Consider the following 56,346-nt stretch of genomic DNA (forward strand, 5'->3'; position numbering starts at 1 on the left):
GCCGAGGGCCACTGCGTGTCCACCGTCGGCCTGAACGAGGCCGCGATCGCGAAGTACATCCGGGAGCAGGAGAAGGCTGACATCGCGCTCGACCGGCTGAGCGTCAAGGAGTACGAGGACCCCTTCGATAGGGGGCCGGGGCGCAAGTAGCGCCGGTTTGACCGGCCCGCCACGGGTCAACCTGCAGTGCGGCCCGAACCCCGTGAGGGCCGGCGCCTTTAGACGCGTGCCGGAAATATTAGGGTTATACCCTAAGAGCAAACCACCCCTTTTAGGGGTGGTTTTGATTTGGGGGTCTTACTACCTTCTTCAGCGGTGCAGATTTGCCAACAGGCCCATTGCCGGCGGCAAGGTTACTATTCGCAGTGCGCTTCAGCGGAGGAACTCGATGACTGCATATGAATGCTTATTCTAAATTGCTTTCGTCTGCACCCCGCAATCCCGCGCGCCGCGCTCAGCAACTCGTACTCCCCCTGGCTCCACTGGGGCAGCTTGGCCGCGCACACGGCGTCGCGGCACAGATCCAGAAACACTTCGGCTCCCTCGCAGAAGCACTCGCGGGCAAAGGTGCCCGAGCCGCTTGCGATGCACGCGCTGTCGGCGAAGAGCTATCGGCTAGACGATTCGCGCGGACAGCGGCTAAAGCGGGCGTGCGATATATCGATAATTGATGAGAACGAACACGTGTTCGTTTATATGGTAAGATATATGCCAGCGGGAGCGATTTCATTCGATATCGTTCTTGCCGGTACTTTTTACTTCCGCATGCTGTCGGCGCGGACTTCGAATTCAGAGAGGGTGATTGCAATGCTATACGATTTTAAATAGATCTCTAATGCTTGATTAAGACCATGTCTATGTCAAAAGACATACAAAAGTGTTAGTCTTTTGACATGAAACACTTTGATGAGATATTCGAACTGGCGGCAGATGGCTACGGCATCGTGACTGCTGCGCAGGCACGCGAGATTGGCGTAACCACTGGAGAACTGAGCCGATGGTGTGCCACTGGGAAATTGATGCGCCGAGGACATGGGGTGTACAAGCTCACCCAATGGGTTCCGACGCCCCGTGACGTCTTTGCGGAGGCAGTGGCTCTTGTTGGTGACGAGGGTTTCCTGTGGGGCGAATCAGTGCTGTCTATGCACGCACTTGCACTTGTTGATCCTCGTGCCGTGACCGTGGCAACACCAAAGCGTATTCGCCGCAAACTGCCAGCTTGGGTAAAAACAGTGCCCGCTCCAGAGAATGCGAAAACGACGTTCTATGAAGGAATCCCTTCTCAATGCGTTGCCGATGCGATTGAGGCTTGTAAGGGGTCCGTTATGACCGAACGCCTCATCGAGGCAACCAAGCACGCTCAAGCCGAGGGTCTTATTACCTCCAATGAGCATGAGAGACTGATGAAGGAGCTGTCGTGAAGGAAGTCAAGAAGCCAACAAGTAGACGTAACCTTGACATAGCGATAGACCGACTCTGCGCTGATTTGGACGAAGAACCGGGCCGCATTAAAAGGCTCATTGCGGCCGTTGTTGTTGGGCAGATGCTACCCGATGGAGCCGCAAAGGGTGGAAATGCCCTGAAGATTCGCTTTGGGAAGGATGTCACGCGGTTCTCGCGCGACCTCGATACCGCCAGGGCATCCTCACTGAACGATTACATGACGAAGCTTGAAGATTCGCTCACTATAGGCTGGAACGGATTCTCGGGTGCCATTGTTCCGAGGGAGCCCGCATCTCCGAAGGGAATTCCAACTGCTTACGTCATGCGTCCGTTCGAAATCAAGATTGCTTACAATGGTAAATCGTGGATGACGCTGCCGCTTGAGGTCGGTCATAACGAAATCGGCGACGCCGACGATCCCGATATGGTTTCCTCGCCTGAAGCTGCGGCAATATTGAAAGGTCTCGGGTTTCCCGAACCGGGGCCGGTTCCGTGCATGAGGCTCGAGCATCAGATTGCCCAAAAACTTCATGCTGCGAGCAGCCCCGGCAGCGAGCGCGCCCATGATCTGATAGATCTCCAGATTGCAATTTCCAACGGAGAAATTGATTACCTAAAAACTCGAGAGGTCTGTATCAGACTCTTTGCGTATCGTGCGGAGCAGGAGTGGCCTCCAATGATCTCGAGGGGAGTGGGCTGGGACTCACTGTATTTCTCCCAGGCGGAAGGACTTAACGTTTTGCCGACTGTCGATGATGCCGTGGCATGGGCGAACGACTTGATTGCAAAAATCGATTCTGCTCGTTAGTGACACTGCTGAGATCTCTCGCTTACGCCATAGCAACCCCACGCGCAGCACTCAGCAGCTCGTACTCCCTTTGACTCCAATGGCGCAGCTCGGCAGCCTCGACGGCATCTCGGCATAGGTCCAAAAACACCTCGGCCCCATCGTAGAAGCACTCGCGGGCAAAGTCACCCGAGCCGTTCGCGATGCACGTGCCGTCTGCAAACAGCTTCCAAGTCGACGGTTCGCGCAGGTTGTCCCCGGACAGCTTGATCTGCAGCACATGCGGATTGCCGGCAGCACAGAGCTCTTCCTCGAGCTTCTGTACCGTAAAGCGCATCTGGTGGGAGAGGCTGCTCTTGACCATGGCCGAGGCGTAGCCATTTGGCTTATCCAGAAGATGCATGTGATTCGGTTTGACGACCAGGTTGTGGAAATTGCGCTCGCTGCGCACGGAGAAATTGTCCATACGGACTCCTTTCATCGATGTTGGCAGGGCCACCGTACCTCTTGGCCGGTTGGCGTCGGGATCGTGGAGCCAACTCTCTACCCCGACTCTGGATAAAACGCGCCCGCTCCTTGCGGGCAAGAGGAAGTCTATCAACGTGTACGGACAGAAATCAAGCGCCATCCGCGAAATGACGAGCGGATGGCGTTGGTTTCCCAAGTGATTATTCGGCTTTCATCCGGAAAAGTGTCGAAATCAGCCGTTTAAAAGTACGGAAAAGTGTCGAAATAGGCACCTTAGAACTTCGGAAAAGTGTCAAATTCGATAGGCAAATTATCAGGAAAAGTGTAGCTGGATGACAAGACAGCACTTAGAAGCCGGTGCTGGATGCGAGATCCTGCGGCAGCCTTCAGCTCTCGCTACTCGTCGTCCCCGTCGTTGGGGTCGCCCTTGAGGGTGTTGATGTCTAGGTACTGGTTGTCGTCCTCTTTTTGCTGGGTCTCCGACTCCGCTTGGGTGGGGCCGCGGAACAGCTGGAATCCCTCAAACGCAATGACGCCGAGCAGGGCGATGATAATGGCGATAAAGGCAACCTTGACTGCCTGCGGAAATTCCGAGAAACGCAGCGCCTTTTCCTCGGCGTAATAATCGGCGAAGCGCTCTTCGCCCGTGCTTTTGGTATACGCCGGCGCGGACGCGGCCTCCGGGTCATATTCCGGTGCAGGCGCGGCAGCGTACGGATCGTTGAGATAATTGCTCGATGCGGTGCCATAATCCTCGGTCTCGATGCGACCGGTGCCAGTATAGCTATCGGAATAATCGGAATATGCCGCACCGCCCTCATAATCCGCGGCGCTCGTGTTGGCGGCAAAAAGCGGGTTAACTGGAACGTCGAGCACCGGCATGCCGGTTGAGGTCTCATCCAGATCGGCTGCAGCCCAGGAATCGTAGGCAACCTGATGGGCAACGGGCTCATCGAGCCTTGTGATCGGAGGCTTGCGTGCCGCAGGAACAGGCAACTGCTGGGCGCTGTACATAACGGTGCTGTCGGCCGATTTGCCCTGCGTCGCTGCAGCGAGAAATGCCGCCGTCTCGGACGGGTCGCTTGCGGGGCGGGGAGCGGGCGCGGGCGCCGAAATGGGTGCGGGCGTAGATGCGGGCGTCGAAACAGGCGGCTGCGCAGGAGTCGGCGCAGATGCGGGCTTAGGCGCAAGTGCGGGATTGGGGCTTGACGGGCGAGCCCCACCGCCCATGAGTTCGTCGGCGGTCCACGGGCGATCATCCATCACGTCGTCAAGGCTCAGCGAAAACAGGTCGTCTTCACCCTCATCGAACATGCGGTGCACATGTCCACCAATTGCCGGAATCAATCCGCGACCGGTGCATGATGCCTTGCTCAACGCCATTCTATTCCACCCTTTCGAAATACTAATGACATCGATTATATGGAACTTCCCAAGCGGCTCGGTCTTGGATTCGAGCTTTCCAGAACTCGCGCCCAAAAGGGGAGGGGCAATCTAGGCGAGTGCCTACTTGTCGTCGGCCGCCGCCTTGGCCTCATTGAGGTAGCTATAGAAGCTGTACTTGGAGATGCCAAAGAACTCGCAGGCGCGCTCGCTCGACTTGGAAATGAGGAAGGCGCCGCGACGGTCGAGGTAGCCAATGGCACGAATGCGCTCGTCTTTGGTCATGAGCGCCGCGGGCTTGCCCACAAACTGCTCGCACTCGTGCAGCAGGTCCTCGAGCAGGTCGCCGATGTTCTTGGTAATGGGCTCGGGCTCGGTGTAGCCCGTGCCGCCGGTGCCGGTAAAGGCGTCGAGCGAACGCTCAAAAGCCTTCATAAGCGTAATGTCAAAGTTGATGCCCAAAATGCCGACGGGCTTGCCCTCGTCGTTGCGGATAAAGATGGTCGAGGACTTGAGCAGCTTGCCATCGGTGGTTTTAGTGAGGTACGGCTCGCGGTCGTGTACGTCGGTGGTGCCCTCGTGCATGGACTCAAACACGATATGGCTGGGGCCGTCACCCAGTTTGCGCCCGCTGACGTGGCCATTTTCGATCACTACGATGGAGTGGTCCACGTCCTCGGTCTCCAGATCGTGGACGACGACTTCGCAGTTGGGGCCAAATTGGAGCGCCAGACCGTGTGCAAGGCGCTTGTAAAACTCAATCTGTGCGGGGGTCATGGGTGCCTTCCTAAAAATTAGTTTGGGCACACTTTGCCATAAACCACACTTGTTCGCAAATAACGAAAGCGTTGCTGCGTTATGTGACCGTTCGGCGGCGAAAAGGTACCGATTGCGGCAACTAACAATTTGTTAGGTTATCCAATCAAAAAGTGTGATAGAACATTGCTAACAAACTTTTTGTTTGGCATCCACATAAAAGTTCAGCCGTGTGAATGGGATCGGGCTGAAACGCGTATGCGGGGGCCGGCAAGAGAGGACTTAAGGAGTTCACCGTATGGCCGATAAGATCCAGTGGGCGAGCAACACGATGCCCAAGAGCGATGACAAGCACTTGGGAATCATGAGCCTCGACCACGTGAAGAAGGCCCGTGCCTTCCACCAGTCGTTCCCCCAGTACACCGTCACTCCGCTTGCCCGCCTGGACGGCCAGGCTGCGCGCCTGGGCCTGTCCAACCTGTGCGTTAAGGACGAGAGCTATCGCTTTGGCCTCAACGCCTTTAAGGTCCTGGGCGGTTCGTTTGCCATGGCCAACTACATTGCCGACGAGACCGGCAAGGACGTTGCCGACTGCACCTTCGATTACCTGACCTCCGATCAGCTTGCCAAGGACTTTGGCCAGGCCACCTTCTTTACCGCCACCGACGGCAACCATGGCCGCGGCGTGGCATGGGCTGCCAACAAGCTGGGCCAGAAGGCCGTCGTGCACATGCCTAAGGGTTCCACCAAGCCCCGCTTCGATAACATTGCCGCCGAGGGCGCCACGGTGACCATCGAAGAGGTCAACTACGACGAGTGCGTGCGCATGGCCGCCGCCGAGGCCGACGCCTGCGAGCGCGGCGTCATCGTTCAGGACACCGCCTGGGAGGGCTACGAGAAGATCCCGTCCTGGATCATGGAGGGCTACGGCACCATGGCTTCCGAGGCTGCCGAGCAGCTGCGCGAGATGGCCATCAACCGCCCGACGCACGTGTTTGTCCAGGCTGGCGTGGGTTCGCTCGCCGGCGCCGTGGTGGGCTACTTTACCAACCTGTATCCCGATAATCCGCCCATCTTCGTCGTGGTTGAGTGCGCACCTGCCGCCTGCCTGTACAAGGGCGCTGCCGCCGGCGACGGCGATCCGCGCATCGTGGACGGTGACATGCCCTCCATCATGGCCGGTCTGTGCTGCGGCGAGCCCAACATCCTGGGCTGGGATATCCTGCGCAACCACACCACCGCCTTCGTGTCCTGCCCCGACTGGGTCACCGCTCGCGGCATGCGCACCCTGGGCGCTCCCGAGAAGGGCGACCCGCGCGTCATCTCCGGCGAGTCCGGCGCGGTGACCACCGGCCTGGTCGAGACTCTCATGCTCGATCCCGAGTACGCCGAGCTCAAGGAGCTCATCGGCCTGGACAAGACGAGCTCCGTGCTCTGCTTCTCCACCGAGGGCGACACCGATCCTGATCAGTACCGTCGCATCGTCTGGGAGGGCGAGTACCCGACTTGCTAGCGGGTCTGACCTGTCCGGAGGCAGCCGGAGGACTTTACTCCCTGCTCGGACAGTCCTGCTCGCACGGAGAGCACATTAAGTGCTCTCCGGCTCGTGCGGAACTCGCGACGGAGCAAAGTCCTCCGTCCGCCTCCTATGGTTACTTGCTTGTGGGGTGCTCGACCTCACGCTGCTTGGCACAAGTGATCTATCTGAAATATCTACCTGTAGGTAAACCCTTGTAGAAAGGTTGACTGTTATGACTAAAGAACTCGATTTTGATGCCATTAAGGCTGCTGCGGAGTCTCATCGTGCTGATATGACTCGCTTCCTGCGCGCCATGATCTCTCACCCCTCTGAGTCCTGCGAGGAGGGTGAGGTTGTCGCCTGCATCAAGGCCGAGATGGAGAGCCTCGGCTATGACGAGGTCAAGGTCGACGGCCTGGGCAACGTTATGGGCTTTATGGGCGAGGGCGACAAGATCATTGCCATCGACTCCCACATCGACACCGTCGGCATCGGCAACATCGAGAACTGGGATGCCGATCCCTATGAGGGCTACGAGACCGACGAGATCATCTACGGCCGCGGCGGCTCCGACCAGGAGGGCGGCATGGCTTCTGCTACCTATGCTGCCAAGATGATGAAGGACATGGGCCTCATCCCCGAGGGCTACAAGATCATGGTCGTCGGCACCGTCCAGGAAGAGGACTGCGACGGCATGTGCTGGCAGTACATCTACAACAAGGACGGCATTAAGCCCGAGTTCGTTATTTCCACCGAGCCCACCGACGGCGGCATCTATCGCGGTCACCGCGGCCGCATGGAGATCCGCGTCGACGTTCACGGCACCTCCTGCCACGGTTCCGCTCCCGACCGCGGCGACAACGCCATCTACAAGATGGCCGACATCATCGCCGACGTCCGCGCCCTCAACAACAACGGCTGCGACGAGTCGACCGACATCAAGGGCCTCGTCAAGATGCTCGACCCCAAGTACAACCCCAAGCACTACGAGGATGCCCGCTTCCTGGGCCGCGGCACCTGCACCGTCAGCCAGATCTTCTACACCAGCCCCAGCCGCTGCGCCGTCGCTGACTCCTGCGCCATCTCCATCGACCGCCGCATGACCGCCGGTGAGACCTGGGAGTCCTGCCTGGACGAGATCCGCAACCTGCCGGCCGCCAAGAAGTACGGCGACGACGTGAAGGTCTCCATGTACATGTACGACCGTCCGTCCTGGACCGGCGAGGTCTACGAGACCGAGGCTTACTTCCCCACGTGGATCAACAAGGAGACCGCTCCGCACGTCAAGGCCCTCGTCGACGCCCACAAGGCCATGTTCGGTGACGAGCGCATCGGCTGCGAGCCCAGCATGGACAAGCGCACCGGTCGTCCGCTGTGCGACAAGTGGACCTTCTCCACGAACTGCGTCTCTATCCAGGGCCGCTATGGCATCCCCTGCGTCGGCTTTGGCCCGGGTGCCGAGTCTCAGGCTCACGCTCCCAACGAGGTCACCTACAAGGACGACCTGGTCACCGCTGCCGCCATGTATGTGGCTGCCCTGAACCTCTACGATCCGAGCCAGGCCGATGGCGACGCCACCGTCTTCCGCGCCGGTCTGACCAACAACAAGATCGACTAGTCCCATTCCTCGGTTTTGTTGAGCCGGGGACAGTTTATGCCCCCGGCACCTCCTGTTGACTTGGGGCCCGCGGTCGTTATCTCCCATGCTTCCTCGACGGTAGCGGGTCCTCGTCATAGCGCTCTGCATGTTCTAGCCACACGCGCATGCCGGAGCACATCTACTCATTGCGATCGTTTCATCTTTGGAAAGGATATTTACATGGACGCTAAGTTTACCGAGCTCGTCGAGCAGCTGAACGGCCTCGATTTTAAGGGTATGTACGGCAGCGACTTCCTGCACACCTGGGATAAGACCACCGATGAGCTCAAGGCGCTCTACATCGTCGCCGACGCCCTGCGCGAGCTGCGCGAGAATAACGTTTCGTCCAAGATCTTCGACTCGGGCCTGGCTGTCTCGCTGTTCCGTGACAACTCCACCCGTACGCGTTTCTCCTTCTCTAAGGCCGCCAACCTGCTCGGTCTTGAGCTGCAGGACCTGGACGAGAAGAAGTCCCAGATCGCTCACGGCGAGACCGTCCGCGAGACCGCTACCATGATCTCCTTCATGGCCGACGTCATCGGCATCCGCGACGACATGTACATCGGCAAGGGCGACGCCTACATGGCCGAGGTCTCCGAGTCCGTCCAGCAGGCTTACGAGGACGGCGTTCTGGATCACCGTCCCACGCTCATCTCCCTGCAGTCCGACTCCGATCACCCCACGCAGTCCTCTGCCGACATGCTCTACCTCATCAACGAGTTTGGCGGTCTCGAGAACCTCAAGGGTAAGAAGGTTGCCGTCACCTGGGCCTATTCGCCCTCTTACGGCAAGCCGCTGTCCTGCCCGCAGTCGCTGATCAGCCTGCTGCCCCGCTTTGGCATGGACGTCACCCTGGCCCACCCCGAGGGCTACGACCTCATGCCCGAGGTCGTCGAGCGCGCTAAGGGCTACACCGCCGAGTCCGGCACCACCTTTAAGCAGGTCAACACCATGGCCGAGGCCTTCGAGGGCGCCGACATCGTGATCCCCAAGAGCTGGGCTCCGTTTGCCGCCATGGAGAAGCGTACCAACCTGTACGCCGAGGGCGACGACGCCGGCATCGCAGCGCTCGAGAAGGAGCTACTCGCCCAGAACGCCACCCATCAGGACTGGTGCTCCACGACCGAGCTCATGGAGAAGACCGCCAACGGCCAGGACACCATCTTTATGCATCCGCTACCCGCCGACATCTCCGGTGTCTCCTGCGAACACGGCGAGGTCAACGCCGACGTCTTCGACATGCATCGTGTGGGCATGTACAAGGAGGCCAGTTACAAGCCGTACGCCATCGCAGCCATGATGTTCCTGCAGAAGGTTGCCGATCCCGCCGCTACCCTCAAGGCCCTCGACGAGCGCAACACCGCCCGTTGGTTCCAGGCCTAAAGCAGGGCTGAGGTAAGCCATGTAAAGGGGGCACTCTGCCAACCGGCGGGGTGCCCCTTTTTGCATCGTGGGCGTGAGGGATAAGCGCTTTCGATGTAGATGCCCCGCGACGCGAGTTATGGGTACGATGGCTTCAGGGGAGGTATCGCCATGAAACTTGGTTGCGTCATTATGGCTTCGGGCGAGGGTAAGCGGTTTGGCTCTAACAAGATGCTTGCCGATATCTATGGCGAGCCGTTGATTGCCCGGACCATCGATTCGGTTCCCCAGGGCTTTGACGTCGTGGTTTCGACGCGTTGGCCCGAGGTCGCCCAGATTTGCGAGGACAAGCATTGCCCGTGCGTGCTGCACGATGGCAAACTGCGCAGCGAAAGCGTCCGTGCGGGCCTTTCGTGGGGAGTCGAACGCAACTGGAAAGGCTGCCTCTTTTTGCCGGGCGACCAGCCGCTCGTGAGTTCGGATTCATTTGAGGCCATGGTTCGTGCGTTTGACGAGCGTGGTCGCGAGCATCCGGTGCGTCTTGCGTGCAACGGTGAGCCTTCGAGCCCGGTGCTCTTCCCAAGGCAACTGTTCCCTTCGCTCATGCTTCTCGAGGGCAAGGACGGTGGTGGGTCGATTCTCAAGGGCCGTACCGACGTCACGTTGGTCGATGCGCGTGCTTACGAGCTGTGGGACGTCGATACCGCCAAGGGACAGCGACGCATAACGGAGCATATCGCCGCCTGCTCGTATTTTGATCGCGTGGCCGACTGCATCAATCAATAAGGAGCAATTATGATCATCATCAAAAACGGCGCGCTCGTGACGCCCCAGGGGCTTCGCCGCGCCGATCTTGCCATGGATGGCGATAAGATCGTGCGGATCGCCGCGGCGATTGAGCCGGCCGAGGGCGATACCGTCGAGGATGCCGCGGGCTGCTGGGTGTTCCCGGGCTTTATCGATGGGCACACGCACATGCAGTGCTGGACTGGCATGGACTGGACGGCCGATAGCTTTGAGACCGGTACACGTGCGGCTGCCTGCGGCGGCACGACGACCATCGTCGACTACGCGACGGCCGATCGCGGCGTGACCATGCCCGATGCCTTGGCCGAGTGGCATCGCCGCGCCGACGGCACCTGCACGGCCAACTACGCCTTTCATATGGCACTCGCCGAGTGGAACGAGCGCAACCGCACCGATCTTTCGTCCATGCGCGAGGCGGGCGTATCGTCGTTCAAGACCTACTTTGCCTATGACCACCTGCGCTTGGACGATGCCGAGACGCTCGAGGTGCTGGAGGAGCTCAAGCGCGTGGGCGGTATCCTGTGCGTGCATTGCGAGAACGGCACGCTCGTGAACGAGCTGCAGAAGCGCGTGTACGAGCAGGGGATTCATGGACCCGAGGGACATGCGCTCAGCCGTCCGGATGTGTGCGAGGCCGAGGCCGTGAGCCGTCTGCTGTATCTGGCGCACCTGGCCGGCGACGCGCCGGTCAACGTGGTGCACCTTTCGACCAAGCTGGGGCTCGAGGCCATCCGTGCCGCCAAGGCGCGCGGGCAGAAGAATATCTATGTCGAGACCTGCCCTCAGTATCTGATGCTCGACGATACGTGCTACTTGGAGCAGGGTGAGGACGGCTTTGCGGGCGCCAAGTATGTGATGAGCCCGCCGCTGCGCCATGCGGGTGACCGTGCAGCACTGCGCGAGGCGCTTGTGGCCGGCGAGATCGATACGATTGCGACCGACCACTGCAGCTTTAACCTGCACGGGCAAAAGGACCGCGGGCGCGACGACTTCCGCGCGATTCCCAACGGCGGGCCCGGTGTGGAGCATCGCCCCGTCGCGATCGCTACGAGCTTTGAGGGACAGCTGGGCCCCGAGGACCTCTGCCGCCTGATGAGCGAGAACCCGGCGCGCGTCTTCGGCATGTATCCGCGCAAGGGCTGTCTTGCCGAGGGTGCCGATGCCGACGTGTGCGTGTGGGATCCAAAGGCGCGCTGGACCATTAGCGCGGCGACGCAGCATCAGGCCGTGGACTACACGCCGCTCGAGGGCTTTGAGGCGCACGGCCGCGCCAAGGCTGTGTTTGTGAACGGCGTGCTGGCCGCGCGCGACGGCGAGCCTACCGGAGCCCAGCCCGGTCGCTACGTGCCCCGCTAACGGGGGCTGCCGGACCCCCTTCGCAGTTGCGGTGGAATAGTTCCTGTTTAGCCGCCAAATAGGTCGTTTCAGGAACTATTCCACCGCAACTTATAGGCCTGCTGGGGCAGCGCCAGCTACTTGAGGCTGGTGGCGATGACGGGGCGGCCGAAGGTAGCCTCGAAGCGGTCGGCCATAGCCGGGTCGCTGAGCGTGTTGACTTGGTTGAGCATGACGCGTGCGGTGCTGAGCTTCAGTGCCTGCATCTCGGCATTGAGCACCTGGGCGACGCGCTCGGGCGTGGCGATGTCGGTGAGCTCGCAGCCGCAACGCTCGCAAAAGAGCTCGGGGCGGTGGACGGCTTCGTTGATGGGCTTGCCGAGCCCCGAGGCGCCGACGATCCAGACGATGTTGGCGGTGCCAGAGGGAATCACCGGCTCCCAGGCGGCGTGGGCCTTGAGCGGGAGTCGCTTGCTGCCGTCCGCCTCGGCCAACACATAGTCAAAGCGTTGTGCCAGCTCGTTGAGCGGCTCGGCGGGGGCGGAGAGCTTGCCTGCCTCCGGGTCCAAAACACCCGCCTGGCAGATGCTTCCGCGCGCAAGGCCCGCGCAGGCCTCGCAGGTACAACCGGGGACATGCGAGGCGCTCGGCTTCCAGGGCGCGGCGTCCAGGCGACGACTCGACCCGTCCCATGGCACGCCGGCAACGGGAAGCATATGCGTGGTGGTGCAGAGGAGCACGCGCCCGCCGCCGCGCATGAGCTCGAGACCCAGCATCTTCAGCAACGTCGACTTGCCGCCGCTGCCGATAATCGCGGTAATGCCCGGCTCGATCTTGAGCGCGGAGGCAAGGTTTCCGCTCGTCGTTTCCATCTGTTCACCGCCGTATAATACTGTGATAATAAATAATCATCAGAGCAGCGGTCGAACCGCTTTTGCTCTGCTCAAACCGTAGCACAGGGAGGTGCCCCGGGAATGCTCGTTTATGTTCGCGGCGCCGGCGATATCGCCACGGGCGTCGCTGCCCGTTTGGTACGCGCCGGCGTGTCGGTCGTTATGGCCGATATCGCGGTTCCCACGTGCATCCGCCGCACAATCAGTTTTTGCGAGGCCATTCGCCTGGGCGAGGTCGAGGTCGAGGGCATTCGCGCTCGCTTGGCGCAGACGTCGGCCGAGGCGCTTGAGATTACCGAGGCGGGGGATGTCGCCGTGGTGGTGGACCCCCAGGCCAAGATGCTCGATGAGCTTAAACCCGCGGCTGTGGTCGACGCGATTCTGGCCAAGCGCAATCTGGGCACCACGCGCGACATGGCGCCTGCCGTCATCGCCGTGGGGCCGGGCTTTACCGCGCCGGTTGACTGCGACGCCGTGGTCGAGACCATGCGCGGGCATTTTCTCGGACGTGTCATTACCCAAGGTTCGCCCCAGCCCAACACGGGCGTGCCGGGCATTATCGCCGGCTATGGCAAGGAGCGCGTTATCCACAGCCCCGCCGCCGGTGTGTTTCGGTCCGACCGCGCAATCGGCGACATCGTGAGCGCCGGAGACGTGATTGGCTACGCGGGCGATACACCCATGTGCACGCAGATCGATGGCTGTCTGCGCGGGCTTTTGGCGAACGGTGTGCAGGTGACTGAGGGCTTTAAATGCGCCGATGTCGATCCGCGCGGCGATGCCAGCTATATCAACTACATTTCGGACAAAGCGACGTCGGTCGGCGGCGGCGTGCTCGAGGCGCTCGCCATGCTCACCGGTGTATTCCAGGGATAGGAAATTGCAATGGAAAAGCTCGATGTGGTGAATGCTGCGCTTGGCGCTCTGAAGGCCGGTAAGACGTGCGAGCTGGTGGTAGTTGCCGGCACGGCAGGGTCATCGCCGCGCGGCGTGGGCGCCTGGATGGCCGTCTTTGCCGATGGCAGCCAAGCGGGCACCATCGGCGGCGGCAAGATTGAGCTCTTTGCGCTGGACGAGGCGCGCGAGCTGCTGGCCGCAGGGCAATCGCGTCTGGTCCGCTACACCATGGGCGGCGAGAACTCCGATACCGGCATGATCTGCGGCGGAGCCATCTGCCTGTGCTACCTGCATTTGGATGCGACTCAGGCACCGTTGTTCCAGGAAATAGCCGACGTCTTGGCCTATCGGCACATCGGCGACTTCGTCATCGACTTTGAGCCGTTTATCGCGAGCGCGCTCGAGGGCGATGTGGTTGAGTACCATGGCGAGACATCGCGCCATACCATTGCCGGCTGCCCCGAGCTTTCGCTGGTGGAGGAGGGGAGTAAGGTCACCTACACCAACGCGGCCTCCGAGATTCCCGCGGCGCACATCGAGACGCTCTGCCCCGAGGGCCTGACCTATATCTTTGGCTGCGGCCACGTGGGTGCTGCGACGGCGCGGGTGCTCACGGCGGCGGGCTTTGCCGTTGTGGCTTGCGACGACCGCCCCGGCACACTGACCCCCGAATGGGTGCCCGGTGTCTACGACCGTCGTCTGGTCGACTACAAGAGCCTGAGCAAGCAGTGCCCCATCGGCCCGCGTGACCTAGTGGTCGTCGCCACGGCGGGTCACAAGTCCGATATCGACGTGGTGATTCAGGCCATGCACGCCAAGCCCGCCTATCTGGGCTGTCTGGGTTCGCGCCGCAAGACGGCCTTTGTGCGCGCCCGCCTGGAGCAGGAGGGCTTTACGCAGGACCAGATCGACGAGCTGCACCTGCCGATCGGTGCCGCCATCGAGGCCGAGGACCCCGAGGAGATCGCCATCTCCATCGCTGCCGAGATGATTCACCTGCGCCGCACCAAGCTCGTCCCCCGCAAGCGCTAATCGCATCCCCATATATGAGTTGCGGTGAAATACGGACTGTTTAAGCTTGTTAAGCCATCAAGCAGTCTCTATTTCACCGCAATTGCCATTTTCCTCCGTCCTCTAGGGATCAATTTGTGCGGGGGAGTTGTGGAGTTGTGCAGGCAGACGAGGTTTTTCTGGAAATACGCTCCCGATGCGCGTATAGTACCGATTGTTTTGTCGGCTCCTGCTGCGTCGAGTCCAAACCGCGAAATGCCATGAGCGGCGCGGATGCAGCCAGGAGGCACGAGGACAACCCATCGTGGCCACGCCCCGTGCTTAAAACCCCAAGAAGGAGTGAACAATGGCAGAAGAGAAGTATGTGCCGCGTCTGAAGACCAAGTACAACAACGAGGTCAAGCAGCAGCTTCAGGACAAGTTCCAGTACGAGAACGTCATGATGATCCCCAAGTTTGAGAAGATCGTCGTGAACATGGGTGTCGGCGAGGCCGCTACCGATTCCAAGGCCATCGACGGTGCCGTGCGCGACCTGCGCGCCATCACCGGCCAGCAGCCGATGATCACCCGTGCCCGCAAGTCCATCGCTACCTTCCGCCTGCGCGCTGGTATGCCGATCGGCTGCAAGGTTACCCTGCGTGGCGACCGTATGTGGGAGTTCTTCGATCGTCTGACCTCCGTCGCGATCCCCCGTATCCGCGACTTCCGCGGCATCTCCGCCAAGAGCTTCGACGGCCGTGGTAACTTCTCCATGGGCGTTACCGAGCAGCTCATCTTCCCCGAGATCGACTTCGACTCCGTCGATCACCAGCGTGGTATGGACATCACTTTCGTGACCACCGCCAACACCGATGAGGAGGCCAAGGCCCTTCTGGACGCCTTCGGTTTCCCGTTCAAGAAATAGGTTCACCTGCCCTGTAAGCGCCGTTCCCACAAGGGGGCGGCGCTTGGGGCGAACAATACTCTATGTGAGGAGGATATAAGTGGCTAAGACATCGATGATCGTCAAGTGCAATCGCAAGCAGAAGTTCTCTACTCGTGAGTACACGCGCTGCCAGCGCTGCGGCCGTCCGCACTCTGTGTACCGCAAGTTCGGCCTGTGCCGTGTCTGCTTCCGCGAGCTTGCACTCAAGGGCGAGCTTCCCGGCGTTAAGAAGGCCAGCTGGTAAGTCACTACCAGCGTTTCAAGCATCCGTTTGGAACAGGGAAAACGCGCTAGTTAGGCTTTGCCGTTAAGGGCGGCGAAGAACCAAGAGCACGTGTTCATCAAGAACGAAGGAGAATCTGTATGAACCTTACAGACCCGATCGCAGATATGCTTACGCGCATCCGTAACGCTAACTCTGTGAACAAGGCCACGGTCTCCATGCCGAGCAGCAAGAAGCTCGTTGAGATCGCTCGTGTTCTGCACGAGGAGGGCTACATCGAGGGCTACGATGTCGAGGACACCGTTCCCCAGAAGACTCTGCACATCACGCTTAAGTATGGTCCCAAGAAGGCTAAGGTCATCAACGGCATCCGCCGCATTTCCAAGCCGGGCCTGCGTAAGTACACCGGCGTTGCCGACATGCCCCGCGTCCGCGGTGGCCTTGGTACCGCCATTATTTCCACCAGCCATGGCGTTATGACCGACCGCGATGCTCGCAAGCACAACGTCGGCGGCGAGATCATCGCTTACGTCTGGTAATTCGCTCGGTAGGTAGAAGGAAAGGAGATCACCGTGTCTCGTATCGGTAATAAGCCTGTCCAGATTCCCGCCGGAGTCGAAGTGGCAGTCAACGGCAACAACGTTGTCGTCAAGGGCCCCAAGGGCCAGCTCGAGCTCAATGTCTTTGAGAAGCTCGCTATCAACGTCGAGGACAACGTCCTCACCGTTTCCCGTCCCGACGACGAGCGTGAGACCCGTGCCCGCCACGGCCTCACCCGTGCCCTCATCCACAACATGGTTGTTGGCGTTTCCGAGGGCTTCGAGAAGAAGCTCGAGCTCGCCGGCGTCGGTTACCGCGTGCAGCAGAAGGGCAAGAACCTCGAGTTCTCCCTGGGCTTCTCGCACCCCGTGATCGTCGAGGCTCCCGAGGGCATCACCTTCGAGGTTCCCGACAACACCCACGTGAACGTCAAGGGTATCAACAAGCAGCAGGTCGGTCAGATCGCCGCTGAGATCCGCGGCCATCGTCCTCCCGAGCCTTACAAGGGCAAGGGTATCCACTACGTTGGCGAGCACATCCGCCGCAAGCTGGGTAAGGCCGCCAAGTAGTCGTAACCGACTCACTCGCATAAGACCAGCACCCCGTCAGGTGCTGGCAAGATCAACCTTTTTAGGAGTTTACGTATGAACAAGCATAAGGCGAAGCTGGAAGGCCTCAAGCGTCGTCAGCGTCGTGTTCGCGGCAAGGTCTCGGGTACCTCCGAGCGTCCGCGTCTTCGCGTGACCCGTACTAACGCCAACATCTATGCCCAGATCATCGACGACAGCAAGGGCTCCAGTCTGACGCTCGTCTCTGCCTCGACCCTCGAGGCCGAGTTCAAGGGCACCCACACCTCGAACAAGGAGGCTGCGGAGAAGGTCGGTCAGCTCGTTGGCAAGCGTGCCATCGAGGCCGGCATCACCAAGGTCGCCTTCGATCGCGGTGGCCGTATCTACCATGGCCGCGTCAAGGCCCTCGCCGACGGTGCTCGTGCCGCCGGTCTCGAGTTCTAGGAGGTATGTAGCACATGGCTCGTAATCAGAAGCAGCAGCGCGAGGCCTCCGAGTTCGAGGAGCGCGTCGTTTACATCAACCGCGTGTCGAAGACCGTCAAGGGTGGTCGTCGCATGAGCCTCGTCGCTCTCGTCGTCGTTGGCGACGGCAAGGGCAACGTCGGCGTTGGCATGGGCAAGTCCGCTGAGGTGCCCCTGGCCATCTCCAAGGCGTCTCTCGATGCCAAGAAGAACATGTTCCACGTGCCGGTGACCGAGCAGGGCACCATCCCGCACGAGGTTCTCGGCCACTTTGGTGCCGGCCGCATCATCATCAAGCCCGCTGTCGAGGGTACCGGCGTTATCGCCGGCGGCGCTGTGCGTCCCCTCTTCGAGCTTGCTGGCATCAAGAACGTCCTGTCCAAGTCCCTCGGTACCGACAACGGCCTCAACATCATCAAGGCTGCCGTCGAGGGCCTCAAGGAGCTCTCCAGCCCTGAGGACGTCGCGGCTCGCCGTGGCCTGACGGTCTCCGAGATGTTCGTCGGTAAGGAGAACTAAGCATGGCTGACACCATCAAGATCAAGCAGGTCCGCAGCACCAACGGTTGCAAGCAGGACCAGGTCCGTACTGTCCGTGCCCTCGGTCTCCACAGGATCCGCGAGGTTCGCGAGATTGCTGACAACGAGTCCGTCCGCGGCATGATCTTCAAGGTCAAGCACCTTGTCGAGATTGTAGAGGAGTAGCAAATGCAGCTTCACGATCTTACTCCCGCGCCCGGTTCCACCAAGAACCGTAAGCGCGTCGGCCGTGGCAATTCTTCGGGTCACGGCACCACTTCTGGCCGCGGCCAGAAGGGCCAGGGTTCCCGCTCTGGTGGCACCAAGGGTGCCGGCTTCGAGGGTGGCCAGACTCCGCTGGCTATGCGCCTGCCCAAGCTTCCGGGCTTCCGCAACCCCCGTCGTATCGAGTACACCGCTGTTAACGTTGAGCGTCTCGAGCGTAAGTTCGAGGACGGCGCTGTAATCGACGGTGCCGCTCTTAAGGCCGCTCGCATCACCAAGAGCGAGTTCGAGCCCGTCAAGGTGCTCGGCAATGGTGAGCTCACCAAGAAGTTCACGGTCAAGGTCGACAAGGTCAGCGCTTCTGCGCAGGCCAAGATCGAGGCCGCTGGCGGAAAGGTCGAGCTGCCGTGCTAAATGGTCTTAAGAATGCTTTCCGCATCAAAGAATTGCGCGAAAAGATTCTTTTTACCATAGCTATGCTCGTCGTGTACCGCATTGGTGCGCACGTTCCTGTGCCCGGCATTCCCTTCCAGGGGATGCTGGGCCTTTTCTCGACCGATAACAATTCGGTCGCCGCAGGTGCTATGGCCCTCCTGAATCTTTTCTCTGGCGGCGCGTTGAGCTATGTGTCGGTGTTTTCGCTGGGCATCATGCCTTACATCACCAGCTCGATCATCCTCCAGATGCTCCAGGCCGTCGTGCCTTCCCTGCATGAGCTTGCCCGCGAGGGCGAGGTCGGTCAGACCAAGATTACGCAGTATTCGCGTTACCTCACCCTGGCTCTGGCAATCCTCAACTCCGTGGGTTACCTCTTCCTCTTTAAGAGCTTCGGCATCAGCTTCAATGGCGCCGGCGCTCCCGAGATCATCTTCGACCTCATGATTGTCGGCACGCTCACCGCGGGCGCCATGCTGATCATGTGGATTGGTGAGCTCATCACCCAGCGCGGTATCGGCAATGGCATGTCGCTGATCATCTTTGCGAACATCATGGCCGGTCTGCCGCAGGCGATCTTCTCCAGCACCGAGGGCAATGCCGGTGGCATCATCACCATGGTGATCATCTGCGCCATCATCCTGCTGGTTATCCCGCTGATTGTTTTCCTTGAGCGTGGCCAGCGCCGCATCCCGGTCTCCTACGCCAAACGCGTCGTGGGCCGTCGCATGATGGGTGGCCAGACCACCTACCTGCCCATTAAGGTCAATACCGCGGGTGTCGTGCCGATCATCTTCGCTTCGGCGCTGCTGTACTTCCCGGCTCAGATTGCCGTGTTCTTCCCCGGCATCGGTTGGATTCAGGCAGTTGCCTCCGCGCTTTCGACCGGTTGGCTCAACTGGGTGCTTAACGTTGTCCTCATCGTGTTCTTCGCGTACTTCTACACCTCCATGGTGTTCAACCCCGATGACACGGCCGACAACCTTAAGAAGCAGGGCGGCTTTATTCCGGGCGTGCGTCCGGGTAGGGCTACCGCGGCCTACATCAAGAACGCGCTCAACAAGATCACGCTTCCCAGTGCTGTCTTTTTGGCGCTCATCGCCATCGTGCCTTCGATCATCTTCTCCTTCACTGGTAACCATCTGATCCAGGCATTTGGTGGCACGTCCATCCTCATCATGGTCGGCGTCGTGCTCGACACGGTCGATAAGCTCGAAGGCCAGATCAAGATGTATGATTACGATGGATTCTTTAAATAGGCTAGAGGAGGATTGCTCATGAACCTCGTATTGCTCGGAGCTCCGGGTGCCGGTAAGGGTACCGTCGCACAGGAGCTCGTCGCCGAGTTTGGCATCGCTCACATTTCCACGGGTGACCTGCTGCGTGCTGCCGTCAAGGGTGGCACCGAGCTTGGTATTCAGGCTAAGAAGTACATGGACGCTGGCGAGCTCGTTCCCGACCAGCTCGTGATCGACCTTGTCAAGGAGCGCCTTGCCGCCGACGATGCCCAGCAGGGCTTTATTCTCGACGGCTTCCCGCGCAACACCGCCCAGGCTGTGACGCTCGATTCCGAGCTCTCCGCCATGGGTCGCGAGATCGATTGCGCCCTTTTGGTCGATGTGGCCCCTGAGGTCATTATCGATCGTCTGTCTTCGCGTCGCACCTGCCGCGCCTGCGGTTACACCGGCACTGCTGCCGATGCCACCTGCCCCAAGTGCGGTGGCGAGATGTATCAGCGCGACGACGACAAGCCCGAGACCATCAAGAACCGTCTCGACGTCTACGAGAAGTCCACGAGCCCGCTCGTCGACTACTATCGTGGCCAGGGTCTGCTCAAGTCGGTCAACGGTGACCAGGCTCGCGAGACCGTGTACGGGGATGTCAAAGAGGCTCTCGGTCTATGATCAAGATTAAGTCTGCAACGCAAATCGAGCAGATGAAGAAGGCAGGAGCGCTATCTAAGATGGCGCTCCGCCACGTTGGAGCCATGGTGCGCCCTGGTGTTTCGACCTTTGAGCTCGATCAGCTCGCGGAGCAGATTATCCGCATGCATGGCGGCACCCCGGCCTTTAAGGGTTACGGCGGGTTCCCCGGTACCATTTGCGCATCGATTAACGATGCCGTGGTCCACGGTATTCCCAACCCCGACATGATTCTGCGCGATGGCGATATCATCTCCATCGATACGGGAGCCGTTGTCGACGGTTGGGTTGGCGATAATGCTTGGACGTTTTTCGTCGGCACCCCTACGCCCGAGGCCAAGGCCCTGTGCGAGGTCACGCGCGATTGCCTTAAGGCTGCCATCGAGCAGGCTGTTCCCGGTAACCATATCGGGGACGTCGGTTATGCCGTTCAGTCCCTCGCCGAGTCTCACGGTTACGGCGTGCTTCGTGATTATGTGGGCCATGGCATTGGCCGCGTGATGCACGAGGACCCCAACGTTCCTAACTATGGAAAGAAGGGGAGGGGCGTTCGCCTCCAGGCCGGCATGGTCATTGCCATCGAGCCGATGGTTACGATGGGTTCCAACCATGTGAGCACGGGCTCCGACGGTTGGATTGTTACGACCAACGACCACCTGCCCGCCGCGCACTACGAGAACACCGTCGCCATTACCAATGACGGTCCGGTGATTCTCACCACCGACGCGCAAGGTGCTTGGTGTTCCTTGCAGGGCGGTGAAATGTAGGGGCCGCGTTCAAACACGTCGGCATCTACATTTCTGAAAAGTAACAAGTTCCGCTTAGTTGTGGAGCCATTACGAAGATATTACGATACGTGCATGCGTATTGTAGAATACTCAATCGCTGTCGTTTTCTAGAGAAAGATGATTGCTTGTGAAGAAGGAAGACGCAATTGAGCTCGAGGGTACGGTAAAGGAGCCGCTGCCCAACGCCATGTTTAAGGTCGAGCTCGAGAACGGTCATTCGGTTCTGTGCAACATTTCTGGCAAGATTCGAATGAATTACATCCGTATTCTCCCCGGTGACAGGGTTGTCGTGGAGCTTTCCCCGTACGACCTGACCCGTGGCCGCATCACCTATCGCTACAAATAGCGGCACGCATACACGCACTCCATTTCCGGCTGCAGGCTTAGCTCAACCTACGGTCGGATTGTGTGTGAAGACCAGCCATAGTTTTAAACGCCTGCGGCTGGGCGAGTAGATAGTAGGGAAGTAGTTTGAGCGCTACCGAAAGGAAGAACGATGAAGGTACGTCCTTCGGTCAAGAAGATGTGCGATAAGTGCAAAATCATTAGGCGCCATGGCAAGGTCCTCGTCATTTGCGAGAACCCCCGTCATAAGCAGCGTCAGGGTTAAGAGAGGAGACTACGTTGGCCCGTATTAATGGTGTCGACCTCCCGCGTGAGAAGCGCGTTGAGATCGGTCTGACCTACATTTACGGCATCGGCCGCACCACTGCGACGAAGATCTGCGTCGAGTGCAACGTTAACGTGGATACGCGCGTTAAGGACCTCACCGAGGATGAGGTTAACGCCATCCGCGATTATATCGATAAGAACCAGATCATGGTTGAGGGCGACCTCCGCCGTGAGCGCAACCAGAACGTCAAGCGCCTTATGGACATCGGCTGCAACCGCGGCCTTCGTCACCGCAAGGGCCTCCCGGTCCGCGGCCAGCGCACCCACACTAACGCTCGTACCCGCAAGGGCCCGAAGCGTCAGATCGGTGCTAAGAAGAAGAAATAAGGAGCGCTAGATAGATGGCTACTGCTAAGAAGAACGTTCGCGCTGCCCGTCTGAAGCGCGCGGACCGTAAGAACATTTCCGTGGGCCAGGCTCACATTCGTTCTACGTTCAACAACACGATCGTTTCGATCACCGATCCCCAGGGCAACGTCATTTCCTGGAAGTCGGCTGGCCAGGTGGGCTTCAAGGGCTCCCGTAAGTCCACGCCGTTCGCTGCCCAGATGGCTGCCGAGGCTGCTGCCAAGCAGGCCATGGAGCACGGTATGAAGAAGGTTTCCGTCTTCGTCAAGGGCCCCGGCTCCGGTCGTGAGACCGCCATCCGCTCCCTCCAGGCTGCTGGCCTCGAGGTCTCGAGCATCCAGGACAAGACCCCCATTCCGCACAACGGCTGCCGCCCCAAGAAGCGTCGCCGCGTGTAACTGAAAGGATCGTATCAATATGGCAATCGACAGGACTCCTGTTCTTAAGCGCTGCCGTCAGCTCGGGATCGATCCCGCTGAGCTCGGTTACAGCAGCAAGAAGGAATCTATCCGTCAGCCCAAGCGCCGTCGCAAGGAATCTGAGTACGGCATGCAGCTGCGCGAGAAGCAGAAGGTCAAGTTCATCTATGGCGTTCTGGAGAAGCAGTTCCACGGCTACTTCAACAAGGCCCGTAAGATGAACGGCGTCACCGGTGAGAACCTCATGATCATCCTTGAGTCTCGCCTCGACAACGTCGTCTTCCGTCTTGGCTTCGCCCGCACCCGCAAAGAGGCTCGTCAGTCCGTCCGTCACGGTCACTTCACCGTGAACGGCAAGCGCGTGGACATCCCGTCCTACCGCGTCAAGGCCGGCGACGTCGTCGCTGTCGGCGAGAAGTTCCGTGACCTCCTCCCCATCAAGGAGGCCCTGATTTCCTCCGAGCGCTTTGAGGTCCCTGGCTGGCTCGAGGTCGATATCGAGAAGCTGTCTGGTAACGTGCTCGCTCTGCCGACGCGTGAGCAGATCAGCGGTGATATCAACGAGCAGCTCATCGTCGAGCTCTACTCTAAGTAGTCCATCCGGGCTGCTGAGGCTGGAGGTAATACATGTCAGAATTCATTAGGCCTCAGGTTCAGGTCGAAGAGATCAACGAGACGTCTGCTCGTGTCTCCGTCGAGCCGCTCGAGCGTGGTTACGGCGATACGCTGGGTAACTCCCTTCGTCGCGTTCTTCTGTCCTCGCTCGAGGGTGCCGCCGTCGAGGCTATTCAGATCGATGGTGCGCAGCACGAGTTCATGACCATCCCTAACATGGTCGAGGATGTCACCGACATCGTCCTGAATGTCAAGGGTCTTGTCTTCAGGGCTCTCGGCACGACCGACGAGGCGACCGCTACCATCTCGGTTGACGGCCCCTGTGAGGTCACCGGTGCGGACTTCTTTATTCCGTCCGAGTTTGAGCTGGTCAACCCCGAGCAGCACATCGCTACGCTCACCGAGGGTGGCCATCTCACCATGAGCATGCGCATCGGCTATGGCCGCGGCTATGTTTCTGGCGAGGCCAACAAGCGCGACAACGATCCCATCGGTGTGATCCATGTCGACTCGCTGTACTCGCCGGTTTCCCGTTGCGCCAAGCTCGTTGAGGCTTGCCGTGTCGGTCAGCACACCGACTACGACCGCCTTGTCCTCGAGATCGAGACCAACGGCTCCATCGCCCCGCGCGACGCCGTGGTCCAGGCTGCCAATATCATCAACCAGCATATGGCCGCCTTTATGAACCTTGCCGAGACCCCCGAGGTCGAGGAGGAGGCTTCGATCTTCGCTCCCGAGGTCACCAACGACAACGCCGAGCTGGACAAGCAGATCGAGGATCTGGACCTTTCCGTCCGTTCCTACAACTGCCTTAAGCGCGCCAGCATTCACTCGGTCCGTCAACTCGTTGAGTTCTCGGAGAACGATCTGCTCAACATCCGTAACTTCGGTGTTAAGTCGATCGAGGAAGTGAAGGACAAGCTTGAGTCCATGGGCCTGAGCCTGAAGGCTTAATGCTTCGCATATTTGAGGAGAAACTAGACCATGCGTCACAACGTTAAGAAGGGCCTGAAGCTCGGCACCGATGCGAGCCACACCAAGGCCATGAAGAAGAGCCTTGCTAAGGCCCTCTTCGAGAACGACCGCATCAAGACCACCGAGACCCGCGCTAAGGCGCTGCGTTCGGTCGTCGATCCGATCATCACCTGGGCCAAGAAGGGCGACCTGCACTCTCGTCGTCTGGCTATCGCCAAGCTCGGCGATAAGCAGCTCGTTGCCGAGATCTTCGACAAGGCTGCTCAGGGCATGTGGCAGGACCGCAACGGCGGTTACACCCGCATCATGAAGCTCGGTAACCGTAAGGGTGACAACGCTCCCATCGTTATCATGGAGCTCGTCACCGAGCCTTGCACGCCTAAGGCCAAGAAGGCTGCTCCGGCCCCCAAGAAGGCCGCTGCTCCCAAGAAGGTCGAGGCCGTCGAGGAGGCTCCTGCTGAGGAGACCGCTGAGTAGACAATCCGTCTGCATAGGCTATATTCGAGGGGTACGTTCGCGTACCCCTCTTTTTTTGTCGCGATACCGTTGATTGTTTGTTGGGAGCGCCCATGACCGCGCCGTCTGATCTCAATTCGATTCCTGAGCTCGATGCCACGCTTGTATTCCGTGTTGCCTATGATGGCTCGTCCTATAGCGGATTTGCCGAGCAGCCGGGCCAGACGACCGTTGCGGGCGAGTTACGCCGCGCTATCGAGACGCTGCTGCGCCGCCCGATCGATCTGACGTGTGCGGGTCGTACCGATGCCGGCGTGCATGCGGTGGCCCAGTACATTAGCGTGCCCGTAACGGACGCTGAGCTTGCTCTGACGCGCCGTAGGTGGCTGAGGGCTATGGATGCCCTCCTGCCCAAAGATATCGCCATAAACGAGGTCTACAAGGCCCGTAGGGGCTTTTCTGCCCGCTTTGACGCGCGGTCCCGTACGTATACGTACCGTATTGCCGATCGCGATGCGCGCCCCGTGCTCTCGCGCGGTGCGGTGTGGTGGCATCGCTATCCCCTCGACGTCGATGCGATGGCGGCCGCCTGCCCTGCGCTTTTGGGCGAGCAGGACTTTAAGAGCTTTTGCAAGGTTGCCTCTGCTGTGGGCAAGCCCACGCACCGCTGCGTGATGCGTGCGGAGTTTGGTCACGAGGTCGCTTTTGGCGAGGATATCCTGATCTTCACTATCGAGGGCAATGCGTTTTTGCACTCGATGGTGCGTACCATTGTAGGAACGCTCGTGGAGATTGGCATGCATCGTCGCGATCCTCAGTGGATGCGCGAGGTTATTGACGCCCGTGACCGAACCGCTGCGGGTCCCACGGCGCCTGCCTGCGGCCTTACGTTTATGGGTGTGGATTACGGCCCCGACGAGCTTGTCGTTCTCGACTAGGGGAGGGCTCGACGCGGCGTGCGTTGACACCTGTCATCTGTGGGCTGCACGTGTGCAACATCTGTTCTTGGCGTGCAATACAACCGGTATCTCATTGCTTTTATTGCCGGGGTGTACCATGAACCACGATTTGATTCATTGCTGTCGAGAGGACGGATAACTTGGTTCGACGTGGCTCGCATCCGCGACTTTCGGTGATCCTTGTGGTAGAAGGTTCGCCCAGCTATGCGATGCGTGCGCTCGAGAGTATCCAGAACCAAGACCTCTACGATTTGCAGATTGTCGTTGTTTGCCGCGATGCTGCGCCCGGTGTGCGCCATTCGCTTCAAGTTGCTGCCGACAGGGACATCCATATTGATTTGATTGACGTCGAGGACGCGAAGCGTGGCGCTTGTCTTCGCGCCGGTTTTGATGCCTCGCGCGGCTCTCAAATCATCGCCATGAACGCCGATGAGTGGTTTGCTCCGCAGACCCTTTCCAAGATGGTCGATATCGCGTGCGATACTGCGGCAGACATTGTGCTCCCCTCGGTGTCGCTCGATCGATACGATGCGCACCGCGAGCGTCATTCGCGCGTCTTGGATGCTGCCTCTATTGCCATAGAAGACGAGTCTTCTATGGTGACTGGGCTGCCCCAGTTGATTTTAGGCGGCCTAGTCGCTCAGACCTCTGGCGTGATGTATAGCCGTCCGCTGTTTGAGGCATGCCTGTCGCGCGGCAAGGCGTACCGTACGGTTGAGTTTATGGCTTATGCGCTCTCGCAGGCACGATTCGTGTCCGGCTGCGGCGACGCTTGTTTCCACGCGGTGGCACCTAAGCTTACAGATGCCTTTGATCCCACCATGTATGCCAGGATATCCGATGACACTCGAGCGCTCGACGAGCTTGCGGACTCACTCTCGGAAGCAGATAGCGGTGGTCGGCTCAAGCTGGCAAGCCAAAAGTTCTACTTTGCCGGACTGGTCGCCTGCATCGAGAATTTGTGTCTGAGCCCGCATGGAGTGTCGTCAATCGAGCGTTCCGCCCGCATGCGTGATATGCTCGAGGCGCCTCGAACCCGTCAGATGGTCGCCGCGCTCAAGGACAACCATCGGGGACTCGGTCTGTTGTTTGGGCCGATCGCCAGCGCCAAGCCTGCGCGCTGCGTGATGTGTACGCATCTGGCAGCTTTTCTTAACCGGACGGGCGCAAAAACCGCCTAAACGGCTCATTTCGAAACAAATTTGCATAGAATTGTTTCGAAATGCGTTCTTATACGCAAAAGCCTTCAAATAGCGTTAAACTATTCAATCACTGATTGATTGTCTCCGCCATCTTTTGGAGAGAGGGTTTGTATGGCTAAAAAACGCAATGGGCGCCAGGATGCCATTAGAGATATTGTGCGCAATAAGGACGTCCGCACGCAGCGCGTGCTGGTCGATGAGCTCCGCGCTATGGGCTTTGATTGCACGCAGGCGACTGTCTCTCGCGATATTGCCGATATGGGGCTGCGTAAGCTCCCTGAGGGCATCTATGTTCTGGCAGAGGACCTGCACCTGCAGCGTATGGTTTCCGAGCTCGTAACGGGCGTTCTGCGCACCGATAATCTGGTTATGATCAAGGCTCAGCCTGGCACGGCTTCCGGCATCGCCGCCGCTGTTGATGCGGCAGAGCTGCCCGATGTGCTTGGCTCGCTTGCCGGCAACGATACGATTTTGGTTATTGCCCAGACGGCCGAGGACGGCGAGCGTCTTGAGGCGCTGATCAATAAGCTGAGCAATTCTCGCAAGTAGGCGTGCGGGTCGTGCGCTCGGCACTGCGTGCGCTGACATAGCGGCTTGTAAGGGGTATCGACGTTGGTCGGTACCCCCTTTTTTGTCTGCCGGTATAAAGACCGCCCATCAGGTCGCTTCAAACTAAAAGGCCCCCGAGCAGTTCAATAGGCTGCTCGGGGGCCTTGTTGCTTATGGCCGGATGATTTCTAGCCGACCGTATCGTCAGGCGTGGGTGAGGGGTCGGGAGTGGGCGTAGGCGTAGGCGTAGGCGTAGGCGTAGGCGTGCCGCCATCGCCGCCGGTCGAACCACCAGTGGAGCCGCCCGTCGAGCCACCGGTCGTACCGGTGCCGCCGGTGGTGTCGCCGCCCGTGGTCTCGGTGGTCGTGGTCGTCGTGGTAGTCGTCGTGGTGGTTTCCTCTTCGTCCTCGTTCTCGTCCTTGTCGTCGTTCTCCGTCTTCTTGGTGTTGTTGGTGCCGTAGAACTTCCAGACGCTGTTGTTCTTGTAGGTGGGCGCCGTTCCGGTCGCAAACTCCTCGCGCTCGGTACCGGTCAGAACGGTGTTCATAAACCGCTTAAAGACAGGCAGGTTGGTGCTGTCGCCCAGCAGGTCCGTGCCGTACTTTTGGATGGGGATCTCGCCCGCGGAATAGCCGGTCCACAGGGCGCACGCCAGCTGCGGGGTATAGCCGCAGAACCAAAGGTTGGTGGTGTTGTCGGTGGTGCCCGTCTTGCCGGCATAGGGCTGGTTGACACTCAAGGCGCCGGCAGCACCCGTACCGCTGCCCTTCATGACGCCGGACAGAACATCGGTGACCGCGGCGGCCTCGCCCTCGGTAAGCACCTGTGAGGGATTGTCGGTGTGCTGGTACAGCACCGAACCGGTACGAGAATCAATCTCGGTGATGGCGATCGGCTGGCGATAGTAGCCGCCGTTGGCAAACGTCGCGTAGGCGGCGGCCATCTCGAGTGGCGAGATCGAGCCGGTGCCGAGCGTCATGACGGGAACGTCCTCGATGTTGTCCTGGGCGGGGTCGATGCCGAGCTTTTTGACGAGCGAGATGATCTTGCTGTTGCCGACGGCTTCCGCCACCTGGATGTAGCCGGTGTTGGAGGAGTATGCCGTCGCCTGCTTAAGCGTGATGTTGCCGTAGCTCTGGTTGGCGTAATTTTGGACCTCGGTCGTGGTGCCCTTGGCCTTGAGCGGCGAGTTGCAGTTGAGGGTGACGTTGGGGTTCATGCCGTTTTGGATGGCAGTTGCCAGCGTAAAGGCCTTAAAGGTGGAGCCGACGGGACGCTTGGCCGTGGCATGGTTTACGTGGTTCTCGTCGGCGTTGTAGTCGTAGCCGCCCACCATGCACTTGATGTAGCCGGTCTTGGGGTCGACGACGACCATGCCCATGTCCAGGCCGTCAAGCGAGAGCGTGTCGAGCTGCTCGCGGACGGCATTCTCTGCCACCTGCTGCATCGTGGGGTCGATGGTGGTCTTGACGGTTAGGCCGCCCTTAAAGAGCACGTCGGTCGAGAACTCCTGCTCCAGCAGCTGCTTGACGTAGGAGACAAAGTAGGGCTGCGAGTATACGTCGACGCCGCTGCCCGAGATTTCGGTCACATTGAGGGTGATGGGTTCGGCCTGTGCGGCATCGTGCTCCTCCTGGGTGATGTGGCCCAGGCGCAACATGTTGTCGAGGACCTTGTTGCGACGGGACAGCGCCAGGTCGGGGTTGACCGTGGGGTCGTACTGCGAGGGCGAGTTGGGAAGGCCGATCAACAGCGCGGCCTCGCTCAGGGTGAGGTCGGCGGCGCTCTTGGACAGATAGGTCTCGGCGGCGGCCTCGATACCGTAGGCGCCGTGGCCGTAATAGATGGTGTTGAGGTACATCATGAGGATCTCGTCTTTGGAGTACATGTCCTCCATCTTGATGGCGATGTAGGCCTCGCGCACCTTACGCTCGATGGTCGAGTCGAACTGCTCCTCCTGCAGGATGGTGTTGCGCACAAGCTGCTGGGTGATCGTCGAGGCGCCTTCGTGTCCGCCGCCGAGGGTTGCCACCGCAGCACGCGCGATACCCCACAGGTCGATACCGCCGTGCTCGTAGAAGCGCTCGTCCTCGACGTCAACGGTGCCTTGCAGCACGTAGGGGGAGACCTCGTCCTTGGTGATAGACTTGCGGTTTTGCGTGTAGAAGCTCGCGATCTTGTTGCCGTTGCAGTCGACGATCTCGGTGGGCTCGCTCACCAGATACGCGTTGGCGTCGGTGTAGTCGGGCAGATCGGACAGCCAGCGGTTGACGTTGCCGACCATGCCGATGCCAAATGCCACGCCCGCAATCAGCAGAAAGCCCAAAAACGAGAGCAGGATTATGGGCAGAGCATGCGTCTTTGAACGGCTGCGTCCCTGTCGTTGGCGAGGACCCATATATTGACCTCCAGGTATGTCGTGCCGGACGGCGGATGTGCCGTCGGGGCAGGATGGACATAAGTTATTACACGATAAACCAATCGGGGCACGCAGGGCCTCGTGTATGCTGGTTGGCAGCAATTTTCAGAGTGAAAGCACACCTTGGCAAGGAGTTTACCGATGGCGATTCGGCCGATGGAACCGAGCGGACAATGCGAAAGCGAGTTGGCGGCGGCTGGAGTGGCGCTGCCCGAACTGCTGGCGCCTGCTGGCGGGCTCGACCAGATGCTCGCGGCGATTGCGGCGGGTGCCGATGCCATCTATGCGGGGCTGGACGGATTCAACGCTCGAGTGAGCGCACATGGCTTTAGCGATGATGAGTTCGCGCGCGGTTGTGCCGTGGCCCATGCCCATGGCGTGCGTGTGTACGTGACGCTCAACGTGTTCGTGTTCGATGATGAGCTTGCCGACGCCGTGGCGTTGGGGGCGCATGCACATGCGTTGGGTGCCGATGCGCTGATTGTGGCAGATGCCGGGCTGGCTTGCGCGCTTCGTGCGGCGATTCCGGGGGTCGAGATTCACCTGTCCACTCAGGCGGGCGCTCATAGCGAGGGTGCCGTGCAGTTGGCTGCCAAGGAGTTGGGCGTTGAGCGCGTGACGACGGCGCGCGAGCTGAGCGTGGCGGAGATTGGGGCGCTTTGCGCTACTGGCGTTCCCATCGAGGTGTTCTGTCACGGCGCTATTTGCATTGGATACTCGGGTGCGTGTGAGTTTTCGGCCCTTCGACGTGGCCGTTCTGCGATGCGCGGCGACTGCACGCAACCGTGCCGTCTATCCTATGACTTGGTGGACGAGGCGGGGCAGAGTGTTGTCTCTGTCGAAGGGGATCGCCTGCTTTGTCCGCGTGACTATCTGGGTATCGCGCATCTGCCCGAGCTTGTTGCCGCCGGCGTGGCATCGCTCAAGATCGAGGGCCGCATGAAGAATCCCGACTACGTCTTTAACGTGGTGAGGGTGTGGCGTCGGGCGCTCGATATGCTGCGCGACGGCGCATGGGATGCCGATGCGGTGCCGGCGCTTGAGCGCGAGCTGGGAAGGTCGTTCAACCGCGGCTTTACCGATGCGTATCTGCGGGGCCGTTCGGGCGCCGGGCTCATGAGCTTTGAGCGCGCGATCAACCAGGGCGTGCGCGTGGGCCACTTGGTGGCGGTGGGTCACGAAGAGGTGACGGTTGAGCTTGATGCCGCCGTGGCGGCGGGCGATACGCTCGAGATCCGATTTTACCCGGGTGCCGACGCGCGTCCCGATGTGCCCAAGCGCTGGCCGCAGGTGCCTTGCCCCGTGGATGCCGCGGCGGGAGAGCGCATCGTCGTGCATTGCAAACGCAAGGTGGACGCGGGCTGCGAGGTCTATTTGATTCGTAGCGCCGGCGTGCTGGGGCAGACGGCAACGGTGTTGGAGCGCATGCGGGCCGAGGCAGATGCGGTCGCGCCTGTTGAGCGCTCCGTTGAGGTGTTGCCGTTTGAGGGCGTTCTGGCAGATGGCGATGTACCGACGGAGTTGGCGGAGTCGGCGGAGCCGGCAAAGCGTGAGGCTTTTGCCCGTATGGTCTTTGCCTGGGAGCTGATGGATGTGGATCCGCGCGATGAGCGGGATCTGTCCGATGCGACGGTGGTGCTCGACGAAGTGTGCCGCGCAGGTGACGCCGAGCGGACTCGAGCGCTCATGCAACGTGCCGGGCGCGTTGTCTGCCGCAACCTGGGGCAGGTGGCGATGGCCCGCGAGTTGGGCACGGCGTTTGACGTGGCGGCGCCGGTGTTCTGTGCCAATCGGGCCACGCTTGCTTGGCTGCGCGGGCTTGGTGCGGGGTGGATATACTTGCCTGCCGAGTTGCTCGGCAATGATAGGGAGCGTATTGCCGAGCTGGCTGCTGAACCCGGCGTCTTGGGTCCGGTCGACGCCGACCGTCCCGAGCTCATGGTGTGCGAGCACTGCCTGCTGACCGCCGAGGGCGTCTGCGCCACCGATGCGACGGGACAGGTCCGTTGCCGCGGCTGCTTGCGTCGTCGGCAGGTGCGCTATCTGGTCGAGCGTGACGGCACGCGTCTGCCAGTTGCCATCGACGCATGCGGCAGGACGAGGATTTTCCTGTCGTAGGTGCCGCGTCGCGTCAGTTTGTTATCATAAGAGAGTTTATGGACTTCCAGCACCGCCGTTTTCGGCGAGGGTGCTATAGCAAAAGGAGGATACCCAATGCTGTCTGTTGACGAGCAAATGCGTATCATCACCTCGGGCGCCGCGCAGATCGTCCCCGAGGCCGACCTTCGCAAGAAGCTTGAGAAGGGCGAGCCCCTCAACATCAAGCTCGGCGTCGATCCCACCAGCCCCGACCTGCATCTGGGCCATGCCGTGCCGCTGCGCAAGATGCGTCAGTTCCAGGACCTGGGCCACAACGTCACCCTCATCATCGGCAACGGTACCGCGCTGATTGGCGACCCTTCGGGCAAGAATTCCACCCGTCCGCAGCTTTCGCAGGAGCAGATCGAGGCCAATGCCGAGACCTACGTGAGCCAGGCCATGAAGATCCTGGATCCCGAGAAGACCACCATCGTGCACAACGGCGACTGGATCTTGTCGATGGATCTGGCCGGTCTGCTGCAGGTGTGCTCCAAGTTCACCGTCGCCCGTATTCTTGAGCGCGATGACTTTACCAAGCGCTACCAGTCTCAGACGCCGATCGCCCTGCATGAGTTCCTGTATCCCGTGATGCAGGCATACGATTCGGTCATGATTAAGGCTGACGTGGAGATGGGCGGCACCGATCAGCTCTTCAACCTGCTCGCCGGCCGTGAGCTCATGGAGAAGATGGGCATGGAGCCCCAGATCGCGCTCACCATGCCGCTGCTCGAGGGTACCGATGGCGTCCGTAAGATGTCCAAGTCCTACGGTAACTACATCGGCCTGACCGACGCGCCCAAGGATATGTTCGGCAAGACCATGTCCATCCCCGACGAGATGATCGGCAAGTACTATCGTCTGGCGAGCTCGCTCACCCCGGCCGAGGTCGACAAGATCGACGCTGCTCTGGCCGACGGCTCTGCCGATCCCTATGAGCTCAAGCGCGCTCTGGGCCGCGACCTGTGCGACACCTACCACGGCGCCGGTGCCGGCGACGAGGCTCAGGCCGAGTTCGACCGCGTGTTCAAGGAGGGCCAGCTCGCCGACTTTCCCGAGAAGCATGTTGAGCTGACTGTTAACGACGAGGGCCAGATCTATCTCGCCGGCCTGCTCAAGGACCTGGGTCTTTCGGCCAGCGCCGGCCAGGCCCGTCGCGACATCGACGGCGGCGGCGTCAAGATTAACGGCAAGGCCGTGGCTCCCAAGAGCTACAACATCGACCCCAGCGCCCTCAAGCTGGGCGACACCCTCTCCGTGGGCAAGCGCAAGGGCTTCAAGCTTATTTAGTTACGCGGTTTTACCAAACCGCGTAACCGGCCGACGCTGCGCGGGCCGCATTTGGACAATCTGACGTTCAACTTCAAGGGCGCGACCAGAAGGTCAGCGCCCTTTCGTTTCACGTCACCTTGTCTCGGCACTCATTGGGGACAGACTTAAATGAGTGCCCGCGGAATGAGAGTGGATAATCTCCCGTTTTTGGCCTGTTTGCGGGCTCAAAGTGGGAGATTATCCACTCTCGTCATTTGCAAGGGGTGTATTCCCGACCTTCCGTTTGGGCATACAATGGCTATTGGCTTACTGCGGTGAAGGCTCGTCCGCTCCGCAGCTTTTTTCTACAGTTAAAGGAGTATGTATGTCCGTTGAGGTCATGAGGTCTGTGATCGCCGCCGCCGAGGGCCGTGTACCCGTCGACACGCTGTTTGCCAACGCACAGATCGTCGATGTGTACGGCCAGCGCGTAGCGCCCGGTAGCGTTGCCGTCAAGGATGGCGTGATCGTCGGTGTGCTCTACGACGGTCGCGACGATGCCGCCGGTACGTATGAGGCTGCCGAGGTCATCGATTGCCAGGGCCGCTATCTTGCCCCCGGTTTTATTGACGGACATCTGCACATTGAGTCCTCGAACATCCGTCCCGCCGAGTATGCGCGCATGGCGGCGACGCGCGGCACCACCACTGCCATTGCCGACAGCCACGAGATCGCCAACGTTTCTGGCCTGGACGGCCTGCGCTTTATGGTCGAGGACGGCCGTCGCGCTCCTATTTCCATCAAGTACATGATGCCCTCGTGTGTGCCCGCACTGCCCGACGAGCAGGCCGGCGCCGTCATCACCGCCGCCGATATGCAGGCGTTTTTTGCCGAGCATCCGGGTGATGTCTTTGGTCTGGGCGAGATGATGAACCTGCCGGGCGTCTTTATGGCCGATCCCGAGACCTGTGCTCGCATTGACGCTGCCAGTCAGACGCCGTCCAAACAGGTCGACGGTCACGCCCCGCTCGTTGCCGGCAAGGACCTCAATGCCTATGCCGCGGCTGGCATTATCGCTGACCATGAGTCGACGATTCCCGAGGAGGCACTCGACAAGCTATCCCGCGGCATGTATGTGATGCTGCGCGAAGGCACGTGCAGCCATGACCTAGCCAACCTGTCTCCGATGCTGCTGGAAAACCCCGCCCGTGCCCGCCGCTGCTGCTTTGCGACCGACGATCGTGCTCCCTCCGACGCGCTTTCGACCGGTATGATCGACAACGCCTGCCGCGTGGCGATTGAGGCCGGCATCGACCCGGTGGTCGCCATCTCCATGGCGTCCCTTTCCACGGCTGAGGCATTTGGCTTGGACCACGGCTGTCGCGACCCGCATGAGCTCCGCGGCGCCATCGCCCCGGGCAAGCGCGCCGACCTGCTGGTGCTCGATGACCTGACGTTTGCCAAGGCTCCGCATCGCGTATATGCCGCCGGTGCTCTGGTGGCGCAGGACGGCACCTTTGTGGGCGAGATCGCACCCGAGATGGCCGAGGTTGCGGCCCTTGCCGATGAGCTGCGCGCCTCCGTTAAGCTGCCGAAGCTTTCGCTCGACGTATTCGACTATGCCTTTAAGCCGGGTGAGGCCGTGATTGACGTGGTGCCGGGTAAGGCCATCACGGGCATGGCTCGCCCCGAGAGCGCCGAGGGCCTGCGCCGCATTATGCTGATCGAGCGTCACGGCCGCGGTGTGTCACTGCAGGCCGAGGGCGCCGACGGCGACGGCCCCGCTGGCCTGGGCCTGGTCGGCAAGCACATCGGTCGCGGCTGGGTGCGCGGCTTTACCATCACCGGTGGCGCCATCGCCTCGACGATCGGCCACGACTCGCACAACGTGTGCGTCGTGGGCGATAACGCTGCCGATATGATGGCGGCTGTTGAAGCCGTGGGCCAGGGTGGTCACGTGCTGGTGCGCAACGGCGAGGTCGTGGCGCGCATTCCGCTGGCGCTTGGTGGTCTGATGAGCGAGGGCACGGCCGAGGATGTCGCCGCGCAGCACGACGACTTTATGGTCAAGGCGCGCGCCATGGGTATTGAGCCGCCGCTCGACCCCATCATGGGCATCATCTTCCTGCCCCTGCCGGTTATCCCGACGCTCCGCATCCGCCCCGAGGGCATGTTCGACGTCACGACCTTCACCTACGCCGACTAGTCATCGGGGACGTTCTTAAACGACTAGCCGTCGGGGTGGCGTGTCGCCTGACGCCGCGACCGTGAGGCCTCTGGCATGTGTGAACTATTTGCCAGGTCCTTGTAACGTTTACGCCCGCGGAGTCTTATTTGGGCTCCCTTTGGGTACGTTGGAATCGGATACACGTTCGATTCCATCAAGCCCGAAGGGAGCTTTTCTATGTTTAAACTGATTGCATCCGATATGGACGGCACGCTGCTTGACGAAAACGGCCAGGTGCCTCCCAAGACCTACGAACTGATTCTGGCGCTACGCGAGCATGGTGTGCATTTTGCTGCATCGTCAGGTCGCCGCTACGATCGCCTGTGCGAGTTCTTTGCGCCTGTTCGCGACAAGATGGACTTTGTCGCAGCTAACGGTGCCCAGGTCTACGCCGACGGCAAAATGGTAGACCGTGAGGTGTATTCCCACCTGGCGATTCGAAGGCTCGCCCAAGCCGTCAGGACGTTTCCCAATCTGCATCTTGCGCTCTTTGACCGAACCAAGTCCTTCCTGCTCGATGACGAGTGCAAGTTCGTGCGCGAGGTCGATAAGGACCTTCCCAATGCCGAGCGTATTTGGGAGCTGCCCGATCCCAGCGTAAATATCATCAAAGCGAGTATCTTTTGCGACGACAGTGCGGTTATGGACAGTGCGTACGTGCTACAGCGCGAACTTGGTCAGCTCTTTACTTTTGCGCCTTCGGGCAACGCGTGGATCGATGCCATGCAGCCTGGTGTGTCGAAGGCCTCGGGTATCGCGCAGCTCGCGGAGCATTACGGCATTGGACGCGACGAGGTCATGGCGTTTGGCGACTCGATGAACGACTACGAGATCATTCGCTTTGTCGGCACGGGCTGCGCGATGGAAAACGCGCGCCCCGCGCTTAAGGCGGTGGCCGATCGCGTGGTGGGTTGTAACCGCGACCACGCCGTCCAGCAGGAGCTCCGTCGCGTGCTGGAGAGTCTCTCCTAATCCGGCAGATGGGGACGTTCCTTTTCTGCCGACAGTGGGGGACAGTCCTTGCAGCTTTTTGCGAAGAGTGTCCCCAGTGACTAGTCGTTTAAGAACGTCCCCAATGACTGGCCGATGACTAGGCGAGGGCGGCCATGATGGTGCGGGCGACGCCGTCGTGGTCGTTGTCGTATTCGGTGATGGCGTCGGCGGCCTCGCGATCTTCGGGCTCGGCGTTGATCATGGCCATGCCGTGGCCCGCTGCCTGCAGCATGGGGATGTCGTTGATGTTGTCGCCGAACGCCCAGGCGTTGGCGAGACGCTCGCCCAGGTGCTCGCATAGCCACGTGAGGGCCGTACCCTTGGTGGCGCCTTCACCCATGACTTCGATATTCATGGCGTACGAACGCGTGACCTCAATGCCTCCGAGCGTGTCGAGCTCCGCCGCGATGGCGTCGCGATCGGCCTGGTCGTGCCAGTACATGGCGATGCGTTCGAGTGTTTCGACTTCGTCGATTTTGCTGTCGATATCCATGTCGATCGGTGTTCGTGTACGCTTGAGCGAAGCCGCGATGTGGGGGTCTCCGCCGCAGAATTCGTCTAGGCGCGTGTAGAGCGAGCGGGGGAGGAAGCACTGCCCGTCCGCGAAGATATCGAAGGTCACATCGTGGCCGGCGGCGATGCGGTGGACGCGATGGGCAATGCCACGGTCGAGCGGACGGCTCAAGATGCACGTGGCGCGCGAGGCGTCGGTGGGCGTATCCTCGTCGAGCTGCCAGACGCTGGCGCCGTTGGCACAGACCGCGTAATGCACGGCGGGATGGGCGAGAATGGGCTCAAAGATGCCCGACAGTGGACGTCCCGTGCAGGGAACAAACTCGATGCCACGACGTGCGAGCTCGTCGAGCATCGCCCAGGTGGCATCGCTCATTTGCTTATCGCTCGTCAGCAGCGTCCCATCCATATCGGAAAACACAATCATTTGATGCAGCCCCTTCTACTGGCATAAAAAGCGTGGCCGAGGGCTTGGGTCCCTGGCCACGCTCGAGTTCTATAACGGTCCGCGTCCTAGCGGTCGGCGAGCGGCTTGTACTCCAGCGGCTCGATCACCGGACGATAGGCGGGGCGGATGATACGGTGCGCGCAGAAGAGCTCTTCCATGCGGTGTGCCGACCAGCCGGCCATGCGGGCGACGGCGAATAGCGGCGTAAAGAGCGTTTCGGGCACGCCGAGCATCTTGTAGATAAAGCCCGTGTACAGGTCGATGTTGGCGCAGATGGGCTTGGTCATGCCGTGGTCGCGCATGACCTGGGGTGCCAGGCGCTCGATGCGCTCGATGAGCGCGAACTCATCGCCCAGGTTCTTCTTGGCGGCAAGTGTGCGCGCGTAACGACGGCAGACCTCGGCGCGCGGGTCGCTGAGCGTATAGACGGCGTGGCCCATGCCGTAGATGAGGCCCGTGCCGTCGAAGGCCTGCTTGTCGAGGATCTTGCCCAGGTAGGCCGCGACCTCGTCCTCGTCCTCCCAGTTGGAGACATGCGCGCGGATGTCCTCGTGCATAGACACGACCTTGGCATTGGCACCACCGTGGCGCGGGCCCTTGAGCGAGCCGATAGCCGCGGCGTAGGCGGAATACGGGTCGGTGGCCGAAGACGACAGCACGCGGCAAGCGAAGGTGGAGTTGTTGCCGCCGCCGTGCTCGGCATGCAGCATGAGCATAACGTCGAGCAGCATCGCCTCATCGCGGGTGAACGCCATGCCGCCGCGCAGGACCTGTAGGATGGTCTCGGCGGTGGAGAGACCGGGCGTAGGGTGCGGCACGTGAACCTCGGAGCCGCGAAGCTTGGCGACCGAGGCCATGTGTGCGAAGGCGGCGATGCGCGGGAGACGTGCGAGCATGGAAATGGCGACGTCGATTTCGTGCTCGGGCGTGATCACGTCTGGTTCGGCATCGAAGGCGTAGAGCAGCAGTACGGCGCGCTGGAGCACGTTCATGATGCTCGACGACACCGTGGTCATAGGGAACTCTTTAACGTACTCGTCGCTCAGGTGCCTAAAAGCACCCAGACGTTCGCAAAAACCGTCAAGCTCTTCCTTGGTGGGCAGAGAGCCCGTAATGAGCAGATAAGCGACCTCTTCGTAGCCGTAGCGATTCTCGGCCTGGGCGTTGTTGACCAGATCCTCGATGCTGTAGCCACGAAGCGTGAGTTTGCCCTGATCGGGCACGACCTTACCGTCGACCTTGTTGTAGCCATGCACATCCGAGATGCGAGTGAGGCCCGCGACCACGCCCGAACCGTCTGCATTGCGCAGGCCGCGCTTGACATTGTGCTCGACAAACAGGTCCTCGTCATAAGGGTCGGTCGGCAGGCCGTGGTAGAGGTTTTCGCTTTCGGGCGAAATCTGACGGCTCGCCTCGTAATCCAGAACCAGGCGGCTCAAGTGGTCATCGAAGCGGTAATAGATTTTCTTGGCGTCGTAGGCCATGCGCGCTCCTCTCCGGGCCGCATCGGGGTGACTTGCATGGGCATGCGCGCGTCAGGCTATCCCCAGCGGCTTGCTCGCTACAGGCGGTACATAAAGTTAAAGACGTCCTCGCGCTGGATGGACACGTTGACGCCCGAAAGCTCGCCGGCCTCGGCCAGGGCCTTCTGCAGCTCGGCGAAATCGAGCTTGGACTCGGCGGTGTCGGCCAGCATGGTCATGGTGAAGATGTCCTCGATAATGGACTGCGTAATGTCGCGGATGTCGACGTTGGCCTCGCCCAGGACACGGGTGACGCCGGCGACGATGCCGGGGCGGTTCTTGCCAAGGACGGTGATGACGATACGGGAGGACGAGATCTCGGCCATGGGAAACCCTTTCGCGTGATTGCGGCGCGCGCGGGGCGCTCCGCTACGGTACAGTGTTCATCATTGTACCTGTCTGGCGCAAAAAAGGCGCGCTCGCTGCGGCGTTACATGCCTGCAACATGAGCGTAAGGGGGAAGGCCGTACGGGGAAGAGCCGTCTGGCGCGTGTCCGGCTCGTGTTGGGTTGATTTCCGATCTCAGCCGAACACATTGAGCGGACAGGCCGTTCCCGCAGTCAGCCGAACGCCTCCGACGGCTGATTCCGAACTGGAAGCGGAGGGCATCCCCGCCCTTCGGTAGGGGATACCGCTCCGCGGCGCATGCCGCGGGCGGCGCCCCTATCGGACCACCGTGACCTCAGTTGGGATGGGCCCAGCACTGCCGCGTACTCGGTGAGCTAGAGCCAACTGTTCGTCTTCACGTCGCGTATGGCGATATTTCGGTCGTCCGGCTCGGTGATGCCGTAGCCGAACGCCTGGAGCGTCTCGATGGACTCCTGGATCCTCTGTTGGAACATGGGACCCGGATCGACCCTCGGCCCGAGGTGCCCGCGCCAAAGGCACGGCGTGGCGCGCAGCATGTTATGGATTTTGGAGATGGGCTCGATGTCGGCGTAGACGTTGAGCGTCGCCATGGCGTCCTTGTGGCCGAGGATCGATTGGAGCGCCTTGATATCGCCGCCTTGGCGGATCCACTGCGTTGCGAACGTGTAGCGAAGGCCGTGGAACGTGATCAGCTCGTCGTTGGTGCCCATGAGGCCGTTGGTCTCCGAGAACGTCTTGAACGCCCTGCGGATATAGCCTGTCGTCGCGAAGGTCGCGCCCGGCTCCGACAGGATGTAGCAGTCCCCGATCTCGACCGCCCCGGTAAGGCCGCGCAAGCGCAGCTTTCCGCAGTCGATCTCGTGGGTCTCCTTCAGGAAGGGGAGTAGGCCGACCGGGTCGATGGGGATACCCCTGGCGTCATGGGTCTTGGTGTCCTTGATGAACGAACCCATTCCCTTCGCGTACGCCACCGAGTGTCTGATCGAGATCAGGCCCGTCTCGAAATCCACATCGCACCACCGAAGGCCGCAGACCTCGCCGATTCGCATCCCCGTGTGCAGGGCGAGTACGACCGCCCTCTAATCCTCGGCGGACCAATCGAGTCCGAACTCCTTTCGGGCATCCTCTTCGCTCATGACTTCGAGAAGGTCTCCGGGTTGGCAACGAAGGGCGAGGCATAGCTGCTCGAGTGTGTTGAAGCGAATGCCGCGAATATGCCCTTTTTTAATACGGGACAGGTTCACGGGCGTGGTTCCAATCCTTTCGGCAAGTTCGTTCGAGGAAATCTTTCGCTCGGCCATGATCTTGTCGAGGCGAACAATTACGGGCATGGCGTTTCCTTACGCAATCTCGTCGGAGTCGAGGTACAGCTCTCGGGCGTACAAGAAGAGCTGGGAAAGCATGAACAGGACGATGCCGAGAACCAGAGAGGTCCAATCGAATGATGAAGCGATCTCTTGGGCGCCGACGGCCCCCTCGCCGCCAAACATCGAAACGGAGGTTTTGAGTGAGCCGGCGTAGAGGCTGGTGGCAGCTTGAACAACGAAGAGAATGCCGAGCACCTTCAAGCATGTCGCAGACCCTTTCTTGAAGGGGTCTCCGCTCTTGATCGTCCACACGAGAACGGCGCTGAGGATGGTCGTAGCGATACCGATGACGGCAGGGACCAATGTCGAGATCGCAAGGGCTGGATACGCGGGGGAGTCTGCAATTACAGGGTTGTCGAGCACTTCGATTGCTGGCTTTAAGGAGAACGCCACTTGTGCGATGGCGGTGGCGCAAAGGGTCGCAGAGGCTATCGCACATGCGATGCGGAAGGAATGAAGCCGGGGAGTGCGATTGTCGGAACTCATAATAACCTCCGAAGAATTTAAAAAACTCAGGTTACTTTTTAACAGTTTATGTTAAATTGACTTTGCCGGCAAGTAATAAGGGCCGAGCATTTTGTTCGGCCCCTCTGTTCCGACTGGATGAGGTTAAGGTTGGCGATGAATATGCTCAAAATCTCGAAGGCGATCTTTAGGTCGCTTCTCTCCTCCAGGTCGCTCTGTGTTGTCGTTGTTGCGTTGATGGTTCTTTGTGCTCTGCCCGTCTTCAGGAGCGCGGCTGGCATCGACGGACGGGTCGAATACCTCGAGTCGGGAATAACCCGTGTTGAGCAGGAATTGTCAGCATCCTATGCGGATGCGCTTGTGAATGCGGGGGAGGACGGTGTCTATACCTCTTCATCAAGCATGCCCGCGCTTCTGTACCCTCTTGCCGCGGGACGTCTTATCTTGGCACCGCTCTCTCCCCTACTTCCGTTTCTGCAGATATCGGATGGAGAGTACACCTATTATGACGGATCGAAGGAGTACTTGCTATGGGTCGCAACGGCCGTTGCCGTCTCGTTCCTTGCCGCGCGTCTTAACAAACGTGAAAAGCTCATCATCCAGGCACCGATGGGCGAGCTGGGTAGACTTGTTGCATCGAGCGTATGGGCGAGTGTTTTTGCAATGCTTGCCGTCCTCGCCATCAATCTTCCAGGGATAATCGCCGCGCTTGTGAAGAATGGCCCGGGCTCGCCGTTCTATCCGATAGGCTACATTCAATATGCGACTCCGGTTATCAAACCGGCTTGGCTGGTGTTCGCGCAGACGGCCATCTTGCAATTCTTGGTGGCAGCGTTCATCTCGCTTGTCGTTCACCTTGCCGTGAAGATTGCCAATAACCCTACGCTTGGAATCGTGTTCGTATGTGCCCTGATGGGGGTGACGATGGTTCCCGGGTATTACGGAAGATCCATCGCTTTACGTGAGTTCGCCCTGTTGAATCCCCTTACGTATGCGAACACTGAGTTGACCGTCGGCGCCTATAGCCCGTACCCGACAACGCAGATAGTGAATCTGCCTGGACTTTGCTTCGAGCGTGGCGCGATTGCCCTCGTATGCGCAATCGGGATCGAGGTGCTGGCAATTAGCCTGCTTTGCGTTGCTGGAAAGAGCGGCTGCGCGTGCCCGATATCCCCGATTTGTCTTGAGAGAGGTTCCTTCACTGCATCGAGAACGGCAACTCGTTCGAGCGCTTGTGCCTCCGCCGTTGCATACGTAAGAACGATGGGGAAACTGCTCCTGCGTTCTCCTACCCTCGCCGTATGCGCGATTGCAATGTCGACGACGATGCTGGCCCCGGCTCTGGTCGAGATGTTTCCTGACGCTGATAACGTTTCCGCTGTTCGGTATAGGGATGGGGAGCTCCGTTCAATAGATCGGTATCTAGAGCAGAACGCTGCGAATATGGACGTCGAGGGCAAAGCGGCCCTGGAAGACATGCGGGATGCTCTTTCGGGTTTCGTGTACGCGCCTATGCCTGCGGAGGGGTTTCGAAGCCTTGCGACGTACGAGCGCGCTCGAGGTGAGCTGGGCGCGGCAGATGCGACTCTCCTGCAATCGATCGGAATCGAGCCTGAGACTCCTTCTCGTGCGGAGGCGCGCGCCCTTCTGCTTGAGTCGATCGCGAGCTTGCCGGACCCCAAGGTTTACGAGTTAAGTACGAAGATGCCCCCATTAATCCTCCTTTCGTATCTCCAGGCAGTACTTCCCTCCTTATTTTTGCTGTTGCCCGTGGTTGTCACATCGCTCGCGTGCACCCACCTGCAGTGTCGTTCCCTTCTGGTTCTCCAGATCCCCGCAACAGCGCATGTGCGTTTTCTGACGGCTGTTGCGCTGGCTCTCCTGCTTGGCTTGGTGCTGCTTTTGGTGTCGATGGTTCCCGCTGTCGTTGTGTCCGTGATTAAGAACGGTGCGGGTGGATCGGAGTATCCCGTCGCTCTCATTCGGGCGGGAGCTTCGACAACGTCCACGGTGGGGGAGGCGGTGTTGTGCAGTATTCCGTTGCTGGTCATGGCATACGGCGTGATTTCCGTCGTCGCTGCGTTGACAGCAGCGATTAGCCGCAACCCCGTTGTCACCGGAATGGTTTGCGCGGTTCTCTTGGTGTTGGGTTCGTTGAGCGCTCATGTTGAAAGCGTGGGCATGGGCGTCGCGCTGCTGGCTCCATTCGCCTCGTTTGATCCCGCTTCCCAGGTGGGGACGATTGGGTTCCTTGGGCGAGGGACGAACGCGATGCCTTTTGGAGAGGTCGTCGGCGCATCGGGCGCTCTGCTGGTGGTCTTGGGCGCCGTATCTCCGTTGATGGTGCGCCTGAGTGTTCCAAAGATCGAAAGGGGATGATCTCGATGATTGACCTTCAAACGCTGACGATCTCTTATGGAAAGAAGGTGCTCGTAGATTCGGTGAACGCTGAGTTTGCCCCGGGTACGGTCTACGGTCTCGTCGCTCCGAACGGGCATGGAAAGACGACGTTGCTGCGTGCGATGGCAGGTTTGCCGGGTCCTCGCGTGGACGGGAGCATCGTTCTGGATGAGGTGCAGGGTACGGGTGCGAGAGAGGTCCGTTCTATGATCTTCTATGCACCTGGTGAGGGGACGCTGCTGTATCCCGGATTGCGTGCGGAAGATCACCTCAAGATGGTTTGCGATATGTGGCCGCATGCTCGCGATATCGAAGAGATAGTGGAACAAACGCAGATAGGCGAGTTCGCGAAGATGAGGATCCGCACTCTGAGCCAGGGCATGAAGCAGCAGCTTACCCTGGCGATTGCGTATGCGACGGGCGCGCGGTACCTTCTATTAGATGAGCCCATGAACGCGCTCGACCCCAGCAGGGTGGACTTGCATTCCGAGATTCTCAGGAAGCTGGCCGATTCTGGTACGTGCATCATCATGTCATCCCACATCTTGGATTCGGTCGATAGGCTGTGCGATGAGATTCTGTTTTTGAAGGATGGGAGGCTCATTAGAAGCATTCCGCAAGATGATGCTGCGCCGAAGTCTCCTGGATCCCATTTCGCAAAGCCTGCCGGACGCGCCGAGGGTGCGCTAAGCACGTATCGGCGACTCTACGAAAAGGGCGGGTAGAAATGCAAGTTGAAAATCTATGTGGCCAATGTGATACCGTTGAACCCGCATATCGATACCGCTCAGCCATTCGCCTCGCCCCCGTCGCACGTATCTTCATCCGGTCTGTTACTTTTAATCTAACAATTCTTTGAGGAACGTAGGTGCTTCTAAATGTACTGTCGACTTCTTCTCAAACTAATCCTAAGAGACAAGGCCGTATGGATCTCTACGCTCGTTCTCGCTGCAGCCTTCTCCATCCCCATTGCGTTCAATTCACCCATTTACGGCCCCTTCTTTATGAAGCAGGGCATGCAGGGCTTTGTCGACGCATTCAATACGCGCGCGCCCCAGGCCAGCGGCACAGACCTATCTCCAGAGCAGCAAAATGACGCGGAGCTTGCAAGATACGCGAACGCCGCCCTTGCCGCTCAAACCGACGCCGCCTTTCTCGATTCTGCCGAGAGCTACTACGCGCTCATGGGCGAAGGCTTCCAATCCGGGTCCATCGTGGGAGACCGAGAGACCAATGACGCAGCGCTCGCATATTGCCGTGCCCTGAGCAGCTCCGGCATCACGGATATCCCGGCCTCCGCAAACGACCTGCCATTCCTTTCCTTCCTGCCTTACGCCATTGCCACGGCGCCGTCTTTCCTTCCCTTCATCCCCTTCCTTCTCTCGTCGATACTCGTGCTCGGCGCCACAAGGCCCGGGACCCTGGCGGCAAAGGCGCCCGTGCCCAAATTCCGGCGCCTTATCCAGATCGTGTTTTCGATAATCGCCGCGGGGGCCGCGATGCTCCTCGCCGGCCTCGCACCCGGGGGCATTTACGCCTTGGCCCTAAACGGCTTCGGGCAAATTGGGTACCCGATCGCCTTCTTCCATGACGGCGCGCTTACCACCACGACCGCGGGAAACGTCTTCACAGCCCTGCTTCTCGCGCTTCTTGCGGGCGGAACCTTGATATCCGTTTGCTCCGCCGTCCTATCGACCGCAACGAGGCGCGTCCTCGCAGGCCCCCTTGCCTCCGCGCTGCTTGTCGCGGCCCCGGTATTCCCGCTACTGTCCGATTCGGCACTGGGGCATAACGCCGCGCTCAATCTCCTGCCGCTGGCCGTGTTCTCGCCTATCGAGGCAACGGGTTACGTAGGATGCTTCCCGACAGAATTCATTGACTCCGGTTCAGGCAGCGCATCGATGCTTGCCGTGGCCCTGATATACGTCGCAGTCTTTTTTGCGGTCGGCGCCGTTGCGACACGTTCCCCCAAACAGCCTGGACCCGCGAAAAAGCACCATGGGCTCGAGCTTCTGGACGTGAGCGTGGGATACGGAAGCACGACGATACTTTCAATCGGATCGCTTTTCCTGAGCCCGGGAACGGCGGCGGGCCTCATTGCTCCCAACGGCTCGGGGAAAACCACCCTTCTTGAAGCGCTGTCGGGCCAATTTCCCACCCGCATCCGCTCGGGAAGCCTGGCGGCAGACGGAATCTGCCAACGTCGATCAGCCGAATTTGCAGAACTCGTCTACCTGAGCTCTTCGGGCAGCGCGGATCTCTATCCCACGCTATCGGCCATCGAGCACCTTGCTTTCGTTAGGGAGGCGTGGAAATCGGCCGCCGACATCGACTCGCTCTGCAGCTCCCTCGGAATCTCCCCATATCTCGACAAGCCGACCCGTAAACTCTCGACAGGAATGAAGCAGCAGGTAAAGCTTGCCATGGCGATATCGACCGATTGCCCGTACCTTATCCTCGATGAACCGCTGAACGGCCTCGATCCGGGAAAGCGGAAAACCTCCTGCGACGCGATGCGCAGCGAGGTGGCGCGGGGACGAAGCGTGCTCATTTCAAGCCATCTGCTCGACGACCTGGCAGACCTCACCAACTCGTTCTACTTCATCGAGGCCGGCACGCTCGTGGAAAAGATCAAGTCGTCCTCGCAGACGCTCAAGCAGGAATACCTCGATACATACGAGCGAGGTGAATGACATGAAACTATTTGAACAGCTGAAGTCCAATGCGTCGCGCATGGCTGTCTACGCCATCCTCGTGGCAACGGCTTTATGCGGAATCGCGGCACCCGTCTATGCGCTCAACGGGGAGAAAGGCGATGTCGAACCCGCGTACATGGCTTCGACGGTTAAGGACCGGTACAAAGCCTTCTCTGGAGACACGTTTTACGTAGCAGAGTACGACACGATCTACCGTCAGCTTCGCTACAACAAGGGCTACGACTATCTAGGCGCAGAGGCAATCAGCTATACGTCGGGTTGGTACCGCTCCAACTATGGACACATAACCCAGTTCAAGTGTAACTACCGTGTGTACAACTAAAGCAACCGGCCGGGACGAGGGGTGACGCAAAAGCGTCGCCCCTCGTTTTTAACCATGTCAACTGAACCTAGTTCAGTTTGGTTGATTTCCGATCTCAGCCGAACACATTGAGCGGAAAGGCCGTTCCCGCAGTCAGTCGAACGTCCCCGGGGCCCTTCTCAGGCCCCGGGGACGGCATTTTCCCAGTTGAAGGAACGGTGGAGATGTGTTTCGATGGGTCAGATTCGTGTCGTTCCGAAAAGACCGTGAACCTTTTGTGGGACACGCGGCGCCGTGGTACCATAGCCGAGTTTGTTGTCTTGGTCGGAAACCAAGACGCCTTATGCGCTGATCGGTAACCAGCGCCTGACCAATAAGGAGTCCTACCATGAAGCAGGGTATCCATCCCCAGTATGTCGAGTGCACGGTGACGTGCTCCTGCGGCAACACCTTCAAGACGCACGCTACCGTGTCCGAGATGAAGGTCGAGCTTTGCAACGAGTGCCACCCGTTCTACACCGGCCAGCAGAAGTTCGTCGACACCGGTGGACGCGTCCAGCGCTTCGCCGACAAGTTCGGTGGCGCCGCTGCCGCCCAGCTCAAGAAGGCCGAGGAGGCCAAGGCTGCCAAGGCTGCCAAGGCTGCTGAGGCCGAGGCCGCTCGCAAGGCCGCCGCTGAGGCTAAGGCTGCCGAGAAGGCCAAGCGTGCTGCTAAGTTTGCCGAGGAGGCTGCCAAGCAGGCCGCCGAGGCTCCCGCAGAGGCTCCCGTCGAGGAGGCCGCTGCCGAGGCCGAGACCACCGAGGCTGCTGAGTAAATAGCTCGCCGAGGAATCGCTCGCATTCATGGCATAAGGGCCGTGCATCCGTTTGGGTGCGCGGCCCTTTTCTTTTTATTGGTGCAAGCTAGCTCGTCCCCATTGCACCAGATTGGTGCGGAGGGGACAGGTTGGTTTGCACCAAATGGCAGAGAGACGGCGTTTTCCCAGATAAAAGCTGCCAAAATAAACCAGTCCCTTTTTGGCAGGTTGGTCGTAGTTATTACGTGGCGGTTGAGGTCGACCGCATAGGGTGCGTCCTGTTTGGCTAAAGTACAACTATCTGTGTTTAACTCGCTCGGAGCTGCATGGCACGGGCGATGGCCAAAAAGGAAACAACATGGGATTCATGTCAAAGCTGCTGTCCTTTGGATCCGATAAGGACCTTAAGCGCTACTACAAGATCGTCGACCAGATCAACGGTCTTGAGCCCCAGTTTGAGAAGATGACCGAGGACCAACTCCGCGGCCAGACCGATAAGTTCCGCGAGCGTTACGCCAACGGCGAGTCGCTCGACGACATGCTCCCCGAGGCCTTTGCCACCGTGCGTGAGGCTTCCAAGCGCACCATGGGTATGCGCCACTTTGACGTGCAGCTCATTGGCGCCATGGCACTGCACGAGGGCCACATCGCCGAGATGAAGACCGGCGAAGGTAAGACCCTCGTCTCCACGTTGGCCGGCTATCTCAACGCTATTGCTGGCAAGGGCGTGCACGTCGTTACTGTCAATGATTACCTTGCCAAGCGTGACTCCGAGTGGATGGGCCGCATCTATAAGTACCTGGGCATGACCGTCGGTCTGCTCCAGAACAACATGCCGCTCGAGCTCAAGCGCCCGGCCTACCAGGCCGACGTCACCTACGGCACCAACTCCGAGTTCGGCTTTGATTACCTGCGCGACAACATGGTTACCCGTCCCGAGCAGCGCGTGCAGCGCGGCCACAACTACGCCATCGTCGACGAGGTTGACTCCATCCTGATCGATGAGGCCCGCACCCCGCTGATCATCTCGGGCGCCGGCACTAAGTCCGCCAGTACCTACAAGGACTTCGCGCGTGCCGTGCGTGGCCTTGAGCGCGGCGAGGACGTGTCGCACGACATGCTTACCGCCACCGAGGACGTTGAACCCACGGGCGACTACGTCATGGACGAGGCCAAGCATACCATCGCCGCCACCGAGCGCGGTCTTAAGAAGATCGAGCGCCGCCTGGGTATCGATGACATCTACGCCGACCTTTCGGGTCAGCTGGTCAACCACCTGCAACAGGCGCTGAAGGCCCAGTACATGTTCCACCGCGATAAGCAGTACGTGGTCACCAACGGCGAGGTCAAGATCGTCGACGAGTTCACCGGCCGCATTATGGAAGGCCGCCGTTACTCCGAGGGCCTGCACCAGGCCATCGAGGCCAAAGAGGGCGTGCTCGTACGCGAGGAGAACCAGACCCTGGCCACCATTACTCTGCAGAACTACTTCCGTCTGTATGACAAGCTCTCCGGCATGACCGGTACGGCACTCACCGAGGACGCCGAGTTCCGCGAGATCTACAAGCTGCCCGTCGAGGTCATCCCCTCCAACAAGCCCGTGCAGCGCGTGGACCACGAGGACCTGGTCTACCGCACCATTCAGGCTAAGTACAACGCCGTCGCCGACGATGTCGAGCAGCGTCACGCCAAGGGCCAGCCGGTCCTGGTGGGCACCGTCTCCATCGAGAGCTCCGAGAAGCTGTCCGCCGCCCTTACCAAGCGCGGCATCGCTCACGAGGTCCTCAACGCCAAGCACCATGAGCGCGAGGCCCACATCGTTGCCCAGGCCGGACGCTACGGCGCCGTGACCATCGCCACCAACATGGCCGGCCGCGGTACCGACATCCTGCTGGGCGGCAACCCCGACGAGCTGGTGCGCGAGCGCCTGGAGTACGAGGGCCTGACCATGGAGGACGTGACGCCCGAGCAGCTCGAGCAGTTTAACGCCGAGGCCAAGGAGACCTGCAAGGCCGAGCGCGAGCGCGTGCTTGCCGCCGGTGGCCTGACCGTTATCGGCACCGAGCGCCACGAGTCCCGTCGTATCGACAACCAGCTGCGCGGCCGCTCCGGCCGTCAGGGCGATCCGGGCGAGACCCAGTTCTACCTGTCGCTCGAGGACGACCTCATGCGCCTGTTCGGCGGCGACAAGATGGACCGCGTCTCCAAGATGATGGTCACGGCCGACATGGGCGACGACATGCCCATCCAGCACAAGATCATCTCCAAGGCTGTCGAGAGCGCACAGCACAAGGTCGAGAGCATCAACTTCTCCATGCGTAAGAGCGTCCTTGAGTACGACGACGTCATGAACAAGCAGCGCCAGGTCATCTACGCCGAGCGCAATAAGATTCTGGACGGCAAGGACCTGACCGACCACATCACCGAGGTCATGCACGACACCGTGTACCGCTGCGTGCAGGAGTTCTGCACCAAGGACAGTCACGATGGCGAGCGCGACCTGGAGGGCCTGCGCAAGTGGGTTGTGGAGCTCACCGGCCACATCGATACGCCGAAGTTCCCCGACGAGGATTATGAGGCCCTGGCTGCCGATGTCCTGGCTTACGTAGAGAAGTGCTACAACATGAAGGCCGAGCGCTTGGGCGAGGACCTGATGCGCGAGCTCAACACCCAGGTCATGCTGCGCGTCATCGATACCCGCTGGATGAACTACCTGCAGGAGATGGACTACCTCAAGACCGGCATCGGGCTGCGCGGCTTTGGCCAGCGCGACCCGCTGGTTGAGTACAAGACCGAGGCCTACGGCGCGTTCCAGATACTCGTCGATACCATGTATGAGGATTACCTGCGCACGGTTCTGCGCATCGAGATCAAGGCTGCCCCGCGTGCCGTGGAGCACAAGGAGGAGCCCGCGCTCGAGGGCGCGCGCTTCTCCGGTCCTGCCGAGGTCGATGGTGATAACGGCGACTCGGTGCTGCGCAAGCAGGCGCAGGTGCAGGCCCGCACGGCTGTCCAGGGCGGACCGGCTGCCGTCAACAACGGTGGCAAGGTGACCACCTATCGCAAGTCCGAGAGCGACGATCCGTACGTCAACGTGGGCCGCAACGACCCGTGCCCCTGCGGTAGCGGCAAGAAGTTTAAGTACTGCCACGGCAGGAATCGTTAATGGCTGAGGCTTTAGAGGTAACGCCCGCCGAGCTGGACGCGTTTGCGGACCGGCTCGGCGAGGTCGAGTCGTATCTCCACTTGGACGAAAAGCGCACGCGCGTGACCGAGCTCGAGGCCAAAAGCGTGGCCCCCGGCTTTTGGGATGACGCCGACGCCGCCCGTGTCACCATGGAGGAAATCGCGCGCACCAAGGAAGATATCGCTGCCGTAGACAACGCGCGCGGCGAGCTTTCCGATGCCCGCGCCGCGCTGGAGCTTGCCGAGGAGATGGGGGATGACCCCGATGCCGCCGCCCTTCGCGAGGAGGCTACAGCCACGGCTGAGCGCCTGGCCCGTGCCATCGATGAGCTTGAGCTTTCGAGCTGGTTTACCGGTGAGTTCGATCACGGCGATGCCATTGTGACCATCAAGCCCGGACAGGGTGGTCTGGAGGCCCAGGACTGGACCTTCATGCTCTTTAAGATGTACATGAAGTACTGCCAGCGTCGCGGCTGGAAGGTCACGATTAACGACTGCCCCGCTGCTGAGGTCATCGGCATCGACCGCGCGACCTTTACCGTCGAGGGCAAGGACGCATTTGGCATGCTGCGCGCCGAGGCCGGCGTCCACCGCTTGGTTCGCATTAGCCCCACCGACGACAAGAAGCGCCGCCAGACCACGTTTGCCGGCGTCGAGGTCATTCCCGTGCTACCCGATGATATCGACATCGAAATCAGTCCCGATGACATCCGCGTGGACGTGTACCACGCGAGCGGCCCGGGCGGTCAGGGCGTTAACACCACCGACTCCGCCGTGCGCGTGACGCATTTCCCCAGCGGCATTGTGGTCACCTGCCAAAACGAGCGCAGCCAGATCCAGAACAAGGCCGCGTGCATGCAGATCCTCAAGGCTCGCCTGTACGAGATTGAGCTCGAGAAGCGCGCCGAGGCCCTGGATGAGATTCGCGGACCCAAAACCACGATTGGTTTTGGCAACCAGATCCGCAGCTACGTGCTCTACCCGTATCAGATGGTTAAGGACCTACGCACGGGCGTTGAGACCAGCAACGTCGAGGCAGTTCTTGACGATGGCGACCTGGACCCGTTTGTTATTGGCTACCATCGCTGGGCCACTGGCAACGCTGACGCAGAGATCCCATCTGCATAAACCGCCCGGTTTATGTGGAAATGGATAAAACCCTCCGAGCAGGGTGGTTTTGTATCCAAAGCAAACCCTGCGCAGGGGTGGTTTTTGTTCGGCGAATCGGTAGAATCGAATACAGCAAGAAGTTCGAAGCGCATCCGTTTGGGTGCGCTTTTTTGAGGGAGGTAGCATGGCATATCGTCTGGACATCAAGCGCATTCTATCGATGAACTTCTTTCACGACCTGCCCCAGATTATGTTGGGGTGCGCTCTGGCCGCTATTGCGACCGACCTGTTTTTGATTCCCAACGGCCTTGCTGCCGGTGGTGTTACGGGCCTTGCCACCATTATCCAGGCGGTCGGCGCATCGCGCGGCATATCGCTTCCCGTTGGTATTCAGACGATCGTGATGAACGCCTTGCTGTTGCTGGTCGTTATGCGCGAGGGCGGCATGTTCTACGTGGTGCAGACCGCGACGGGCTTTGTGCTGCTGGGCTTCTTTACCGATCTGTTCGCCCCGTTTGTAGCACCTCTGGCGGATGCGGACCTGATGCTCCCTGCCATGTGGGGCGGCATTATTACAGGCATCGGTTACGGCATGGTGCTGCGCGCCGGCGCCAACACCGGCGGCTCGGACACGATTGGCCAAATCATCTCGCGTAATACCTCGCTGCCCGTGGGATCGACCGTCATGGCGATCGATGTTGCCGTATGCGCGCTGTCGGCTCCGGTCTTTTCAATCGAAAATGCACTATATGCAGGCCTTTCGATGGTCATTAGCGGCTACGTGATCGATGCCGTGGTCGATGGTGGCAACAAACGCCGTATGGTACTCATCATCTCGGACAAGTTCCCTGATATCGCTGCCGATATCATGTATGGCCTGGGTCGTGGTTGTACCAAGTTTAAGGCGACTGGCATGTATTCGGGTGCCGAGAAGCCGGTGATCATGGTCATCGTGAACCGTCGAGAGCTCAATACCCTCAAGACGATCGTGCGCGAGCGCGATCCTCACGCCATTGTGACGGTCGCCGACGTTACGGAAGCTTTCGGCGAGGGATTCAAGGACATTAGCGCGTAGGGCCGACCGCGTCCCATCCAAAAGACGTTCACATTGATAAACCGTTTCATCAGCGGTTCTGCCTGCTAAATTGTTCAAATAATGATAAAAACTCTGGTAAAGCCATCAGTTTCCAGCATAATGAATGACGTACGTGCATTGCGGCTGTGTTGGGATTACCTTCGGTGCCGTGCGCATTTTGTCTAATGAGGATGAAAGGAAGGCACAATGAGCGACGAAGAGCTCAAAAAGGTTGCCAACGAGGTAAGGAAGGGCATCGTCACCGGCGTGCACGCTGCCAAGTCCGGCCATCCGGGCGGTTCGCTCGGCGCTGCCGACATCATGACCTATCTGTACTTTGAGGAAATGAACGTCGACCCGGCCGATCCCCGCAAGGCCGACCGCGATCGCTTTGTGCTTTCCAAGGGCCATTGCGCTCCGGGTCTGTACGCCGTGCTCGCCGAGCGCGGGTTCTTCCCCAAGGAGGATCTTGAGACGCTGCGCCACATCGGCAGCCACCTGCAGGGCCATCCCAACATGAACGACACTCCGGGCGTTGACATGTCCACCGGTTCACTCGGCCAGGGCATCTCCGCCGCCGTGGGCATGGCCGTTGCCGCCAAGCACTGGGGCGACGACTATCGCACCTACGCCCTGCTGGGCGATGGCGAGAGCGAGGAGGGCCAGGTCTGGGAGGCCGCCATGTTTGCCGGCAACCAGCAGCTCGACAACCTCTGCGTGATCGTCGACCACAACGGCCTGCAGATCGACGGTCCCGTCGAGGAAGTCAACGACCCCATGCCGCTCGCCGATAAGTTCCGCGCCTTCAAGTTCCACGTGGTGGAGCTTGCCGACGGCAACGATTTCGACCAGATCCGCGCCGCCTTTGCCGAGGCTCGCGCCACCAAGGGGCAGCCGACCGCCATTATCGCCGAGACCCTGAAGGGCAAGGGCGTGTCCTTTATGGAGAACCAGGTTGGTTGGCACGGCAAGGCCCCCAACGATGAACAGTTTGAGCAGGCCATGGCAGAGCTCACGGCCGCCGGAGAGGAGCTCTAGGATGGCAGACGTCAAGAAAATTGCCACGCGTGTAAGCTACGGCGAGGCCCTCGTCGAGCTCGCCAACGAGCACGATGACTTTGTGGTCCTCGACGCCGACCTGGCCGCCGCCACGCAGACCGGTAAGTTTAAGGCCGCCTGCCCCGACCGTTTCTTCGATGTGGGTATCGCCGAGAGCAACCTGATGGGTGTTGCCGCCGGTATCGCAACCACCGGTCGCGTTGCCTTCGCGAGCACCTTTGCCATGTTCGCCGCCGGCCGCGCCTTTGAGCAGGTCCGTAACTCCATCGGCTACCCGCACCTCAACGTTAAGATCGGTGCCACGCACGCTGGTATCTCGGTGGGCGAGGACGGTGCCACACACCAGTGCTGCGAGGATATCGCCCTGATGCGCGTCATCCCCGGCATGACCGTTATCGTTCCTGCCGACGACGTCGAGGCCCGCGCCGTGACGCGCGCCGCCTACGAGTGCGACGGTCCGGTGTACATGCGCTTCGCCCGTCTGGCCTCGCCGGTTATTAACGACCCCGAGACCTACAAGTTCGAGTTGGGTAAGGGCATTGTCATGCGCGAGGGCGCCGACGTCACCATCATCGCCTGCGGCCTGATGGTCGGCGAGGCTCTCGAGGCCGCCGAGCAGCTTGCTGCCAAGGGCATCGATGCCGAGGTCATCAACATGCACACCATCAAGCCCATCGATGCCGACCTGATCGTCAAGAGCGCCACCAAGACCGGCCACGTCGTGACCGTCGAGGAGCACTCTGTGATCGGTGGCCTGGGCAGCGCCGTTGCTGATGTCCTGTGCGAGCAGTGCCCGACGCCGCTCAAGAAGATTGGCGTCAACGATACCTTTGGCGAGTCCGGCCCGGGCGCCGAGCTCTTGCACAAGTATGGCCTGGACGCCGCCAACATCGTGGCGACCACCAAGGAGTTCTTGGCATAAGGCAAGACGAGGTAAAGTATCGTCTCAACAACCACATCCAAGCCAGAACAGGGGCATCCCCAAAGAGGGCGCCCCTGTTTTTGTTGAATTTAAATTAGAGTCCTGCCAAGCAAAGTTCCCATGGGGAAACGGGCCCATCCCAACAAAGTGCAATTCAGACCCTTCCAACTTTGTATGCGCAGCATCTCAAGTTGGTGCGTCGGCCCCATAGTAGCCGCAGGCCGGGCGCAGGGTTACCTCCCAAATCTTTCCGCAGCGCAGTCCGGCGTTTGTCCGCAGCTCCGCAGGAGCAGGACAAATGCCGGCCATGCGCGAGGACGATTTGGGAGGTAGCCCTGCGCCCGGCCGGTGGGATCCCAAAGCCCGCCATGCTTCTTATGTGCAGCAAAGCTAATGCTGCTAAAATGTAAAGCTCTCATGTAGTTTAAACGCACGACGATAAGGAGCACCAGTGGGTAACCACTTCCGTACCTCCGGTGCGGGCGATGATGCCCCCAAGACGCAGACAGGCGTCCAGGGCAGTCGTTTCGCCACTCCGGATTCAGAGGGCCAGCCTGTTGCTCAGGCCCCCACTCAGCCGGCAGATCAGGCACAGCCGGCATCCGATCCCTTTGCCTACAATCCCACCAGCGATGTCGCGCTTTCCGGCACGGCGGGTTTTGAGCCCGTTCAGGCCGTGACCGCTCGCGTGGAGCAGCCTCAGGCTGGCGCCGCCACACCGCAGCCTACCATGGCCGGCATTCCCGACCCCATGGCCCCTGCGACGCCGGTTCCTCAGCCTGCGCAGTCCGGTCTCTTTGCCGCCATTCCCGATCCCACGCAGCCTGCTGCCCCGGTGGTCGAGAGCGATCAGGCAGCCGAGGTCGCAAGCCTCGATAACGCGCTCAACAACCCCGATTTTACGTCGGTGTTTGCGCCCATCGATCCGCAGGCCAGCCGCAAGAAGATGGCCAAGCAGGCCGGTGTCGAGCCCGTCATCCTTATGGAGCATGTCACCAAGATCTATCCGGCACAGCCCAACAAGCCTGCACTTGACGACATCAACATCGAGATCTATCCGGGCGAGTTCGTCTTCCTGGTCGGTCACTCCGGCTCGGGTAAGACCACGCTGCTGTCGACGCTCAACCGCGACGTCAAGCCGACGAGCGGTCGCATCCTGGTTGCCGGTCAGGACCTCATGAAGATCAAGAACCGCAAGGTTCCGTTCCTGCGTCGCCAGATCGGTGCCGTGTTCCAGGACTTTAAGCTTCTGCCGCAAAAGACCGCCTACGAAAACGTGGCGTTTGCCCTGCAGTGCATCGGCAAGCCCAAGGGCGTCATTCGCAGCCAGGTGCCCGAGGTGCTGCGTCTGGTCGGTCTGGCCGATCAGATGGACTCGCTGCCCGACCAGCTTTCCGGTGGCGAGCAGCAGCGCGTCGCCGTCGCCCGCGCTATGGTCAACCGTCCGCCGCTGCTGATCTGCGACGAGCCCACGGGTAACCTCGACCCGGCGATCTCGCTGGGCATCATGAAGCTGCTCGAGCGTATTAACCGTACCGGCACCACCGTGATCGTCGCCACGCACGACCGCGAGATGGTCGATAGCATGCACCGTCGCGTGATCGCCCTCGAGGGCGGCCACGTTATCCGCGACCAGGAGAGGGGAGGTTACGGCAACTATGGCACCAACTAACGTGGGCTACTCCTTCAAAGAGGCAATCAGTCACTTCTTCCGTAACTGGACTACCTCGCTCGGCGCCGTCATCACGATCTTCCTTTCGCTGTTTATCATCGGCCTGTTCATCATGGGCTCCGCGATGCTGAACTCCGTGATCGGCACCGTCGAGGATCAGGTTGTCATCAACGCGTTCATTAGCGATGACGCCGATCAGGCCGATGTCCAGGCTTTTGAGGCCGAGCTTAAGACGTGGAATAACGTCAAGTCCGTGACCTATAAGGACAAGGACGACGCGCTGGCCGAGTAT

Annotated in this window: 57 protein-coding genes and 1 pseudogene (1 of these 58 only partly in view); 47 read left to right on the forward strand and 11 right to left on the reverse strand. The window is 60.2% G+C overall.

Translation table 11 applies throughout. The features are described from left to right. The 3 genes and pseudogenes from DW211_RS03025 to DW211_RS03040 form a co-directional block, all read left to right on the forward strand. Positions 1-150: pseudogene (locus DW211_RS03025) on the forward strand (IS200/IS605 family transposase); the annotation flags it as partial. 743 nt (positions 151-893) lie between these two features. Next, positions 894-1,421 carry a type IV toxin-antitoxin system AbiEi family antitoxin domain-containing protein gene (locus DW211_RS03035; RefSeq protein ID WP_118259134.1) on the forward strand — a complete coding sequence of 176 codons (528 nt, stop codon included), beginning with the start codon at positions 894-896 and terminating at the stop codon, positions 1,419-1,421. Then, positions 1,418-2,251, forward strand: a complete 834-nt coding sequence (locus tag DW211_RS03040) for a nucleotidyl transferase AbiEii/AbiGii toxin family protein (protein ID WP_118259136.1) — start codon at positions 1,418-1,420, stop codon at positions 2,249-2,251. Before DW211_RS03035 ends, DW211_RS03040 begins: the two co-directional genes overlap by 4 nt. Before the next feature lie 22 nt (positions 2,252-2,273). Here DW211_RS03040 and DW211_RS03045 read toward each other — a convergent pair whose 3' ends face one another. The 3 genes from DW211_RS03045 to DW211_RS03060 all read right to left on the reverse strand — a co-directional run bounded on the left by DW211_RS03045 (position 2,274) and on the right by DW211_RS03060 (position 4,858). Further along, positions 2,274-2,696, reverse strand: coding sequence for a hypothetical protein (locus tag DW211_RS03045; RefSeq protein ID WP_118259138.1), 423 nt, complete (start codon positions 2,694-2,696; stop codon positions 2,274-2,276). Between the two features lie 398 nt (positions 2,697-3,094). Next, positions 3,095-4,081 carry a hypothetical protein gene (locus DW211_RS10100; protein ID WP_158568473.1) on the reverse strand — a complete coding sequence of 329 codons (987 nt, stop codon included), beginning with the start codon at positions 4,079-4,081 and terminating at the stop codon, positions 3,095-3,097. A gap of 123 nt (positions 4,082-4,204) precedes the next feature. After that, a complete protein-coding gene (locus tag DW211_RS03060) occupies positions 4,205-4,858 on the reverse strand; it encodes a transcriptional regulator (protein WP_117583047.1) in 654 nt (217 codons plus the stop codon). A gap of 277 nt (positions 4,859-5,135) precedes the next feature. On the opposite strand from DW211_RS03060, the gene dpaL reads away from it, so the two are divergent. The 5 genes from dpaL (at position 5,136) to hydA (ending at position 11,520) form a co-directional block, all read left to right on the forward strand. Further along, positions 5,136-6,350 carry a diaminopropionate ammonia-lyase gene (dpaL, locus tag DW211_RS03065; RefSeq protein WP_118259142.1) on the forward strand — a complete coding sequence of 405 codons (1,215 nt, stop codon included), beginning with the start codon at positions 5,136-5,138 and terminating at the stop codon, positions 6,348-6,350. A gap of 238 nt (positions 6,351-6,588) precedes the next feature. Further along, a complete protein-coding gene (locus DW211_RS03070; protein WP_118259144.1) occupies positions 6,589-7,974 on the forward strand; it encodes a YgeY family selenium metabolism-linked hydrolase in 1,386 nt (461 codons plus the stop codon). A 201-nt stretch (positions 7,975-8,175) separates the two neighbouring features. Further along, positions 8,176-9,378 carry a knotted carbamoyltransferase YgeW gene (ygeW, locus tag DW211_RS03075; RefSeq protein ID WP_118259146.1) on the forward strand — a complete coding sequence of 401 codons (1,203 nt, stop codon included), beginning with the start codon at positions 8,176-8,178 and terminating at the stop codon, positions 9,376-9,378. Between the two features lie 150 nt (positions 9,379-9,528). After that, positions 9,529-10,143 (forward strand): nucleotidyltransferase family protein, encoded by a 615-nt coding sequence (locus DW211_RS03080; RefSeq protein WP_158568474.1) that lies wholly within the window; start codon positions 9,529-9,531, stop codon positions 10,141-10,143. 9 nt (positions 10,144-10,152) lie between these two features. After that, positions 10,153-11,520: a dihydropyrimidinase gene (gene hydA / locus DW211_RS03085; protein ID WP_118259150.1), complete on the forward strand. Its 1,368-nt coding sequence runs from the start codon at positions 10,153-10,155 to the stop codon at positions 11,518-11,520. Positions 11,521-11,636: 116 nt separating this feature from the next. Here hydA and yqeC read toward each other — a convergent pair whose 3' ends face one another. Further along, positions 11,637-12,371: a selenium cofactor biosynthesis protein YqeC gene (gene yqeC, locus DW211_RS03090; RefSeq protein WP_118259152.1), complete on the reverse strand. Its 735-nt coding sequence runs from the start codon at positions 12,369-12,371 to the stop codon at positions 11,637-11,639. 102 nt (positions 12,372-12,473) lie between these two features. Here yqeC and yqeB point away from each other — a divergent pair, with 102 nt between their 5' ends. The 23 genes from yqeB (at position 12,474) to DW211_RS03205 (ending at position 27,104) form a co-directional block, all read left to right on the forward strand. Further along, positions 12,474-13,268 carry a selenium-dependent molybdenum cofactor biosynthesis protein YqeB gene (yqeB, locus tag DW211_RS03095; protein WP_118259154.1) on the forward strand — a complete coding sequence of 265 codons (795 nt, stop codon included), beginning with the start codon at positions 12,474-12,476 and terminating at the stop codon, positions 13,266-13,268. A gap of 9 nt (positions 13,269-13,277) precedes the next feature. Then, the gene (locus tag DW211_RS03100; RefSeq protein ID WP_118259156.1) at positions 13,278-14,321 is read left to right on the forward strand and encodes an XdhC family protein; all 1,044 of its coding nucleotides are present in this window, start codon (positions 13,278-13,280) and stop codon (positions 14,319-14,321) included. 325 nt (positions 14,322-14,646) lie between these two features. Then, positions 14,647-15,204, forward strand: coding sequence for a 50S ribosomal protein L5 (rplE, locus tag DW211_RS03105; protein ID WP_006235260.1), 558 nt, complete (start codon positions 14,647-14,649; stop codon positions 15,202-15,204). Between the two features lie 79 nt (positions 15,205-15,283). After that, the gene (locus tag DW211_RS03110; RefSeq protein WP_022094280.1) at positions 15,284-15,469 is read left to right on the forward strand and encodes a type Z 30S ribosomal protein S14; all 186 of its coding nucleotides are present in this window, start codon (positions 15,284-15,286) and stop codon (positions 15,467-15,469) included. Between the two features lie 119 nt (positions 15,470-15,588). Further along, a complete protein-coding gene (gene rpsH, locus DW211_RS03115; RefSeq protein WP_006235262.1) occupies positions 15,589-15,987 on the forward strand; it encodes a 30S ribosomal protein S8 in 399 nt (132 codons plus the stop codon). A 33-nt stretch (positions 15,988-16,020) separates the two neighbouring features. Continuing rightward, complete coding sequence (rplF, locus tag DW211_RS03120; protein ID WP_118259158.1) at positions 16,021-16,557, forward strand: 50S ribosomal protein L6; 537 nt, start codon at positions 16,021-16,023, stop codon at positions 16,555-16,557. A gap of 75 nt (positions 16,558-16,632) precedes the next feature. Next, entirely contained in the window at positions 16,633-17,001 is a 369-nt protein-coding gene (gene rplR / locus DW211_RS03125; RefSeq protein ID WP_006235264.1) for a 50S ribosomal protein L18, read from the forward strand. Positions 17,002-17,015: 14 nt separating this feature from the next. Continuing rightward, a complete protein-coding gene (gene rpsE, locus DW211_RS03130; protein WP_055252236.1) occupies positions 17,016-17,540 on the forward strand; it encodes a 30S ribosomal protein S5 in 525 nt (174 codons plus the stop codon). A 2-nt stretch (positions 17,541-17,542) separates the two neighbouring features. Beyond that, entirely contained in the window at positions 17,543-17,725 is a 183-nt protein-coding gene (gene rpmD / locus DW211_RS03135; protein ID WP_006235266.1) for a 50S ribosomal protein L30, read from the forward strand. Positions 17,726-17,728: 3 nt separating this feature from the next. Further along, positions 17,729-18,178: a 50S ribosomal protein L15 gene (gene rplO, locus DW211_RS03140; protein ID WP_006235267.1), complete on the forward strand. Its 450-nt coding sequence runs from the start codon at positions 17,729-17,731 to the stop codon at positions 18,176-18,178. After that, on the forward strand, positions 18,172-19,458 hold the full coding sequence (gene secY, locus DW211_RS03145; protein WP_035137447.1) for a preprotein translocase subunit SecY: 1,287 nt from the start codon (positions 18,172-18,174) through the stop codon (positions 19,456-19,458). Before rplO ends, secY begins: the two co-directional genes overlap by 7 nt. 18 nt (positions 19,459-19,476) lie before the next feature. Next, entirely contained in the window at positions 19,477-20,103 is a 627-nt protein-coding gene (locus DW211_RS03150; RefSeq protein WP_118259160.1) for an adenylate kinase, read from the forward strand. Continuing rightward, a complete protein-coding gene (map, locus tag DW211_RS03155; protein WP_006235270.1) occupies positions 20,100-20,888 on the forward strand; it encodes a type I methionyl aminopeptidase in 789 nt (262 codons plus the stop codon). Before DW211_RS03150 ends, map begins: the two co-directional genes overlap by 4 nt. A gap of 148 nt (positions 20,889-21,036) precedes the next feature. Beyond that, positions 21,037-21,255 carry a translation initiation factor IF-1 gene (infA, locus tag DW211_RS03160; protein ID WP_035137443.1) on the forward strand — a complete coding sequence of 73 codons (219 nt, stop codon included), beginning with the start codon at positions 21,037-21,039 and terminating at the stop codon, positions 21,253-21,255. Between the two features lie 150 nt (positions 21,256-21,405). Next, complete coding sequence (gene rpmJ / locus DW211_RS03165) at positions 21,406-21,519, forward strand: 50S ribosomal protein L36 (protein WP_006363204.1); 114 nt, start codon at positions 21,406-21,408, stop codon at positions 21,517-21,519. 14 nt (positions 21,520-21,533) lie between these two features. Further along, positions 21,534-21,908 carry a 30S ribosomal protein S13 gene (rpsM, locus tag DW211_RS03170; RefSeq protein ID WP_022094275.1) on the forward strand — a complete coding sequence of 125 codons (375 nt, stop codon included), beginning with the start codon at positions 21,534-21,536 and terminating at the stop codon, positions 21,906-21,908. Between the two features lie 14 nt (positions 21,909-21,922). Next, positions 21,923-22,327, forward strand: coding sequence for a 30S ribosomal protein S11 (gene rpsK / locus DW211_RS03175; protein ID WP_006235274.1), 405 nt, complete (start codon positions 21,923-21,925; stop codon positions 22,325-22,327). Between the two features lie 19 nt (positions 22,328-22,346). Next, positions 22,347-22,943, forward strand: a complete 597-nt coding sequence (rpsD, locus tag DW211_RS03180) for a 30S ribosomal protein S4 (RefSeq protein WP_006235275.1) — start codon at positions 22,347-22,349, stop codon at positions 22,941-22,943. A 32-nt stretch (positions 22,944-22,975) separates the two neighbouring features. Then, complete coding sequence (locus tag DW211_RS03185; protein WP_006235276.1) at positions 22,976-23,917, forward strand: DNA-directed RNA polymerase subunit alpha; 942 nt, start codon at positions 22,976-22,978, stop codon at positions 23,915-23,917. Positions 23,918-23,947: 30 nt separating this feature from the next. Beyond that, entirely contained in the window at positions 23,948-24,415 is a 468-nt protein-coding gene (gene rplQ / locus DW211_RS03190; protein WP_006235277.1) for a 50S ribosomal protein L17, read from the forward strand. A 92-nt stretch (positions 24,416-24,507) separates the two neighbouring features. Further along, positions 24,508-25,332, forward strand: coding sequence for a tRNA pseudouridine(38-40) synthase TruA (gene truA / locus DW211_RS03195; protein ID WP_118259162.1), 825 nt, complete (start codon positions 24,508-24,510; stop codon positions 25,330-25,332). 203 nt (positions 25,333-25,535) lie between these two features. Then, positions 25,536-26,534, forward strand: a complete 999-nt coding sequence (locus DW211_RS03200) for a glycosyltransferase (protein ID WP_147357107.1) — start codon at positions 25,536-25,538, stop codon at positions 26,532-26,534. A gap of 132 nt (positions 26,535-26,666) precedes the next feature. Then, entirely contained in the window at positions 26,667-27,104 is a 438-nt protein-coding gene (locus tag DW211_RS03205) for an arginine repressor (protein WP_006235280.1), read from the forward strand. Between the two features lie 188 nt (positions 27,105-27,292). Here the strand turns inward: DW211_RS03205 and DW211_RS03210 are convergent, their stop codons facing one another. Next, positions 27,293-29,503, reverse strand: a complete 2,211-nt coding sequence (locus DW211_RS03210; protein ID WP_118259166.1) for a transglycosylase domain-containing protein — start codon at positions 29,501-29,503, stop codon at positions 27,293-27,295. A 162-nt stretch (positions 29,504-29,665) separates the two neighbouring features. Between DW211_RS03210 and DW211_RS03215 the strand changes: the two genes are divergently transcribed. From DW211_RS03215 to DW211_RS03230, 4 genes are all read left to right on the forward strand, one after another. Next, entirely contained in the window at positions 29,666-31,642 is a 1,977-nt protein-coding gene (locus DW211_RS03215; protein WP_118259168.1) for a U32 family peptidase, read from the forward strand. Positions 31,643-31,738: 96 nt separating this feature from the next. Next, positions 31,739-32,950: a tyrosine--tRNA ligase gene (gene tyrS / locus DW211_RS03220; RefSeq protein ID WP_118259169.1), complete on the forward strand. Its 1,212-nt coding sequence runs from the start codon at positions 31,739-31,741 to the stop codon at positions 32,948-32,950. A gap of 346 nt (positions 32,951-33,296) precedes the next feature. Beyond that, positions 33,297-35,117: an adenine deaminase gene (locus DW211_RS03225; protein WP_118259171.1), complete on the forward strand. Its 1,821-nt coding sequence runs from the start codon at positions 33,297-33,299 to the stop codon at positions 35,115-35,117. 198 nt (positions 35,118-35,315) lie between these two features. Beyond that, positions 35,316-36,110 carry a Cof-type HAD-IIB family hydrolase gene (locus DW211_RS03230; protein WP_118259173.1) on the forward strand — a complete coding sequence of 265 codons (795 nt, stop codon included), beginning with the start codon at positions 35,316-35,318 and terminating at the stop codon, positions 36,108-36,110. Between the two features lie 118 nt (positions 36,111-36,228). On the opposite strand, the gene DW211_RS03235 is transcribed toward DW211_RS03230, so the two are convergent. The 6 genes from DW211_RS03235 to DW211_RS03260 form a co-directional block, all read right to left on the reverse strand. Then, positions 36,229-37,071, reverse strand: a complete 843-nt coding sequence (locus DW211_RS03235) for a Cof-type HAD-IIB family hydrolase (RefSeq protein WP_118259175.1) — start codon at positions 37,069-37,071, stop codon at positions 36,229-36,231. 86 nt (positions 37,072-37,157) lie between these two features. After that, entirely contained in the window at positions 37,158-38,576 is a 1,419-nt protein-coding gene (locus DW211_RS03240) for a citrate synthase (protein WP_118259177.1), read from the reverse strand. 77 nt (positions 38,577-38,653) lie between these two features. Next, positions 38,654-38,941: an ACT domain-containing protein gene (locus tag DW211_RS03245; RefSeq protein ID WP_006235289.1), complete on the reverse strand. Its 288-nt coding sequence runs from the start codon at positions 38,939-38,941 to the stop codon at positions 38,654-38,656. Between the two features lie 396 nt (positions 38,942-39,337). Further along, a complete protein-coding gene (locus tag DW211_RS03250) occupies positions 39,338-40,045 on the reverse strand; it encodes a site-specific integrase (protein ID WP_255413557.1) in 708 nt (235 codons plus the stop codon). An 18-nt stretch (positions 40,046-40,063) separates the two neighbouring features. Continuing rightward, on the reverse strand, positions 40,064-40,315 hold the full coding sequence (locus tag DW211_RS03255; RefSeq protein ID WP_006235292.1) for a helix-turn-helix transcriptional regulator: 252 nt from the start codon (positions 40,313-40,315) through the stop codon (positions 40,064-40,066). A 9-nt stretch (positions 40,316-40,324) separates the two neighbouring features. Further along, complete coding sequence (locus DW211_RS03260) at positions 40,325-40,837, reverse strand: DUF2975 domain-containing protein (RefSeq protein ID WP_006235293.1); 513 nt, start codon at positions 40,835-40,837, stop codon at positions 40,325-40,327. Between the two features lie 135 nt (positions 40,838-40,972). On the opposite strand from DW211_RS03260, the gene DW211_RS03265 reads away from it, so the two are divergent. The 12 genes from DW211_RS03265 to ftsX all read left to right on the forward strand — a co-directional run. Next, complete coding sequence (locus tag DW211_RS03265; RefSeq protein ID WP_118259180.1) at positions 40,973-43,195, forward strand: hypothetical protein; 2,223 nt, start codon at positions 40,973-40,975, stop codon at positions 43,193-43,195. Positions 43,196-43,200: 5 nt separating this feature from the next. Then, the gene (locus tag DW211_RS03270; protein WP_117769450.1) at positions 43,201-43,941 is read left to right on the forward strand and encodes an ATP-binding cassette domain-containing protein; all 741 of its coding nucleotides are present in this window, start codon (positions 43,201-43,203) and stop codon (positions 43,939-43,941) included. Between the two features lie 153 nt (positions 43,942-44,094). Next, on the forward strand, positions 44,095-45,909 hold the full coding sequence (locus DW211_RS03275; RefSeq protein WP_118259182.1) for an ABC transporter ATP-binding protein: 1,815 nt from the start codon (positions 44,095-44,097) through the stop codon (positions 45,907-45,909). A gap of 1 nt (position 45,910) precedes the next feature. After that, a complete protein-coding gene (locus tag DW211_RS03280; protein ID WP_117641063.1) occupies positions 45,911-46,255 on the forward strand; it encodes a hypothetical protein in 345 nt (114 codons plus the stop codon). A 367-nt stretch (positions 46,256-46,622) separates the two neighbouring features. After that, complete coding sequence (gene rpmE / locus DW211_RS03285; RefSeq protein ID WP_006235303.1) at positions 46,623-47,048, forward strand: 50S ribosomal protein L31; 426 nt, start codon at positions 46,623-46,625, stop codon at positions 47,046-47,048. 340 nt (positions 47,049-47,388) lie between these two features. Continuing rightward, a complete protein-coding gene (secA, locus tag DW211_RS03290; protein WP_118259184.1) occupies positions 47,389-50,196 on the forward strand; it encodes a preprotein translocase subunit SecA in 2,808 nt (935 codons plus the stop codon). Further along, positions 50,196-51,344 carry a peptide chain release factor 2 gene (gene prfB / locus DW211_RS03295; RefSeq protein ID WP_118259186.1) on the forward strand — a complete coding sequence of 383 codons (1,149 nt, stop codon included), beginning with the start codon at positions 50,196-50,198 and terminating at the stop codon, positions 51,342-51,344. The genes secA and prfB overlap by 1 nt, the downstream gene beginning before the upstream one ends. Positions 51,345-51,510: 166 nt before the next feature. Continuing rightward, positions 51,511-52,401: a YitT family protein gene (locus DW211_RS03300; RefSeq protein ID WP_117746564.1), complete on the forward strand. Its 891-nt coding sequence runs from the start codon at positions 51,511-51,513 to the stop codon at positions 52,399-52,401. A gap of 207 nt (positions 52,402-52,608) precedes the next feature. After that, on the forward strand, positions 52,609-53,439 hold the full coding sequence (locus tag DW211_RS03305) for a transketolase (protein WP_117820409.1): 831 nt from the start codon (positions 52,609-52,611) through the stop codon (positions 53,437-53,439). A 1-nt stretch (position 53,440) separates the two neighbouring features. Then, positions 53,441-54,382, forward strand: coding sequence for a transketolase family protein (locus tag DW211_RS03310; protein WP_118259188.1), 942 nt, complete (start codon positions 53,441-53,443; stop codon positions 54,380-54,382). A gap of 451 nt (positions 54,383-54,833) precedes the next feature. Next, on the forward strand, positions 54,834-56,054 hold the full coding sequence (gene ftsE / locus DW211_RS03315) for a cell division ATP-binding protein FtsE (protein ID WP_117759469.1): 1,221 nt from the start codon (positions 54,834-54,836) through the stop codon (positions 56,052-56,054). Beyond that, positions 56,041-56,346: the beginning of a permease-like cell division protein FtsX gene (gene ftsX, locus DW211_RS03320; RefSeq protein WP_117778507.1), read on the forward strand. The gene runs 615 nt beyond the window's last position; the window shows 306 of its 921 coding nt (coding positions 1-306); the start codon lies at positions 56,041-56,043; the stop codon falls past the right edge of the window. The genes ftsE and ftsX overlap by 14 nt, the downstream gene beginning before the upstream one ends.

This window comes from Collinsella sp. AM18-10, from assembly GCF_003471585.1.
Taxonomy (GTDB): domain Bacteria; phylum Actinomycetota; class Coriobacteriia; order Coriobacteriales; family Coriobacteriaceae; genus Collinsella.

What these genes read in the sequence shown, in the direction of transcription:
- DW211_RS03035 (WP_118259134.1), top strand. Translation starts at nt 894, where the DNA reads ATGAAACACTTTGATGAGATATTCGAACTGGCGGCAGATGGCTACGGC.
- DW211_RS03045 (WP_118259138.1), bottom strand. Translation starts at nt 2,696, where the DNA reads ATGGACAATTTCTCCGTGCGCAGCGAGCGCAATTTCCACAACCTGGTC.
- DW211_RS10100 (WP_158568473.1), bottom strand. Translation starts at nt 4,081, where the DNA reads ATGGCGTTGAGCAAGGCATCATGCACCGGTCGCGGATTGATTCCGGCA.
- DW211_RS03060 (WP_117583047.1), bottom strand. Translation starts at nt 4,858, where the DNA reads ATGACCCCCGCACAGATTGAGTTTTACAAGCGCCTTGCACACGGTCTG.
- dpaL (WP_118259142.1), top strand. Translation starts at nt 5,136, where the DNA reads ATGGCCGATAAGATCCAGTGGGCGAGCAACACGATGCCCAAGAGCGAT.
- DW211_RS03070 (WP_118259144.1), top strand. Translation starts at nt 6,589, where the DNA reads ATGACTAAAGAACTCGATTTTGATGCCATTAAGGCTGCTGCGGAGTCT.
- ygeW (WP_118259146.1), top strand. Translation starts at nt 8,176, where the DNA reads ATGGACGCTAAGTTTACCGAGCTCGTCGAGCAGCTGAACGGCCTCGAT.
- DW211_RS03080 (WP_158568474.1), top strand. Translation starts at nt 9,529, where the DNA reads ATGAAACTTGGTTGCGTCATTATGGCTTCGGGCGAGGGTAAGCGGTTT.
- hydA (WP_118259150.1), top strand. Translation starts at nt 10,153, where the DNA reads ATGATCATCATCAAAAACGGCGCGCTCGTGACGCCCCAGGGGCTTCGC.
- yqeC (WP_118259152.1), bottom strand. Translation starts at nt 12,371, where the DNA reads ATGGAAACGACGAGCGGAAACCTTGCCTCCGCGCTCAAGATCGAGCCG.
- yqeB (WP_118259154.1), top strand. Translation starts at nt 12,474, where the DNA reads ATGCTCGTTTATGTTCGCGGCGCCGGCGATATCGCCACGGGCGTCGCT.
- DW211_RS03100 (WP_118259156.1), top strand. Translation starts at nt 13,278, where the DNA reads ATGGAAAAGCTCGATGTGGTGAATGCTGCGCTTGGCGCTCTGAAGGCC.
- rplE (WP_006235260.1), top strand. Translation starts at nt 14,647, where the DNA reads ATGGCAGAAGAGAAGTATGTGCCGCGTCTGAAGACCAAGTACAACAAC.
- rpsH (WP_006235262.1), top strand. Translation starts at nt 15,589, where the DNA reads ATGAACCTTACAGACCCGATCGCAGATATGCTTACGCGCATCCGTAAC.
- rplR (WP_006235264.1), top strand. Translation starts at nt 16,633, where the DNA reads ATGAACAAGCATAAGGCGAAGCTGGAAGGCCTCAAGCGTCGTCAGCGT.
- rpsE (WP_055252236.1), top strand. Translation starts at nt 17,016, where the DNA reads ATGGCTCGTAATCAGAAGCAGCAGCGCGAGGCCTCCGAGTTCGAGGAG.
- rpmD (WP_006235266.1), top strand. Translation starts at nt 17,543, where the DNA reads ATGGCTGACACCATCAAGATCAAGCAGGTCCGCAGCACCAACGGTTGC.
- rplO (WP_006235267.1), top strand. Translation starts at nt 17,729, where the DNA reads ATGCAGCTTCACGATCTTACTCCCGCGCCCGGTTCCACCAAGAACCGT.
- DW211_RS03150 (WP_118259160.1), top strand. Translation starts at nt 19,477, where the DNA reads ATGAACCTCGTATTGCTCGGAGCTCCGGGTGCCGGTAAGGGTACCGTC.
- map (WP_006235270.1), top strand. Translation starts at nt 20,100, where the DNA reads ATGATCAAGATTAAGTCTGCAACGCAAATCGAGCAGATGAAGAAGGCA.
- rpmJ (WP_006363204.1), top strand. Translation starts at nt 21,406, where the DNA reads ATGAAGGTACGTCCTTCGGTCAAGAAGATGTGCGATAAGTGCAAAATC.
- rpsK (WP_006235274.1), top strand. Translation starts at nt 21,923, where the DNA reads ATGGCTACTGCTAAGAAGAACGTTCGCGCTGCCCGTCTGAAGCGCGCG.
- rpsD (WP_006235275.1), top strand. Translation starts at nt 22,347, where the DNA reads ATGGCAATCGACAGGACTCCTGTTCTTAAGCGCTGCCGTCAGCTCGGG.
- DW211_RS03185 (WP_006235276.1), top strand. Translation starts at nt 22,976, where the DNA reads ATGTCAGAATTCATTAGGCCTCAGGTTCAGGTCGAAGAGATCAACGAG.
- rplQ (WP_006235277.1), top strand. Translation starts at nt 23,948, where the DNA reads ATGCGTCACAACGTTAAGAAGGGCCTGAAGCTCGGCACCGATGCGAGC.
- truA (WP_118259162.1), top strand. Translation starts at nt 24,508, where the DNA reads ATGACCGCGCCGTCTGATCTCAATTCGATTCCTGAGCTCGATGCCACG.
- DW211_RS03205 (WP_006235280.1), top strand. Translation starts at nt 26,667, where the DNA reads ATGGCTAAAAAACGCAATGGGCGCCAGGATGCCATTAGAGATATTGTG.
- DW211_RS03210 (WP_118259166.1), bottom strand. Translation starts at nt 29,503, where the DNA reads ATGGGTCCTCGCCAACGACAGGGACGCAGCCGTTCAAAGACGCATGCT.
- DW211_RS03215 (WP_118259168.1), top strand. Translation starts at nt 29,666, where the DNA reads ATGGCGATTCGGCCGATGGAACCGAGCGGACAATGCGAAAGCGAGTTG.
- tyrS (WP_118259169.1), top strand. Translation starts at nt 31,739, where the DNA reads ATGCTGTCTGTTGACGAGCAAATGCGTATCATCACCTCGGGCGCCGCG.
- DW211_RS03225 (WP_118259171.1), top strand. Translation starts at nt 33,297, where the DNA reads ATGTCCGTTGAGGTCATGAGGTCTGTGATCGCCGCCGCCGAGGGCCGT.
- DW211_RS03230 (WP_118259173.1), top strand. Translation starts at nt 35,316, where the DNA reads ATGTTTAAACTGATTGCATCCGATATGGACGGCACGCTGCTTGACGAA.
- DW211_RS03235 (WP_118259175.1), bottom strand. Translation starts at nt 37,071, where the DNA reads ATGATTGTGTTTTCCGATATGGATGGGACGCTGCTGACGAGCGATAAG.
- DW211_RS03240 (WP_118259177.1), bottom strand. Translation starts at nt 38,576, where the DNA reads ATGGCCTACGACGCCAAGAAAATCTATTACCGCTTCGATGACCACTTG.
- DW211_RS03245 (WP_006235289.1), bottom strand. Translation starts at nt 38,941, where the DNA reads ATGGCCGAGATCTCGTCCTCCCGTATCGTCATCACCGTCCTTGGCAAG.
- DW211_RS03255 (WP_006235292.1), bottom strand. Translation starts at nt 40,315, where the DNA reads ATGCCCGTAATTGTTCGCCTCGACAAGATCATGGCCGAGCGAAAGATT.
- DW211_RS03260 (WP_006235293.1), bottom strand. Translation starts at nt 40,837, where the DNA reads ATGAGTTCCGACAATCGCACTCCCCGGCTTCATTCCTTCCGCATCGCA.
- DW211_RS03265 (WP_118259180.1), top strand. Translation starts at nt 40,973, where the DNA reads ATGAATATGCTCAAAATCTCGAAGGCGATCTTTAGGTCGCTTCTCTCC.
- DW211_RS03270 (WP_117769450.1), top strand. Translation starts at nt 43,201, where the DNA reads ATGATTGACCTTCAAACGCTGACGATCTCTTATGGAAAGAAGGTGCTC.
- DW211_RS03275 (WP_118259182.1), top strand. Translation starts at nt 44,095, where the DNA reads ATGTACTGTCGACTTCTTCTCAAACTAATCCTAAGAGACAAGGCCGTA.
- DW211_RS03280 (WP_117641063.1), top strand. Translation starts at nt 45,911, where the DNA reads ATGAAACTATTTGAACAGCTGAAGTCCAATGCGTCGCGCATGGCTGTC.
- rpmE (WP_006235303.1), top strand. Translation starts at nt 46,623, where the DNA reads ATGAAGCAGGGTATCCATCCCCAGTATGTCGAGTGCACGGTGACGTGC.
- secA (WP_118259184.1), top strand. Translation starts at nt 47,389, where the DNA reads ATGGGATTCATGTCAAAGCTGCTGTCCTTTGGATCCGATAAGGACCTT.
- prfB (WP_118259186.1), top strand. Translation starts at nt 50,196, where the DNA reads ATGGCTGAGGCTTTAGAGGTAACGCCCGCCGAGCTGGACGCGTTTGCG.
- DW211_RS03300 (WP_117746564.1), top strand. Translation starts at nt 51,511, where the DNA reads ATGGCATATCGTCTGGACATCAAGCGCATTCTATCGATGAACTTCTTT.
- DW211_RS03305 (WP_117820409.1), top strand. Translation starts at nt 52,609, where the DNA reads ATGAGCGACGAAGAGCTCAAAAAGGTTGCCAACGAGGTAAGGAAGGGC.
- DW211_RS03310 (WP_118259188.1), top strand. Translation starts at nt 53,441, where the DNA reads ATGGCAGACGTCAAGAAAATTGCCACGCGTGTAAGCTACGGCGAGGCC.